Raw genomic sequence first — 57308 nt, 5'->3', positions numbered from 1 at the left:
CCACAGTGCTGAGCCCAAGGCTCGCCAGAAGTCCGGCCAGCCCGTAGAGGAAATAGCTGAGCAAGGTGGAGCCCTGGCCGCGAATGTGCAGCTCGCCAATCACCTGATCGTGGTTGGTGATGGGGTGGATCAGTTCGCCGGATATCAGCAGTTCGGCGGTGAATTCTTCCAGGGCGCTGATTACTCGCCGTCTTGGCGCCTCACGACTGGCCAGGAGGTGCTGGTGTTCGTCATACACTGAGACGAGGGCGACGTCCTCCGTTTCCAGGACCAGGTTGAGGGCTTCCTGCACTGCTTCGCGATCTTTAAAGACGACGGCGGGGCCAAGGCTGTAGGCCATGGAGCGGGCGATCAGCTGCAGGTTTTGGTTGGCGTAGCTGCTGAGTGTTAGCAGGCTGATCAGCGCCAGTGGCAGGCAGGTCAGGGTCATGACCAGAATTGCCAGGCGCAGATGGGCACGATCTAGCAGCTTGCGCAGGCTGGGATGGGGATGCGCGAGGATTGCCTTGCGCCTGTTCATAGCTGCGCCCCCGGACGTTTACCGAGTTGCAGGACGTTGGGGTGGATGCGCACGCCGCTACGGGCGATGGCGTCCAGATTGACCTGGAAGCCCACTTCCTGACCGATAACTTTCAGGCAGAACTGGCTGCCTTCGCTGCAGCCATCGGCGCTTTCGGTAATAGTCAGGATTGGCAGATCAGTCAGCTTCTGAAACAGCTGCTGGCGTTGCTTGTAGTCCGTTGAACCCAAATAGATCAGGTTGCATGCAGTGGTTACTTGCGGGTTGTCGATCAGCAGCCGTTGGGTTTGCACGGTCTGCCGTGGGCTGGACGGTTGTTTTTTCCAGAGATAGTCGGCGTATTCGGTGGCACCGACCACACACAGATTGAGGGGATTCGGTGTTTGTGGCCACTGCGCATAATTGATGATGCCGAAAATAACTTGGGCGGCATGCAGAGTCCGGCAGGTGGCAGGGTTGTGGCAGGGAGCGTTGGTCGGACTAGCGAATGACAAGCTGCTCAGGCTGGCACAAACAGCCAGAACCAGAGCCCGGCTTGGGCCTGCCAGACGGGTGAAACGAGTCAACTCAGAAGCTCCAATGCAGCATTTTGCAAGTGTGATGTTGGCGTTATGCCGCATTAGAGATACAAAAGTGTGATTAGGTTCTGTACGGAAGTCTCTTTAATTTTCTGGAAATGGCAAAAAGCTGACAGGAAGTCGCAATTTATATTGGTTTCGTCGTGTTTTTGACTTTTGACTCAGGCGCGCTGAAGCGCCTGTGATCATTGAGCGGCTCAGTGGCCGCTGTGCTGGTTGCGGTAATCCTGCAGAGCGCGCAGCCGTTCGGCATCGAGAGCCTGCCCTAACTCAGCGCCTTTAAGGCCACGCTCAAGCAGCGGTTGCACGGTGACTGCGCGGGCTGCGTGCATGGCTGCCAACAGGTAGGAGGCTTGTGGATAAGGGCGGTCTTCGAGGCCAAGCCGACCCCGGGCGTCCATTTCGCAGGCAGCGACAAACTCTTCAAAACGCTGAGGGCGGCGGAACACGTCGAAGGCCTGCATCAGTTTGAGCAGCGTTGCAGCCTTCAGCTCCAGGGCGCGGTGGCTGTGAGTGTGAAATTCGCAGACCTTCAGGGCCAGCTCCTGACAATCCTTGGGGGCTTTGCAGCGCTGGTTGATCGCCGTTACCAGCTTTAACCCACGGTGTTCATGGGCAATATGGCGCGGCCATTCGGCTTCGGGGGTCAGGCCTTTGCCCACATCATGCAGCAGGCAAGCCCAACGTACGGTCAGCGGTTGCTGATGTTCGGCGCATTGCCGTAGGACGCTTAGGGTGTGCTCGCCGGTGTCGATTTCCGGGTGATGGGCTGGCGGTTGAGGAACGCCAAAAAGACGATCTACTTCTGGCAGCAGCACTTTCAGGGCGGAGCAGTCGCGCAGGACCTGAATAAACACATCTGGCCTGGGCTCCATGAGGGCGCGGGAGATTTCTTTCCAGCTGCGCTCGGGCGTCAGGGCTTCAAGCTCGCCAGACTCGCTGAGTTGACGCATCAGTTCCAAGGTCTCGCTGGCCACCTTAAAGCCCAGCGGTGCATAGCGGGCGGCAAAGCGGGCCACACGCAGCACGCGCAGTGGATCTTCGCTGAACGCGGGAGACACATGTCGCAGCAGGCGGGCTTCGAGGTCGCGCTGGCCGCCGTAAGGATCGGTGATGTTGCCGTGAACGTCTTCGGCCATGGCATTGACGGTCAGGTCGCGGCGGATCAGGTCTTCTTCCAGTGTTACATCCGGGCTTGCGTGGAAGGTGAAGCCGCCGTAGCCGTGGCCACTTTTGCGCTCGGTACGGGCCAGCGCGTATTCCTCACCGGTTTTGGGGTGCAGGAAAACCGGGAAGTCTGAACCGACCGGTTTGTAGCCTTGTTCCAGCATTTGCTCGGCCGTTGCGCCGACAACGACCCAGTCGATATCAGTCACGGTTTTGTGCAACAGGCGGTCGCGCACAGCGCCACCGACTTTGTAAATCTGCATGGTGTGTCCTCCGAAGTGCACAGAATAACGGCTTACGGAGGCGCTTGCCTGCGGCCGTTTAACTGGCAGCGCGGGGCAGTTCGCGGAGCAGGCGCTGTGTGGCCTGTTTCAGCAGGTCGGTACGCTGGCTGGCCGGGCTGAGCGGAGTGTCTATGCTGCCTTCCCAGAGCAGGTTCTGCTGGGCGTCGTGCAACTGTACGCGCAAGCTGGCGTTGACATCCTGCAGACGGTGAACGGCTTGGTATGGGCCTAACGGCTCGGGCGCGGGGGTGTCGACATTGAGCTGCAAGGGCGTGGTCTGTTCGCTGAACCAGTACTGCACCTGAATTTCAGCAGGCTCCGCTGCTTGGTAGCCACGCTGTTCAAGCCCTTGCAGGAGGAGGCCGTGAAGTTGCGCCTGTTGCGCGGCAGGTGCTTCGGCGTCTGCCTCGGTTGGGAGCAGGCTAAAGCGCTGCAGGCCGTTAAGCATCACGCTGGCAGAGGTGCTGATGTGGGGTTGTGGCTGTGGATTGGTACAGGCTGCGATCACCAGCAGCACCGCAGTCAACAGCATGAGCCGGATCCGGGGCATGTCCTGTCTCCGAAGTGAGTATGCGGCCATGGTGCTGAGTCTGCGGTGGGCTGGCAACCGATCAAATGGGCGGAGGAAAGGGGTCGAATCGCAAATAGTCGGTGGCTGTTTCAACTGTGGGTTTAGGTGGAATGTGCAGTGTCTCGGCCAACTGCTCGCCTTGATAAATCTCCAGATGGATATTGAAGCCCCACAGCCGGTGCAAGTGCTTTAGCACCTGTTCGGTGGAGCTGCCCAGCGGTTTGCGGTCGTGCTGTTGGTGGCGCAGGGTGAGGGAGCGGTCGCCGCGGCGGTCGATGCTCCAGATTTGTACGTTGGGCTCGCGGTTGCCGAGGTTGTACTGGGCGGCCAGTGACTCGCGGATGGTGTGATAGCCGCCTTCGTCATGAATGGCGGGCACGTGCAGGTGGCTCATGCGGTCGTCATCCAGCACGCTGAACAGCTTGAGGTCGCGAATCACTTTGGGCGAGAGGTACTGCAGGATGAAACTTTCATCCTTAAAGCTTTTCATGGCGAATTTGACGGTGCTCAGCCAGTCGCTGCCAGCGATATCGGGGAACCAGCGTTTGTCTTCCTCGGTGGGGTCTTCGCAGATGCGGCGAATGTCGCGGTACATGGCAAAGCCCAGCGCGTAAGGGTTGATGCCGCTGTAATAAGGGCTGTCGAAGGGCGGCTGATAGACCACGCTGGTGTGGGATTGCAGGAACTCCATCATGAAGCCGTCAGTGACCAGGCCTTCGTCGTACAGGTCATTCATCAGGGTGTAATGCCAGAAGGTCGCCCAGCCTTCGTTCATCACCTGGGTTTGCCGCTGTGGATAAAAGTACTGGGCGATTTTGCGCACAATGCGGATTACCTCTCGCTGCCAGGGCTCCAGCAGCGGGGCGTGTTTTTCCAGAAAGTAGAGGATGTTTTCCTGCGGTTCAGCGGGGAAGCGGCCGCTGTCTGTATCGCCGGTTTTGCTGGCAGCTTTGGGTATGGTGCGCCACAGGTCGTTGATCTGTCGTTGCAGGTGCTCTTCACGCTCCTGCATGCGGCGGCGCTCTTCTTCGGCAGAAATCGGGTAGGGCCGTTTGTAGCGGTCAACGCCGTAATTCATCAGGGCGTGGCAGGAGTCCAGCAGTTCTTCCACTGCATCAATGCCATAGCGTTCTTCGCATTGGGTGATGTACTGCTTGGCGAAGACCAGGTAGTCGATGATCGAGCTGGCGTCAGTCCAGGTGCGGAACAGGTAATTACCCTTGAAGAAGCTGTTGTGGCCGTAGCAGGCATGGGCAATCACCAGTGCCTGCATGCACATGGTGTTTTCTTCCATCAGGTAGGCGATGCACGGATCGGAGTTGATCACGATTTCGTAGGCCAGCCCCATCTGCCCGCGCTTGTAGCCCTTCTCGGTGCTGAGGAAGTGTTTGCCGTAAGACCAGTGGTGATAACCCAGCGGCATGCCGACGGAGGCGTAAGCATCCATCATCTGTTCAGCGGTGATCACCTCAATCTGGTTGGGGTAGGTGTCGAGCCCATAGCGCTCGGCCAAACGGGCGATGGCCTGGTCGTACTCGCGGATCAGCTCGAAGGTCCATTCCGAGCCGGTGGAGATTGGCTGACGCGGCTTGCTGGCATGGGTCATGACACGATCCTCCGCTGAAACAGATTGCGGAATACCGGGTAAATATCGGCTGCGGAGACCAGTTGTTGCTGGGCGAAGGAGTCAGCAAAGGCCTCACTGACTTGCTCGTACTCGTACCACAGTGCCTGATGTTCGCGCGGGGTGATTTCGACGTAGGTGAAGTACTGCACGAAGGGCATGATCTGTTTGATCAGGATGTCCCGGCATACCGGCGAGTCGTCGTTCCAGTTGTCGCCGTCGGAGGCTTGGGCTGCGTAGATATTCCATTCGTTGATCGGGTACCGCTCGGCCATCACCTCCTGCATCAGCTTCAGGGCGCTGGATACGATGGTGCCGCCGGTTTCCCGGGAGTAGAAGAACTCTTCCTCGTCCACTTCGCGGGCGCTGGTGTGATGGCGGATAAAGACCACTTCGATCTTTTCGTAATTCCGCCGCAGAAACAGGTACAGCAGGATGAAGAAGCGCTTGGCAATGTCTTTGGTGGATTGCGTCATTGAACCGGACACGTCCATCAGGCAGAACATCACCGCTTTCGAGCTGGGAGTCGGGTGCTTTACCAGCAGGTTGTATTTGAGGTCGAAGGTGTCGAGGAACGGGATGCGGTTGATCCGCGCCCGCAGTTTCTCGCACTCCTGCTCTAACGCCTGAATGTCGCTGAGGTTGTCGGGTTCCTCGCGCAGCAGGCGCTCAAGTTCGGCCTTGGCTTGCTTGAGTTTCTGCCGGCTGCTGCCGGACAGGGCAATGCGCCGGGCATGGGCTGAGCGCAAGGTGCGGACGATGTTGATGCGTGACGGATTGCCTTCGTTGCTGATCCCTGCGCGCACGGTTTTGAAGGTGTCGCTGCCGGTCAGGTGGCGTTTGACCAAGTTGGGCAGTTCGAGGTCCTCGAACATAAAGTCGAGAAACTCTTCCTGAGTAATCTGGAAGACAAACTCGTCCATCCCTTCGCCGGAATTGCTGGCTTGCCCGGCACCCTGGCCACCTCCGCCACCCTGTGGCCGTGGGATGTTTTCGCCTGCAGTGAATTCGCGGTTGCCGGGGTGGACTGTGGTTTGGCGGCCGCCCTGGCCGTGGTGGAGCACGGGTTCGTCAATGTCGCGCCCGGGAATGCTGATTTGCTCGCCGTGTTCCATATCGGTAATAGAACGGCGGCTGACCGCCTCTTCTACGGCCTTTTTAATGTGTTCACGGTAGCGCCGCAGGAAGCGCTGGCGGTTTACCGTGCTCTTGTTCTTGCCATTAAGACGACGGTCAATCACATGGCTCATATCTGCCCTCCGTGCGCGGGTGCTGGCCGGTAAAGCTGTTCCGGCAGTCAGTGCCGGAACAGTCAGGCCGCTTTACTGCGATTTGCGTACGCGCAGGTACCACTCGGACAGCAGGCGTACCTGCTTGTCGGTGTAGCCGCGTTCCACCATGCGGGTGACAAAGTCGTTGTGCTTCTTCTGATCCTCTTTGCTGGCTTTAGCGTTGAAACTGATAACCGGCAGCAGGTCTTCGGTGTTGGAGAACATTTTCTTCTCGATCACCACCCGCAGTTTTTCGTAGCTCAGCCAGGACGGGTTCTTACCGTTGTTGCTGGCGCGGGCACGCAGAACAAAGTTGACGATCTCGTTGCGGAAGTCTTTCGGGTTGCTGATACCTGCGGGCTTCTCGATCTTCTCCAGCTCCTCATTGAGGGCCATGCGGTTAAGGATTTCGCCGGTTTCCGGGTCGCGGTATTCCTGATCCTGAATCCAGAAGTCGGCGTACAGCACGTAGCGGTCGAAGATGTTTTGCCCGTACTCGCTGTAAGACTCCAGGTAGGCTGTCTGAATTTCCTTGCCGATGAACTCGATATAGCGCGGTGCCAGGTATTCCTTAATAAAGCGCAGGTAGCGTTCGCGCACTTCGGCGGGGAACTGTTCCTGTTCGATCTGCTGTTCCAGCACATACAGCAGGTGCACCGGGTTAGCAGCCACCTCATGTGGGTCGAAGTTGAATACTTTGGAGAGTATCTTGAAGGCGAAGCGGGTCGACAGGCCGTTCATGCCTTCGTCTACACCTGCGCTGTCGCGGTATTCCTGCATCGACTTGGCTTTGGGGTCGGTGTCTTTCAGGTTTTCACCGTCATACACGCGCATTTTTGAATAAAGGTTGGAGTTCTCCGGCTCTTTCAGGCGGCTCAGCACAGAGAACTGCGCCAGCATTTTTAGGGTGTCCGGCGCGCAATGGGCATTGGACAGGGAGCTGTTGAACAGTAGCTTGTCGTAGATTTTGATCTCGTCCGAGACGCGCAGGCAGTACGGCACCTTGACGATGTAAATCCGGTCGATGAAGGCCTCGTTGTTCTTGTTATTGCGGAAGCTATGCCACTCCGACTCGTTGGAGTGGGCCAGCAGAATCCCGTTATACGGAATCGCGCCAAGGCCTTCGGTGCTGTTGTAGTTGCCTTCTTGGGTTGCAGTCAGCAGTGGGTGCAGCACCTTCAGCGGTGCCTTGAACATCTCCACAAACTCCATCAGGCCCTGGTTGGCCCGGCACAGCGCGCCTGAATAACTGTAGGCATCGGCGTCGTTCTGCGGGAAGTCTTCCAGCTTGCGGATGTCGACTTTGCCCACCAGCGCGGAAATGTCCTGATTGTTTTCATCGCCCGGCTCGGTCTTGGCCACGGCAATTTGGTTGAGAATCGACGGATACAGTTTAACCACGCGGAACTTGCTTATATCGCCGCCGAACTCCTGCAGACGTTTGGTCGCCCACGGGGACATGATGCTGTTCAGGTAGCGGCGCGGGATGCCGTAATCTTCCTCAAGAATGGTGCCGTCTTCAGCTTCGTTAAACAGGCCAAGAGGCGACTCGAAAACCGGCGAGCCCTTAATGGCGTAGAAGGGCACTTTCTCAATCAGGTGTTTGAGCTTTTCTGCCAGTGAAGATTTACCGCCGCCAACCGGACCGAGTAGGTAGAGGATCTGTTTCTTCTCTTCCAGGCCTTGGGCTGCATGGCGGAAGTAGGAAACGATCTGGTCGATGCACTCTTCCATGCCGTGGAAGTCAGCAAAGGCCGGATAACGGCGAATTACCTTGTTGGAAAAAATCCGCGACAGGCGCGGGTCATTGGTGGTGTCGACCAGCTCGGGCTCGCCAATGGCCATCAACAATCGCTCGGCTGCTGAGGCGTAGGCGCTGGGGTCGGTTTTGCACAGTTCGAGGTATTCCTGGAGGGAGAGTTCCTCCTGGCGGGTGGCTTCGAAACGTTGTTGGAAGTGGCTGAAGATACTCATGACCTGACCTCGCTCGATGCTGAAAGCCTGGTCGGGGCGGTATGGGTGCCAAGGTGCCCCACTGTACTGCGCAGCAGGTATCCCCCAAACATTGCCAGCTCAATCTTGCAGTGATCCGGCGGACCCTATCCCCGATGCCTAATGGCCGACTCTTACTGATATTGATGGCCTGTTTTAAGGATAGTTCGGAATCGGCGAGGTCAAGGCTGAGGGTGTTACAAGATTGTCAAAGTTGTGGGTGGATTGCTCTGCAGGCCGCGTCGCTAACGGCCTGTAGGCGGATAAAAATTATTCTGCCGAGCCGCTTTCCGTATCATTCGGATAAGTGGTACGCCACAGTTCGAAACCGCCATCGAGGCTGTAGACATCGGTGAAGCCCTGACTGATCAGGTAGGCAGCAGCGCTCTGGCTGGAGTTACCGTGGTAGCAGGTGACGATTAGCGGTGCGTCCAGATCGGCCTGGGTGATGAAGTCATGCAGGGAGTGGTTGTCCAGGTGCGTCGAGCCGCTGATGTGGCTCATGGCATAGCTTTGCGGGTCGCGGATGTCGACTACCACTGCGCCATTCTGGCGCATGCTTTGGGCTTGTTGTGGCGGGATACGTTTGAATTCGCTCATGGGTGCTCCGTACAGTCGCAGGTGTATTTGACGCCGCTGTCTATGTTCATCAGGGTCATGCTGGCACCCCAGACGCAACCCGTATCCAGCGCAACGATACCCGGTTCGTTGGCTTGGCCTTCAAGCGCCGCCCAGTGGCCGAAAATAATGCGCTGTTCGCGGGTTTTGCGCACTTTATGGCTAAACCAGGGGGCGTAACCGGCGGGAGCGCTGTCCGCGCCTTCCTTGGTTTTCAGATCAAGAGTGCCATCCGCTTTGCAGAAGCGCATGCGGGTGAAGTAGTTGGTGATCACTCGCAGCCGGGTTACGCCTTGCAGTTCACCGTTCCACTTGGCCGGTTCGTTGCCATACATACCGTCCAGAAACAGCGGAAGGCGGGCGTCGTCACGCAGAGCATCCTCAACCTCGGCAGCGCGGCGCAGGGCTTTTTCAATGCTCCACTGCGGAGGAATCCCTGCGTGTACCAGTGCGGTGTTGCGTTCGGCGTCGTAGTGCAGCAGCTTTTGCAGGCGCAGCCAGTCGAGCAGATCGGCTGCGTCTGGAGCGTCGATAATTTCTTTGAGAGTGTCGCCTTTCTTCAAGCGTTCGATGTTGTGTGCCACAGCCAGCAGGTGCAGGTCATGGTTGCCCAGAACGCAGGTCAGTGACTGGCGGATGCTGTACAGAAAACGCAAGGTGCCGAGTGAATCGGGGCCACGGTTGACCAGATCACCGACCAGCCACAGCTGATCTCGCTTTGGGTCAAAATCCACCCGGTCAAGCAGGCAGCGCAGGGGCTCTAGGCAGCCCTGAATATCTCCGACTGCGTAGGTGGCCATCAGTGCAAGGCTCCGGGAACGGCCAGGCGGAAGGGCGCGATGGTGGCGGAAAACGGATGCCCGTCCTGCGCGATCATGTTGTAACTGCCCTGCATGATGCCGACCTTGGTCGTCATCAGGGTACCGCTGCTGTAGGTGTAGGTCTCGCCGGGCTCAATATGCGGTTGTTGGCCGATTACGCCGGAGCCTCGGACCTCCTGAACCTGCCCGTCACCATTGGTGATGATCCAATGACGGGACAATAGCTGAGCGGTCAGCGAGCCCCGGTTGGTGATGGTGACTGTGTAGGAAAAGGCAAAGCGGCTCTGTTCCGGCTCAGATTGATCGGGCAGATAGCGGCTGACGACACTGACATGAATGTTGTAAGGCGAATCGCTCATGGGGTGAGGGAGGCTCAGGGTGTTTGGTTGAGTTCGGCCAATCGGTCTGCCAAATGCACGAAGTCTGCCAGTTTCAGTTGCTCGGGGCGTAGGCTACCGTCCACACCAGCGGCTTCAATGTCTTCGGCACTCAGCAGGCCTTTCAGAGTATTGCGCAGCGTTTTGCGGCGCATGTTGAACGCTTCACGTACAACACGCTCAAGCAGGCGCGGGTTTTTAGCCGGGTGCGGCAGTACCTCGTGTGGCACCAAGCGCACGATGGCAGAGTCCACTTTTGGCGGCGGGTTGAAGGCACCCGGGCCGACGTTGAACAGGTGCTCCACGCGGCAATGGTACTGAACCATGATGGACAGGCGGCCCCAATCGCCACCGCCAGGCTCAGCAGCCAAGCGCTCGACTACTTCTTTCTGCAGCATGAAGTGCATGTCGCGGATCAGGTGGGCGTTGTCCAGTAGGTGGAAAATCAGCGGTGTGGAGATGTTGTAAGGCAGGTTGCCGACAACACGCAGCGAACGCTCCCCTGCGTTGAGCTGGGTGAAGTCGAACTTCAGGGCATCTCCCTGGTTCAGGCGAAAGCGCGGGTTGCCGGCAAACTGGGCTTGCAAAATCGGGATCAGGTCCCGGTCCAGCTCGATCACGTCCAGCTGTGCGCCACTGCTCAGCAGGCCCTCTGTCAGAGCGCCCTGGCCGGGTCCGATCTCCAACATGTGTTCGCCTTCACGGGCATGGATCGCGCGCAGAATACGGTGGATAACCCCGGCGTCATGCAGAAAGTTCTGGCCAAAACGCTTACGTGCGCGGTGTTGGTACTCGGACATGCAACAGCTCCAAGTTTCAGACCCATGGCCTGAAACGAATAAAACGACTCGAAAAAGTTTTACAGTCTATCAGTTTTACTGATTTCTCAACGGTAACCAGGCAGAAGGATTCTTGATTAGCGGGGTGTTTGGCTGTCCGCCATCTGGTAAGCCGTCTGCAGTGCCACGTTGAGGCTGCCGGTATCAATCTTGCCGCTACCGGCCAGATCAAGCGCCGTGCCGTGATCCACAGAGGTGCGAATAATTGGCAGACCGAGGGTGACGTTTACTGCAGCGCCAAAGCCTTTGTACTTGAGCACAGGTAAGCCCTGATCGTGGTACATAGCCAGGACTGCGTCGCAATTATCAAGGTGCTTGGGGGTGAACAGGGTGTCGGCCGGCAGCGGGCCGATCAGGTGGATCCCTTCACCGCGTAAGCGCTCCAGTGTGGGCTCGATGACTTCAATTTCTTCCCGGCCAAGATGGCCGCCTTCACCTGCATGCGGGTTAAGCCCGCACACCAGAATACGCGGGTTGCTGATGCCGAACTTGCTGCGCAGATCTTTATCCAGAATGCGCGTAACCCGCGTGAGGCGGTCTTCTGTGATGGCCGCTGCGATGTCCTTGAGCGGCAAGTGGGTGGTCACCAGTGCCACACGCAGTCCGTGAGTGGCGAGCATCATCACCACCTGTTCAGTGTGGGTCAGGTCGGCAAGAAACTCGGTATGCCCGGAGAAGGGTATGCCTGCTTCATTGATCACGCCTTTATGCACTGGAGCGGTGATCATTCCGGCGAAGTCCCCGCTAATGCAGCCTTCAGCAGCGCGGGTCAGGGTTTCCAGTACGTAATGGCCGTTGCGGGCATCCAGCTCACCTGGCGTGACATTACAGGCCAGTGGCGTGTCCCAGACATACAGGTTTGCAGCGGGTGCTGGTTGCTCTGGCCAGCAATCCGGGCTGACGCTGAGCAGTTGGATGTTCAGGCCGAGCTGACGGGCGCGGTCTTCCAGCAAGGCTTGGTTGGCGACGGCGATGAGTACCTGAGGTTGGGCCTCGCGGGCCAGCAGTAGGCAGAGGTCTGGGCCGATTCCGGCAGGTTCGCCTGGGGTCAGGGCAAAGCGGTGAATAACAGTCATTACGGTGTCTCGGCTAATAGGTCCAGCTTATGCAGGACCGGGAATCAGGGGGCGAAAAAAAGCCCGGCTGTGCATCTGCAAGAGCCGGGCTTTTGAGTGGTGCTGACTGCTGGCGGGTGAGCGCCAGCACCCGCATCAGAGTTTGATCTCGACGTACGCTTCGTCGCGGATCTGGCGCAGCCAGGTTTGCAGCTCTTCATCGTACTTGCGATTGCGCAGAACGGAAATTGCCTGCTGCTCACGGAATTGAGCGCTGTTATCGGTTGCGCGACGGCCCAGTACTTCGAGAACGTGCCAGCCGTATTGGCTCTTGAACGGTTTGGAGAGCTCACCGGCCGCAGTGTTATTCATGACATTGCGGAACTCGGGGACCAGTGCGTTCGGGTCGATCCACTCCAGCGTACCGCCATTGAGTGCGGAGCCCGGATCTTCCGAATACTTCTTCGCCAGTTCAGCAAAATCCTCGCCGGACTGAATGCGCTGATACAGACGCTCAGTCAGCAGCTTGGCTTCGGCCTCTGTGCGGATTTCGCTCGGCTTGATCAGGATGTGGCGAACACTGACTTCATCACGAACCTGAGCGCCACCACCACGTTTTTCCAGAACTTTGAGGATGATGAAACCGCCCGGCGTACGCACCGGCTCGGTGATCTCGCCCACTGGTAGCGCGCTGATCATGGCATCGAACGGTGCAGGCAGCTGACCGGCTTTACGCCAGCCCATTTCACCGCCTTCCAGAGCAGTTTCACTGGCCGAGCGGGCGATAGCCAGCTGGGCAAAGTCAGCACCTTGTTTAAGTTGCTGATACAGATCGCGGGTCTGGTTCTCAGCCGCCTGAATCTCCTGAGGGGATGCGCCATCGCTGACCGGAATCAGGATGTTGGCGAGGCGGAACTCTTCAGACAGCTGCATTTTGCCCATGTCGGAAGCCAGGAAATTCTGCACTTCCTGGTCCGAGACCTGAATACGCTCAGCTACACGGCGCTGACGTACACGGCTAATGATCATCTCGCGGGCAATCTGGTCGCGGGCGTCGGCAAAAGACAGGCCGTCTGCAGCCAGCGCAGCGCGGAACTGTTCAATGCTCATACCGTTACGCTGGGCAATGGTGCCGATGGCCTGGCTCAGTTCTTCATCACCGATGCGGATACCGGAGCGCTCACCAATCTGCAGTTGGATATTTTCGATGATCAGGCGTTCAAGCACCTGCTGGTTCAGTACGTGCTCTGGCGGCAGTGCTGCACCGCGTTTGGCGATAGTCTGCTGAACTTCACGCAGACGGGTGTTGAGCTGGCTTTGCATGATCACGTCGTTATCGACGATAGCCACAACCCGGTCCAGCGGTCGAACTTCTGCCTGTACTGCAGTTGCTGCAAGCAGTGCACCCACTAGCAGTGGGCGCACGAAATCAGAAAGCTTTGTCTTCACGTTCGCGATAACCTTGAATGCCTTGGTCGAGGAATGTCTCAACTTTATTGCCGGTGACACCGCCGAGACCTTTAAGAACGATCTGCAGGAAGATGCCGCGATCTCCTTCGTCGTTGCGCGCTGGGTCAAGACTGACTTCGTCATAGCTGATCCAGTAGCGGTTGATCAGGCGCAGTTTCCAGCAGCAGCTGTCGTACTCGAAGCCACCAAAGGCTTCCAGCGTGCGATTGCGGCCGTAGTCATACTGCCAGCGCGAAATCAGACTCCACTGAGGGACCAGCGGCCAGATGACAGAGAAGTCATGCTGGTCGATCTTGTAGTAGTTCTTGATGTACTCCGGTGAACCCGGGGTGCCGTAGTCTCCACCATACGACCAAGTACCACTTGCCTGGTCATAACGCATGGTGTCGTTACGGTAGCGGTAGCCGAGGTTAACCACCTTGTTGACGTTGTCTTCAGGCTGGTAGTGGAACATGGCACTGCCCGAACGGGTGCGGCCTGCGTCCGGATCCCAGTTGAAGTCCGAGGTGAAACGCCAGTCGCGGTTGAAGCGATACAGGTATTCCAGCGCATATGGAGATACATCGGATTGCGCTTCGGCGCGGTCGCGGTAGTCAATGCCCGGCATCTGCACCTTGCGATCTGCAAGGTAAATAGCCTGGCCTACGCTCACACGCTGGCGCTCAAAACCATTAGGTTCGATCCAACGGCTGGTAACGCCAAGAGAAAGACGGTTTTCGTCACCGATACGGTCTTTGCCGGTGAAGCGGTTTTCGCGCCACAGTGAAGAGTAGCTGAAGCTGGTCTCTGCGCTGTCGAAGACCGGAATATCGGTCTGGTCTTCATTTGGCACGTAGAGGTAGAACAGGCGCGGTTCCAGAGTCTGGCGATAGGCTTTGCCGAAATACTGGGTGTCGCGGTCAAAATACAGGCCGCTGTCCACACTGAACATGCCTACGCCACGGTTCTGGCTGCTGCTGTATTTCTGCTCGGCGAGCAGACTGTTCTTGCCTCGCTGATCCAGGTCCAGATCGTAATTGGTCTGCAGGTACTTGATCTTGGGTGTGATAAAGCCCCAAGTGTTCGAAAGCGGCAGGCTTACGCTGGGTTCTACATGGATACGCTCGCCGTTGGCACGTGCCAGACCTTGGACCCTGGTATCAAACCAGGAACCTTCGATGACGCCGTCTTCGTTAATGAAGTTGCCGCTGCGCAGGTCGCGGTCGAAGCGTACGTATTCGGTGCTGTATCCGAACTTCAGGCCGCCCGGATTGAAAGGCAGGGTGCCATCCAGCGTGATCTGGGGCAGGCGGTCGTACGGCGTGATGTCGGTGATATTGGCCAGCTCGTAAGCATGCAGGTTCAGCTTGGCTGTATAGCTGTCGCCCCGGTAAGTCAGGGTGCCGCGCTGGTCTACGTAGCTGCGGGCTCTGACGCCGAGGTCGGTGTTCAGGTCCTGGAAGTAGTACGGGTCGCTGATGTCGGTGTAATCAACTTCGGCCAGCAGGCGTGAATCCAAGCCTGTGGTGTTCTGCCAGTTGTACATCCAGCGTTGTTCTTTATAGCCCGTCTGCAGTTCGCGGTCGTCGTTGCTGTCGTTCAGGTAAGCAGCACCGATCTGACCTTCACTGCTTTTGGTCAGATAACGGAATTCGCCTTCCATCAGCAGGCCGCGGTCGGCCATATAGGTCGGGTACAGAGTGGCATCGTAATTCGGTGCCAGGTTGAAGTAGTACGGCGTCTTCAGCGTAAAGCCGTTATCGCTGGAAGATGCGATGGTCGGCGGCAGGAAGCCGGACTGACGGCGATCGTCGATCGGGAAGTAAATATACGGTGTATAGAACACCGGAATGTTCTTCACGCGCAGGGTGACGTTAGTTGCCGTACCGAAACCTGTGGCAGGGTTCAGCGTGATGTTGTTGCCTTTAAGGTGCCAGCTATTACTGCCCGGTTCGCAGCTGGTGTAGGTGCCGTCTTTCAGGCGGATAATGGCGCTTTCTTCGCGTTTGGCGTACAGCGCATTACCACGGATATGGCTTTGGTGCAGAACGTATTCGGCATTGTCGATGCGGGCTTCACCGCTATCCAGTTGCAGTTCGGCACGGTCGCCGACAACCAGAGCGCCTTTATCGCGCAGGCGCACATTGCCGACCAGTTCGCCGAGGTTCTCGGCTTGGTGCAGGTTGGCCTCGTCGGCCTCGACCTGCATGCTCGACTGGCGCAGAACTACGTCACCGGCCAGTGTTGCAATCTGCTGTTCCTGCTCATAACGCGATGCTTTGGCCGATACGTACATCGGTGCCTGGCTCATCGGCGTGGTGTCATCCATGCCCGGGCGTTGTGGCTCAATGTAGGCACCAGAGCAGTACGGGCCGGCTTCAGCCAGCTGCGCTGGTGTGAGCTGTTCGCGCGGGACCCAGTCAAGGTGGCTGTAATCTGCACTGCGAGAAGCCAGTGCCTTGCCACGGCTTTCTGTGACCAGCATGGTCTGGGCCGCTTTTTTACCTGAGCCGGATTTGCTTTCATCCGTGCTGGCAACCGCTTCACGCGGTTGCGGACGTGCAGGCAAAGCCGCGTTGTTAGTTTTTGGCGCGCATGCCCAGCCGCCAGAAGCGGAAACCTGGCAATCGAACTGCTCGGCAGCGACGGCAAACGGGATGGCTACCGGTTGGAGTGCAAGCATGCCTCCGGTGACCAGTAGAGGGAATTTTCTGCGGAACGCGGGGTATTTTACTGCCATCTTGTTTTTTCCGGGCTTCCTGCGCGTCTATGGCCTATATGGCCGCACGCCTCTCGATGGGCTTTAAAAGATGCTGGATAATAAAGCATGACCCGCGCAACGGCTAGCGCCGTCGGAGACCATGTAATGCCTGATGAAGATGTACGCCTGAAACTCCTTGAAAACTGGCTGCAGGAGTGCCTGCCGCAATTGTTCCCTGATCAGTGCCCGCGGGCTCTGGCGCAGGCTCCGTTGATCTCGGCGAGCAGTGATGCAAGCTTTCGCCGGTACTTTCGCTGGCAGGGTGAGCCGTCGAGTTTGATCGTGATGGATGCACCGCCACCGCAGGAAAACTGCCGCCCATTTGTAAATGTGGCGGAGCTTTTAGCCACAGCCGGGCTTAATGTTCCGAAGATTTTGGCCCAAGATTTGGATCGTGGTTTCCTGTTGCTCAATGATTTGGGCAACAAAACGTATCTGGATGTGATTAACAGCGACAACGCTGATGGGCTGTTTGAAGATGCTATCCAGGCCTTGCTGGCGCTGCAGCAGTTGCCAGTTGGCGGTGACCTGCCGAGTTATGATGAGGCGCTGTTGCGGCGTGAGTTGCAGTTGTTCCCGGACTGGTATGTGCAGCGTCACCTGAATCGCGAGTTCACCGAGGAGCAACTGGCGTTGTGGCAGCGGGTCAGTCAATTGCTAATTGATAGCGCGCTGGCTCAGCCTAAGGTGCTGGTGCACCGTGACTATATGCCACGCAATCTGATGATCAGTGAGCCGAACCCCGGTGTGCTGGACTTTCAGGATGCAGTGTACGGGCCGGTGACCTATGACATCACATGCCTGTTTAAAGACGCCTTCCTCAGCTGGCCGGAAGCACGCGTGCGCACCTGGCTTGAGCGCTATTGGAATTTAGCTCGTGAACAGGGCATTGCTGTGCAGGCTGATTTTGAGGACTTTTACCGCGCCAGCGATCTGATGGGGGTGCAGCGTCACCTCAAGGTGATCGGCATCTTCTCGCGTATCTGTCACCGTGACGGCAAGCCGAAGTATGTGGCCGATGTACCGCGTTTCTTTGCTTATATAGAGGCAGTGTTGGAGCGCCGACCTGAGCTGGCTGAATTGGCCGAGCTGCTGAATTCCCTGAAAACTGCAGTGCAGGAACCGGCATGAAGGCGATGATCCTGGCCGCTGGCAAGGGCGAGCGGATGCGTCCGCTTACCTTGCATACGCCCAAGCCGCTGGTGCGTGCCGGTGGCGTGCCGCTCATTGAGTACCACATCAGGGCGCTGGCTGAAGCAGGCATCCGGGAGCTGGTCATCAACCATGCCTGGTTGGGCCAGCAGATTGAGGATTACCTGGGTGACGGTTCGCAGTTCGGCGTCAGTATTGCCTATTCCCGCGAGGGCGAGCCGCTAGAAACCGGCGGCGGTATTCACAAGGCCCTACCGTTGTTGGGGGATGAGCCGTTTGTGTTGGTCAATGGCGATATTTTCACCGACTTTCCATTCGCTCAGTTGCAGCGTCCTTTGACCGGTCTGGCTCATCTGGTGATGATCGATAACCCGCTGCACCATCCCGCTGGGGATTTTTGCCTTGAGGCTGGGCAGCTCAGTGAACGCCAGGAGGGCAAGCCCAGTCTGACATACAGCGGCATGGCGGTACTGTCTCCGGCGTTGTTCGCGAATTGCCAGCCTGGCAGCTTTAAGCTGGTGCAGTTGCTGCGCGAGGCCATGGCGCTGGGCAAGGTCAGTGGCGAGCATTTCACCGGGTGTTGGGTGGATGTGGGCACCTATGAGCGTCTGGCCGAAGTCGAGAAGTTGTTAGAGGTAAACGCCTGATATGGTCTGGCCGGTAACCATTGCTGGGGCTTTAGCTGGGTTGGCCGTGGCCAGTATTCCCGGTGCGCTACTGGGCGGGCTGTTGGGGCAGGTGGTGGATCGCCGTCTGAAGCTCAATTCCTGGTCGGCCATTCGTGAGCGCCTGTTGCGGCCAGCGTCTATAGAAGATGAGTGGCTGCTGTTTATCTTACTGGGGCGTCTGGCGAAGAGCGGTGGGCGCGTGCTGCCTGCGCATATTCGTCAGGCACAGGCCGAAATGCAGCGGCTGGGGCTGGATGCAGAAGGGCAGCGTAAGGCGATTGCTGCGTTTAACCGGGGCAAGACTGCTGTGGATAACTTGCGTCCGGCGCTGCTGCGGCAACAGGCGCGTGCTGATCAGATTCTCAAAGCCTGCTGGCGCATGGCCTGGGTGGATGGTTCGGTCGGGCGTGAGGAGCGTGAGTTGCTGCAGCTGTGGGCCAAGTGGCTGCAGGTTTCGGCAGCAGCTCAGGAGCGCTTCAACGATGCTGCTGGCCCACAGCGTGAACCGGCGGTTGCGGTGGGGACGGCCTATCAGCGGGCGTTGGCGTTACTTAAAGTCAGTGCGGATGACGAGCCCGCGCAGATCAAGCGGGCTTACCGGCGATTGTTGAGCCTGCACCACCCGGACAAGCTAGCTGGCAGCGGCGCTTCAGACGCGCGTATCCGTGAAGCCACGGAGAAAACCCGTGAGCTGCATCAGGCTTATGACCTGATTCGCCAGCGTCACGGGTTTCGTTGATTATTCGTCGCTGGCTTGCACCTTCATGCTCAGCCAACCACGGATGCGGCGGTTGAGCTGTTCCTGCTGCACTTCCGGGTTACCCGGCAGGGCCTTCATGGCAATTTGAATATAGGCCGGATGCTTCTGGCGCTTGCTGGCCTGCGAGCGCTTCAGGGCTGCCTGGCGGTCAGCAGCTTGGTCTTTGTAATAAAAGTCGCCGGTTGCCAATTGCAATTGCGGGATCAGCTCATCCAGTGCTGGTGTGTAGCCTTCAGGCAGTTTGGCGGCTACCAGCAGCAGATTTTTTACCTGTGCAGGTTTGCGCTCGGATAGATAGCGGGCAGCCCAGTAGGCCCCGCTGCCGTGCCCGAGCAGGACAATGGTTTTCGCCTGTTGCTGCTGGGCGAAGTCGATTGCTGCGTCGACCCGCGCGAGGATCTGCTCGGCCTGAGCTTGTCGCTGCTCGTCTATCTGCGTGTCACTTGCAGTGGTTTCGGTCGCCTCTGCGGGAGCTTGTGAGCTTTCTGCTGGTGTCTCTTCTGCAGTCTCATCTGGTGCAGGATCGGGCTCAGCAGCGGAGCGGGTGGTCGGAATGCTGTTTAGCGGGCTGGGCAAGGTCAGGCTCAAGGTGTGCCAGCCTACATCCGGCAGTTTGCGTCTGATCGGGCCGACACTTTGCGGCCAGTCTGCAGTCTCGTCATCGCCAGGCAGCAAGATCACGGCACCGCTGGGCTCGCCTACGTTGGCGGGCAGCCAAAGTGCGAGGAAAGTTTGGTCGCCAGCTTGCAGCTGCTGCTGTTCCCTCTTATCCAGTTGTTGCTCTAGGGCGCTGGCGCCACTTTCGCTGCGTCCGGCGACAGGCACGCGTTCAACCTCTGCTGCTTGCTCGGCTGAGCCAGCGTCGCTGGCGGGGGCTTCTTCGGCCCAGGCATGGGCACACAGACAAAGCAGCAGACATACAGACAACGAGGAAGTAAGGCGCGACATGTGAGGTTCCTTGCCAGTCCCGTCAGCGGGGCTGATGTGAGTCATTATTTTTAGAGATAGCTGACCGTCATCTTGCGAAAAGCGGCGGCGCAGACCCATGCAATGATAAATCGCGTGCGCATTTTGTTTGTACCTTCGTACACTGGTCGCGGTAGCTGCTTGGATCATGCCTGAATTACGCCTGGATTGGGTCCGAGCAACAAGGCTGCCGAGTGGCCCGGAAGCGTTTTCTGGCCTTGAAGTATTAGGAGTACCAGCGCTGTGCGGTTTTTTCTAGTGTTGTTGTTATGGCCCGCACTTTTAATGGCGGATACCTCCGTCCTGCCTTTGCGGCCGGCGCTCAAGCCCGAGCAGCAACAGTGGCTTGAAGCGCATCCTAAACTGCGGGTCGGCCTGATCATGCAAGCCCCTTGGGCCCAGTTTGATCGCCGTGAAGACACGCTGAGCGGCGCCAACGTCGAGTTAATGCAGCGCCTGTTGCAGGGCTTACAAGTTGAGCCGGTGTGGCTGCGTTTTGCTGATCAGGATGCATTGGAGCGGGCGCTGGCCAGGGGCGAAGTTGATCTCGCACCGGGCTTGCAGCAGACCCCGGCGGGGCTACGTCGTTGGGATTATTCAGACCCTTACATGCGTGTGCCACATATGGTGGTGGGCGAGCGCCGTGGCAGTCGTTCGGTGGATCTGGATAGCCTGCCCCGGGATGAGGCTGTGGCATTACGCGGCCCCAGCCAAGCAGCGGAGTACCTGCGCACCACTCATCCGCACCTGGACCTGCGCTTGGTGGGCAGTGACCGCGATGCCATGGAGCTGGTGCTGCGGCAGGACGTCAGTTATGCGGTGGTTAATGAGGCCTACCTGAGTTCGTTGATGCAAGAGCCTGCGTTTATGGGGCTGAGTATTGTCGGCGATATTGGCCTGCCGCAATTGCTCAGGGTTGCCAGTCGCCGCGATCAGCCGGTTTTGGGAGAGATCATCGATCAGGTATTACAGGCGATGCCTGCCGGTGAGCTGGATCGCCTACACAGTAAATGGATGCCGTTGAACACTCACGATCAAGGCAGTCCTCTGGTGTTCTGGCGCAGCTTCAGCCTGTTCCTGGCGTTTGCCTTGCTCGGTGTCGGATTGATCATCAGCTACCTGCTGCGGCAGCGGCGTACTCTGGAGCGCCAGCTGATCGAGGCGCGGTCTGATCTGACCCAGCGCGAAGAGGCGGAGCAGGCGCTGCGTCTGAGCCAGTTTTCCATCGATCACAGCACTGTCGGCATCCTTTGGGTGAACTGGGACAGCCATGTGCGCTACGCCAACCTCGCAGCGGAGCGGATGCTTGGCTACAGCAGTGGCGCACTCGCCGACTTGCCGTTGCAGCGGCTTGACCCTGAGATGAGCATGGATCGTTGGCTGGCGCTGTGGCGGCAGGCCCGTAGCTCGGATGAGAAGCTGCGCGGCTATGAAATTGATTACATGCAGGCAGATGGCGGCAGTCTGCCGGTGGAAATCTCACTAAGCTTTTTGCGCTTCGGTCTGAGTGAATACCTGGTGGTGTTCCTCACCGATATCACCGAGCGCCGCAAAGCCCAGGCTGCGTTACTGGAAAGTGAAGCCCGGCTCAAGGGGATTGCCGGTAACGTTCCCGGGCTTGTGTTCCGACTGGAGCGGCAGCCCGGCGAGCAGGGCGTTGAATTTGCCTATATCAGTGAGGCCAGCCGGGAGTTGGTCGGTTATTCGCCTGAGGAGCTGCAGCCTACGGAGAAAGGCATCCGCAGTCTTGTGCATCCGGAGGATCAGGACAATTACCGGCGTATCCAGGACGCTGCCTTTAACAGTGGCAGCGACTGGCACTGGCAGGGGCGTATCGTTACCCGCGCCGGAGCCGTGCGCTGGGCGGACATCAAAGCGACGACGCGGATTCTGGCGGACGGTGTGGTGGTGTGGGACGGGATCGTTTGGGACATCACCGAGAACAAACAGGTCGAGCTGGAGTTGGCCGCTTCCCGGGCGCGTTTACGTGAGTTGGCAGCGCATCTGGAAAGTGTCCGTGAAGAGGAAAAAGCCCGCATTGCCCGGGAAGTACACGATGAGCTGGGGCAAGTGTTGACCGTGCTGAAACTGGAGACGGCCATGTGCGAGCTGGCGTTTGCCGGGCAGGTGGAAGGGCTCGACTCGCGTCTGCAAAGCATGAAGCGTCTGATTGCGCAGTTGTTCCAGCTGGTGCGCGATGTGGCGACGGCTCTGAGGCCGCCGATTCTGGACGCGGGCATTGCTTCGGCTATTGAATGGCAGGTTCGGCGTTTTGAAGCGCGGACACAGATTCCCTGCATTGCCGAAGTGCCGGAGAGCGTGCCGGCGATCAGTGATGCCAAGGCCATTGGCCTGTTCCGCATCCTGCAGGAAGCCCTGACCAATGTGATGCGTCACGCTGAGGCCCACAGTGTCCAGGTCGATCTTACGGTTGAGGGTGATGACTTGCGGCTGAGTGTGACGGATGACGGCAAAGGCTTTTTGCCGCAGCAGCGCGAGCCAGGTCAATCGTTCGGTTTGGTCGGTATGCAGGAGCGAGTCTTTATGCTCGGCGGCCATTTGCAGATTGACAGTCAGCCGGGCGAGGGGACTACCCTGATCGTTCGGGTGCCACTGAATGAGGAGGAAATCGCTTGATTCGTGTAGTAGTGGCTGAGGATCACACCATTGTCCGTGAAGGCATCAAACAGTTGATCGGCATGGCCCGGGACCTCGAAGTGGCTGGAGAGGCCGGTAACGGCGAACAGCTGATGGAGACGCTGCGCAAAGTCGAGTGCGACGTTGTCCTGCTGGATATTTCCATGCCGGGCGTAAACGGCCTGGAAGCTATTCCGCGTATTCGTGCGCTGGCCAATCCGCCGGCGATTCTGATGCTCTCCATGCACGACGAAGCGCAGATGGCGGCACGGGCACTGAAGATTGGAGCAGCGGGTTACGCGACCAAGGACAGTGATCCGTCGTTGCTGGTGACGGCTATTCGCAAGGTGGCTAGCGGTGGTCGTTATATCGACCCGGAGCTGGCCGACCGCATGGTGTTTGAAGTCGGCCTGACGGATTCGCGTCCGCCTCACTCGCAGTTGTCAGAACGGGAGTTTTCTGTGTTCGAGCGGCTGGTTAAAGGTGAGGGTGTGAATGACATTGCCCTGCATCTGGCCGTTAGCAACAAGACGGTTAGCACGCACAAAGCCCGACTGATGCAGAAGCTTGGTTTACATTCGGTGGCTGATTTGGTGCGTTACGCCGTCGAGCACAAACTGCTCTAGAACGGGGCATGTGTAGCCCTGTTTTTTATGTTGTGTAGCGTCTGAGTCAGGACTTGCAAGGGGCTGCGTGGGTGCGTCAATGGTGCATGTTGTGCACTGTTGTGTGGCGCAGGGTAAAACCGCGTACTTTGTAGGGATTGCCCTACAAGAAATACTCCTGACGCCCGACATCAGGTTGTCATCCTGCCTGATTCTTTAGCCTGAATACCCACTCTAGTCTTGTGCCATCCGCGTGAAGACAACAATAAAGGGTGTGGTAATGACCGGGTCTCAGGCTAATGATGTATTGGTCAGCTTTCGTGGCGTGCAAAAGACCTACGATGGCGAAAACCTGATCGTCAAAGATCTCAATCTGGATATCCGCAAGGGCGAGTTCCTCACCCTGCTGGGTCCGTCCGGCTCAGGCAAGACCACCAGCTTGATGATGCTGGCGGGTTTTGAAACCCCCACAGCCGGGGAAATTCTGCTGGGTGGTCGCTCGCTGAACCGCCTGCCTCCGCACAAGCGCGACATCGGCATGGTGTTCCAGAACTATGCGCTGTTCCCGCACATGACAGTTGCCGAAAACCTCGCTTTTCCGCTGAGTGTGCGCGGCATGTCGCGTACCGATTGCACCGAACGGGTGAAAAAAGCCCTGTCGATGGTGCAGCTGGACAGCTTCCGTAACCGTTATCCCGGCCAGCTTTCCGGTGGTCAGCAGCAGCGTGTGGCACTGGCCCGTGCGCTGGTGTTTGAGCCGCAGCTGGTACTGATGGACGAACCGCTTGGTGCGTTGGACAAGCAGCTGCGCGAACACATGCAGATGGAGATCAAACACCTGCATCAGCGTCTGGGCGTGACCGTGGTCTACGTGACCCACGATCAGGGTGAAGCGCTGACCATGTCTGACCGCGTTGCCGTGTTCCATCAGGGCGAGATTCAGCAGATTGCCGACCCGCGCACCCTGTATGAGCAGCCGAGCAACACCTTCGTCGCCAACTTTATTGGTGAGAACAACCGAATCTGTGGACGCCTTGCCAGCCGTGACGGTGATCGCTGCACGATCACGCTGCCACGTGGTGAGCAGATCGAGGCGCTGGCGGTGAACGTCGGCCAGGTGGGTGATCCGGTCACCCTGTCGATCCGTCCTGAACGAGTGCGCCTTAACGGCCACAGCGAGGCTTGCAGCAACCGGTTCTCCGGGCGCGTGGCCGAGTTTATTTACTTGGGCGATCACGTGCGAATCCGCATGGAGGTTTGTGGCAAGGATGATTTCTACGTGAAGCAGCCAGTAGCCGAGCTTGATCCTTCGTTGAGCGTTGGCGACCTGATTCCGCTGGGCTGGCAAGTTGAACACAGCCGTGCCCTCGACCCGCTTCAGTTGGACTGATAGGCAATAACCTGACCAGATGCACAGAGGAGATTAGAACAATGATGAAATCCCTGAAACTCGCAGTACTGGCGGCAAGCGTGGCGATTGGGGCGCCGGCGCTGGCTGCAGAACTGACCGCAATTTCTTTCGGCGGCACCACCCAGAAAGCCCAGATCGAAACCTTCTACACCCCGTTTGAAAAAGCCACTGGCCACAAAGTTATCGCCGGTGAGTACAACGGTGAAATGGCCCGCGTTAAGGCTATGGTCGACACCAAGAGCGTGAGCTGGAACCTGCTCGAGGTTGAATCTCCTGAGCTGTCCCGTGGCTGTGACGAGGGGCTGTTCGAGCAGCTGGACACCTCCATCTTCGGCAATCCGGATGACTACATCCCGGGCACTATCCAGCCTTGCGGTGTTGGCTTCTTCGTATGGTCAACCGTTCTGGCTTACAACGCCGACAAACTGGCTACCGCGCCAACTGGCTGGGCTGATTTCTGGGACGTGAAGAAATACCCGGGCAAGCGTGGCCTGCGTAAAGGTGCCAAGTACACCCTCGAGTTCGCCCTGATGGCCGATGGCGTTGCGCCGAAGGACGTCTATGAAGTGCTGTCCACTGCTGAAGGTGTTGACCGCGCATTCCGCAAACTGGACGAGCTCAAGCCGCACATCCAGTGGTGGGAAGCAGGCGCTCAACCGCCGCAGTACCTGGCTTCTGGCGACGTAGTGATGAGCTCGGCCTACAACGCACGTATCGCTGCGGTACAGGCTGAAAGCAACCTGCAGATCGTCTGGGACGGCGGCATCTATGACTTCGACTCCTGGGCAATCCCGACCGGTGCCAAAAATCAGGAAGAAGCCAAAGAGCTGATGAAGTTCTCTGTAACTCCGGAAGCTCAGAAGAACTTCTTCGAAATCGTAGCCTACGGCCCGACTCGTAAAGAAACCATCAACCTGCTGTCTGCTGAGCGTCAGAAGGTGATTCCGACCACGCCGGAAAACATCAAGAACCAAGTGGCGATTGATGTGGCGTTCTGGGTGGACTACGGCGAGCAGCTGGAACAGCGTTTTAACGCCTGGGCCGCTCGTTAATCCCCTTTGGCTACAGATCGCCTTGGGCTGATCTGTAGCCTGCTTGAGTTGTAGCGTTGTCCGAGCCGTGTAGTACGGGCAACGCGACCTGTTTTCTTTCCGTCGCATTGCGCGGCGGTTGCATGCGGAGTCATCCCTCATGGCCAGCGTTCTGCCTGCCAATGAAATTACCGGGGTCAGCCTCAAACAACGTCTGGCCCGTGCTGAGCGCTTCAATCGTCTCAAGTCCAAGGCGCTGATTCTGCCGCTACTGGTGTTTCTGCTGCTGACCTTTATCGTGCCGATTGCCGCGCTGCTGTGGCGCAGTGTGGATAACCCTGAAGTGGTCGGCGGCTTCCCGCAGACTGTTGAGGCCATCGCTGCCTGGGATGGTCGCGGCTTGCCGGATGAGTCGGCGTACCGGGCCATTGCCCACGACATTGTCGAAGCGCGCAAAGCACGCGAACTGGGCGCTGTTTCCACGCGCCTGAATATGGAACAGGCCGGCTTCCGCAGCCTTATTAACAGTACTGCGCGTAAGTTGCCGTTGGCCACTGAGCCTGAGTCCTACAAGATTGCGCTGGAAAGCATGGATGAGCGTTGGGGCGATCCGGCTTACTGGCAGGTGATCCGCCGTAACAGCAGTGCTATTACGCCGTATTACCTGCTGGCGGCTTTGGATCACCGCATTGATGATCTTGGCGAGCTGGCGGCTGCTACCCCGGATCAGGCGATCTACCTGGATATTTTTGCCCGCACCTTCTGGATGAGCTTGGTGATTACCGCCATTTGCCTGGTGCTGGCGTATCCGGTGGCCTATCTGCTGGCCAATCTGCCCGCACGGCAGAGCAACCTGCTGATGATTCTGGTGCTGCTGCCGTTCTGGACCTCGATTCTGGTGCGGGTTGCCGCGTGGATCGTGCTGTTGCAGTCCAGCGGCTTGATCAACAGCGGTTTGATCGCCATGGGCATCATCGATGAGCCACTGCAGTTAGTGTTTAACCGCGTGGGTGTCTACATCTCAATGGTGCACATCATGTTGCCGTTCATGATTCTGCCGATCTACAGCGTGATGAAGGGCATCTCCCCAACTTACATGCGTGCGGCCGTATCGCTGGGCTGCCATCCGTTTGCTAGCTTCTGGCGCGTGTACTTCCCGCAAACCCTGGCCGGTGTCGGCGCAGGCGGTCTGCTGGTGTTCATCCTGTCGATTGGCTACTACATCACCCCGGCACTGCTGGGCAGCCCGAATGACCAGATGATCAGCTACTTCGTGGCCTTCTACACCAACAGCTCAATCAACTGGGGTATGGCGACCGCGCTGGGCGGCCTACTGCTGGCGGCCACGCTGCTGCTGTATGTGGTGTACGGCTGGCTGGTCGGTGCAAGCAAATTGAAGCTGGCCTGATTCAGGCTGCTGGAGGTGGGGCTGGGCGCATGACGTCCGGCCTCGCCAGAGTGGATTTACCGGAGATAGAGCATGCTCAGTCCTTATATGTCGCCCGTTGAACGCATCTGGCACTACAGCCTGCGCACCCTTGTCGCGCTGGTGCTGTTGTTCCTGGTTCTGCCGGTACTGGTGATCATTCCGTTGTCGTTCAACTCGGGCACCTTTCTGGTCTACCCGTTGCAGGGATTTTCCCTGCGTTGGTATGAAGCGTTTTTCTCCTCAGCAGAGTGGATGCGCTCGCTGAAGAACAGCATGATCGTTGCGCCTGCGGCGACCGCGCTGGCAATGATCTTCGGTACGCTGGCTTCCATCGGTCTGACCCGTGGTGAGTTCCGCGGTAAGGCGCTGGTGATGAGCATATTGATTTCGCCGATGATCGTCCCGGTGGTGATCGTGGGTGTCGCCAGCTACCTGTTCTTTGCTCCGTTGGGGTTGGGTAACAGCTTTATCTCGCTGATCGTGGTTCACGCTGTTTTGGGTGTGCCATTTGTGATCATCACAGTCTCGGCGACCTTGCAGGGCTTTAACCACAACCTGGTGCGTGCAGCGGCCAGCTTGGGCGCATCGCCGCTGACGACCTTCCGCCGTGTCACCTTGCCGCTGATTGCGCCGGGTGTGATCAGTGGTGGTCTGTTCGCCTTTGCCACCTCGTTCGATGAAGTGGTGGTAACCCTGTTCCTTGCAGGCCCGGAGCAAGCCACGTTGCCACGACAAATGTTCAGCGGTATCCGCGAGAACCTGTCGCCGACCATTGCTGCTGCAGCGACTTTGCTGATCGCGTTCTCCATCCTGCTGTTGCTCACGCTGGAATGGCTGCGTGGACGCAGTGAAAAGATGCGTACACAGCTGCCGGAATAAGCGTCTGTCTCTGTAATAACTGAAGTGCACAACGGGCCCTGCAAGCGGGCTCGTTGGTCAACTGGCGGCGGCAGCTTGCCATCGCCTCGGGTACAATGTGCGGCTTTCGTGAATGCCACTGAGGTGCGCCATGCAACCCTTCGCCATCGCTCCGTCAATTCTGTCTGCTGACTTCGCCCGTCTGGGTGAGGATGTGGACAAGGTATTAGCTGCCGGGGCAGACATCGTTCACTTCGATGTTATGGACAACCACTATGTTCCGAACCTGACCATCGGCCCGATGGTTTGCGCCGCACTGCGCAAATACGGTGTGACTGCACCGATTGACGTACACCTGATGGTCAAGCCGGTCGACCGCATCATCGGCGACTTTATCGAAGCGGGCGCTACCTACATTACTTTCCACCCGGAAGGTTCCGAGCACATCGACCGCTCCCTGCAACTGGTTCGCGACGGTGGTTGCAAGTCTGGTCTGGTGTTCAACCCGGCGACGCCGCTGGATGTGCTTAAGCACGTCATGGACAAAGTCGACATGATCCTGCTGATGAGTGTGAACCCAGGTTTCGGTGGCCAGAAATTCATCCCGCACACCTTGGAAAAACTCCGTGAAGCCCGTGCCCTGATTGATGCTTCTGGCCGCGATATCCGTCTGGAAATCGATGGTGGGGTGAACGTACAGAACATCCGCTCCATCGCTGAAGCCGGTGCGGACACCTTTGTTGCCGGTTCAGCCATCTTCAATCAGCCGGACTACAAAGCCGTCATCGACAGCATGCGTGCCGAACTGGCACAGGTGCGCGGGTGAGCCTGCTCAGGCAACTGTTCCGGGGTGATCTGCCGAAACTGGTGATGTTCGATCTGGACGGCACCCTGCTGGACTCCGTTCCAGACCTGGCAGCTGCTGTTGACCGGACCTTGCAAGATCTCGGTCGCCCGGCAGCAGGTGTGGATAAGGTGCGTAACTGGGTCGGCAATGGTGCTCGTGTACTGGTACGCAGGGCACTGGCAGACAGCATCGAACATGCCGCCGTTGACGATGCACTGGCCGTGCAAGCGCTGGAGCTGTTTATGCAGCACTACGCCGAAAGCCATGAAATGTCCGTGGTTTACCCCGGCGTGCAGGAAACCCTGGACTGGCTGCGCGAGCAGGATATTGAGCTGGCGCTGGTCACCAACAAACCCGAACGTTTCGTTGCACCGCTGCTGGATCAGAAGAAGCTGGGCGGCTATTTCCGCTGGATCATCGGCGGCGATACTTTGCCCCAGCAGAAGCCTGATCCGGCTGGCCTGCTGTATGTGATGAAACTGGCTCGGGTTGAGCCTGAAAGTGCACTGTTTATCGGTGACTCACGCAATGATGTACACGCCGCCAAAGCTGCTGGCGTAGCCTGTGTCGCGCTGACCTACGGCTACAACCACGGCCGGCCGATTGCTGAAGAGCAGCCCGATCACGTGCTGGATTCACTGACCGGTTTGTTGCAGGCGAGCTGAAGTGTCTGTTTGCGGGGCTTGTGGGTTGATTCGGCCCCAGCCCTGCGCTAGTGTGACCGCACCTTCCCGCCTGAATAAAAGAGAGTTTCGTGGTGGTTGTTATCTGCAAGCGCTGGTCCGCCGGAATCAGTATGAACATCATCAAGGCTTTGGCCCGTTGGCGTTGGCGCCACTGAATATGATTCTGGCCGTATAGACGGCACGCTCGCACACAACCGTTTTTACCTCATGCCACGAGGCTGATCATGACCCGCGAAGAATTTCAGCGCCTAGCCGAAGAAGGCTATAACCGCATTCCTGTTGCCTGCGAATCCCTGGTGGATTTCGACACGCCGCTGTCCATCTATTTGAAACTGGCTGATGAGCCAAACACCTACCTGCTCGAATCCGTACAAGGCGGCGAGAAGTGGGGTCGTTACTCGATCATTGGTTTGCCAGCCCGCACCGTGCTACGCGCCCATGATCATGATGTGCGCATCACCGTCGATGGCGTAGAAACCGAACGTCACCAGTGTGAAGACCCGCTGGCTTTCGTCGAACAGTTTAAAGAGCGTTACAAGGTACCGACCTTGCCAGGTTTGCCACGCTTCAACGGTGGTCTGGTCGGCTACTTTGGCTACGACAGCGTACGCTATGTCGAAACCAAACTGGCCGGCGGGGTGAACCCTGACACCTTGGGTACACCGGACATTCTGCTGATGGTGTCGGACGCAGTGGTGGTCTTCGATAACTTGGCCGGCAAGATGCACGCCATCGTGCTGGTTGACCCGGCCGAAGACAACGCCTTGGAAAACGGCCAAGCGCGTCTGAAAGAGATTCTGCATAAGCTGCGTCAGCCGATCACCCCGCGCCTGGGTGTAGACCTATCGGCACCGTTGGCTGCCGAGCCGGATTTTGTATCCAGCTTCAAACGTGATGATTACGAAAACGCCGTCAACGCGATCAAGGAATACATCCTTGCCGGTGACTGCATGCAGGTGGTGATCTCCCAGCGCATGTCGATCCCGTTCAAGGCCGCTCCGATTGATCTGTACCGCGCGCTGCGTTGCATCAACCCGACGCCGTACATGTACTTCTTTAACTTCGGTGACTTCCATGTGGTCGGCAGTTCGCCAGAAGTGCTGGTGCGCCTCGAAGATGGTTTGGTTACTGTGCGCCCAATCGCCGGTACTCGTCCGCGTGGCGCTAACGAAGAAGCCGATTTGGCGTTGGAAGAAGACCTACTGTCCGATGCCAAAGAGATCGCCGAACACCTGATGCTGATCGACTTGGGCCGCAACGATGTCGGCCGCGTGGCTACGACCGGCAGTGTGAAAGTCACTGAGAAGATGGTGATCGAGCGTTATTCCAACGTGATGCACATCGTCTCCAACGTCACTGGTCAGCTCAAGCCTGAACTGACGGCGATGGATGCACTGCGGGCCATTCTGCCGGCGGGCACGCTTTCCGGCGCGCCGAAAATCCGCGCCATGGAAATCATCGATGAGCTGGAGCCGGTCAAGCGTGGCGTGTATGGCGGCGCAGTCGGCTATCTGGCCTGGAACGGCAACATGGACACCGCCATCGCCATCCGCACTGCTGTGATTAAAGACGGTGAGCTGCATGTACAAGCCGGTGCCGGCATCGTTGCCGACTCCGTGCCTGCACTGGAATGGGAAGAAACCCTGAACAAGCGCCGCGCCATGTTCCGTGCTGTTGCTTTGGCCGAACAGAGCAGCCAGGACTGATCATTCAGATCGGTGCCTTGCACCAGCGCTGAGTGGAAGCTTTCAACTGGTTTTTCAACCAATGACTGAAGGCTTCCACGGTTGGCCGCTGATTTTTCTCCGGGGTGCTGACCAGAAAGTACCCGCGCAATGAATCCACCGCGATGTCAAAGGGCCTGACCAGTAGCCCTTGAGCCAAGGCATCGCCGCTAATCAGGTTATCCCCCATTGCTACGCCTTGCCCGGCCATGCAGGCGGCTTGCGCACAGTTGGCATCGGTAAAAATCACCCCGCAATGCTGCTCCAAATCCATATGCCCGGCCTTGGCGGCATTCAGCCAGACCCGCCAGTCGCTGTGGTCACTCATGTGCAGCAAGGGAAACTTATTCAGATCTTGTACTGACTTGAGGCCTCCCAGGGCATTGATCAGGCGCGGACTGCACACCGGGAAATAGCGTAGTGGCACAAGTTGCTCGACCTGTAGGTCTGGCCAGTCCCCAATGCCGTAGGCGATGAATAGATCGGCTTGGCTGTCGCTCACATCATCCGGCGTGCGGGGTGAAATCAGCTGCAACTGAACCTGCGGATACTGACGGACAAAATCGCCGATGTGCTGACACAGCCAATAGCTGGCAAATCCGGGATTGCAGCTGACTGTCAGGCGTCCGGCCACACCTAGGTTATCGACCGCGCGGCCTGCCTCTTCCAGTGACGCCAGAATGCGATGGATTTCGCGGGCATAGCGCTCGCCGGCGAAGGTCAGGGCAATGCCGCGGCCCTGGCGTTCAGTCAGGCTGAAACCGAGGTTGTCTTCGAGGGAGCCTATCTGATGGCTGATGGCACTGCGGGTCAGACTTAGCTCATCCGCGGCAGCGGAGACACTGCCCAGCCGGGCTATCGCATCCAGTGCGCGCAGGGCAGTCATGGAGGGTATACGCATGGGGCTGCTCAAATTCCTTTTGGTGAAAATTACTGAACGGTAGCGCCTAAATTATTCGATTGTTGTGTGATTTATCTCACTAATACTAAGGCCAGAGCGATTCGGCCCTGAGGTGTTAAGCGCATCACGTGGTGGGCCGCAGCGCATGGATCAATTGCGCCGATGTCTTGCGACAAAGGCTCTGGCCGGTGAGGTGTGTCATGTCCTTTTCCCTTGCGTCCCTGCCCGCGGATTTAATTCTGATCAATGGCCGCATTTACACCGTTGAGGCGCAACAGCCATGGGCTGAAGCGGTGGCCATTCGCGGCGGCAGTTTTGTTGCGGTGGGCAGCAACAGTGATGTGCTGATCTGGCAGGGCCCCAAGACTCAGGTCGTAGACCTCAAGGGCCGTTTTGTCATGCCCGGTCTGTATGACATGCACACCCACCCGGACCTGAAGCTTGCACCGGGCTATGCCGGCTACCTGGATGTGGGTTGTGAAGACCCCACGGTTGAGCAGGTGCAGCAGGCCATTCTCAATTATTGCGCGGCCCATCCGGGGGACGGCTGGGTATACGGGCAGTACTTCGTGCGTTATCGCTTCAAGCAGGCCGGGCTGGTGCCGGGGCGTGAGTGGCTGGACTCAGTTGTTGCGGATCGCCCGGTAGCCATACTGGATCGCTCCTGGGGCTGCATGATGGTCAACTCCAAAGCGCTGGAATTGGCGGGGATTGATGCCGATACGGTTGATCCTCGCCACGGCTATATCGAACGCGACAGTTTTACCGGTGAGCCAACCGGCATTCTGGTGGACGGTGCTTATGCCTTGATCCACGCCGCGATGCCTCCGACCCCGCAGGCGGCGCTGATTCGCGCCTACCGTGAGGGCGTCTGGCTACAGAGTTCGATGGGGGTTGTGGGCAGCAAGTATGTGCATGTCTGCGAGCACCGCCTGAATGCCCTGCGCAGTATTGATCAGGCTGGCGAGCTGTCGGTACGTATTGAGGCAGCGATCAGTTGGCAGGACGACATTTTCCCGGTGAAGCGCCGTTGGGAGCTGCTTAGCGGCGAGCGTCATTTCTATCGCAGTGCCCGATTGAACGCCAACGCAGTGAAGTTCCACTTCGACGGCACCCATGAGTCGCGCTCGTCGTTCCTGTCCAGCCCGTGGCCGGGGGAGAAAAACTGGCGCGGGCACCTGAACCTGACCCCAGAGCACCTGCTGGACATGCTGGTGGATATGGATCGTCGCGGTATTCGGGTGATTGCCCACTGCACCGGCGATGGCGCCTCGGATGTGTTCCTCAATGCAGTAGCCCTGACCCGGCAGATCAACGGTGAAAGTGGCGTGCGTCACCAATGCGCGCACAGCACGACCTTGCTGGATAGCAACCTGGGTCGCTTTGCCGAACTCAATGTGGTGGCAGAGTTTTCTCCGGTGGGCTGGTACCCCTCGGCCTTCGCCAATGCACGCAGCGTGTTTGGCGAGCAGCGCATGCAGCGCGCCTACAACTTCAAAGGCGTGTTGGAGCAGGGCGGCGTTGCAGTAATGGGCACTGACTGGCCGGTTTCCAGCATCAACCCGTGGATCGGTTTTGAAGCCATGCTGACCCGCGCCAACCCCTTTGGCGAAGTGCCGGGTCATTTTTATGGCGAGCCGATCAGCCTCGAGCAGGCAATCCGCGTGATGACTATCAACGGTGCCTGGAGCATGGGGATTGAGCAAAGCGCCGGGTCGATCAAGGTGGGTAAATCCGCTGATCTGATCGTCCTCGACCGTGACCTATTCAGCCATCCCGCGCAGGGTTTTGTGCATGCCACGCAGGTGGAACTGACGCTGCTGGAAGGGCAATTCGCCTGGGATCGTCATGGTGAGCTTGATGGCTCTCGGCAGAAGGCGCTGTGGCGCAAGGAGGTGCCTGATGTTCTCTGAACTCCAGTCGCAGCACTCTGTTGCGGTGACTCTGATCAGTGGCTTTCTCGGAGCCGGTAAAACCACCTTGCTTAATCACCTGCTGACCCATGTGCAGGGGCTGCGCATGGCAGTGCTGGTCAATGACTTTGGCGCAATCAATATCGACAGTGAACTGATCGTGCAACAGAGCCAGACCATGATGACTCTGGCCAATGGCTGTATGTGCTGCACGGTTGAAAGTGACCTGATTGCCCAGCTGGAACAGCTGCTCGGCCCGGACGGACCGCAGCCAGAGCGGCTGCTGATTGAGGCGAGCGGGTTGTCCAGCCCGCAGAAGATCGTCAGCACTTTGCGTTATCCCCAGTTCAGGCAGCGCTTGCACATCGATGCCGTTATTACTCTGCTGGATGCAGCGCAGCATGGCACGCTGCCCGCTCCCATGGCCGCATTGGCCCAGGAGCAGCTGGAGGTGGCGGACATCATCGTGCTGAATAAGGTCGACAGCATCACCCCGTCGCAACTGGCCACACTCAAACAGCAGTGGCTGTACCCCAATGCCCGGGTTATCGAGAGTCGCTATGCCGCTGTTGCCCCTGAGCTGCTGCTGGGGCATGGCGGCAGTGCTTGTGGCCGATCTCTCCGGCCTGTTCCCACACAGGAGCATGCTGAGCAGTTTGTCTCACACAGTTTTGAGACTCAGCGTCTGTTTCGCCTTGCACCACTGCGGCGGTTGCTGCGCCAGCTTCCGGTAGGCGTGTACAGGGCCAAAGGCATTCTGCGCCTGGAGGGCTACCCGGATCGGCGCTGCCTACTACATCACGTAGGAACGCGCAGCGAACTGAGTCTGGACCCGCCTGAGTTTGGCTTGCCGGGACTGAGCCAGCTGGTGCTGATCGGGTTACGGACGGGCTTTGATGAAGCTCGGCTGACGGCAGCTTTGCAGGCGTGTCTGGCTCCGTAAAGGCTGACAGGTGCGGCCGCATAGTCAGGTTCAATTGGTGAAAATGACTAAACGGTCAGGCAAATTCTTTTCGATTGTTGCAGTGATTATTTCAAAGATACTGGGATTCAGGCGTGACACTGGCTGGCCTGTAACTACCGGGCCAGACGCTCTGACTAACAATAATGAGGTGCGCTTATGACCCGTTGTGCCCAAGCTCTGGTGCAGTTACTGCAAGCTTATGACGTAGATACAGTCTTCGGTATTCCCGGTGTACATACAGTGGAGTTGTACCGCGCCCTTGTTGATAGCGGCTTGCGCCATATCAGCCCGCGGCATGAACAGGGAGCCGGCTTTATGGCAGATGGCTATGCGCGGGCCAGCGGTAAACCGGGTGTGTGCTTTATCATCACCGGTCCGGGAATGACCAATATCCTGACGGCCATGGGCCAAGCCTATGCTGACTCGATTCCGATGCTGGTGATCTCCACCAGTCTGCGCCGCGAGCATCAACATCTGGGCCACGGCCATCTGCATGAGATGCCGGATCAGCGCGCCCTGGTGCAGGGCGTGTGTGCCTTCAGCCACAGTCTGCAATGCCCCACGCAGCTGCCCGAGGTCCTGGCCCGTGCCTTCGCCGTGTTTACTTGCAGCCGACCGCGTCCGGTACATATCGAGATTCCGCTGGATGTGCTGATGATGTCAGTTGCAGGGCTGGACCTGCGTCCAAGACACTTGCCTAGAGTGCCTCAGCCTTCAGCACAGGATCTGGCCGAAGCGGCCAAGTTGCTGGCGCGTAGTCAAAAGCCGCTGATTCTGGCCGGTGGCGGTGCTCGCCATGTGGGATCGGTACTGGATGAACTGGCCCGTCAGTTGTGCGCGCCCGTGGCCTTGAGCACTAATGCCAGAGGCCTGTTGCCGCCGGAGCATCCACTGCTACTGGATGGTGTGCTGTCTGCTCCGCATGGTCGCGAACTGCTGGATGAGGCGGATGTTGTGCTGGCGGTGGGAACGGAGCTGGGTGAGACCGATTACGACTTCTTCGGGTTGGGGCCTCTCAGTTTTAAAGGTGCACTCATTCGTTTGGATATCGATCCCCAGCAGGTGTTGGGTCTACACCGGGCTGAGGTCAGTCTGGTGGGCGATGCCACGGCAGGCTTGCAGGTGTTGTTACCGTTGATCCCGGCGCGCACGCCACTCAATGGTTGGGGGGCGGGAGCGGTGCAACGGGTCAACTCCTGCGAGCGTCAAAGCTGGACGCCACGTCAACTGGTGATGCAGGGGCTGCTGGATTGCCTGAGGGATACATTGCCCTCACCGGTGCTGGTGGGTGACTCCACCCAGCCTGTGTACCAAGGCGCAGTGGGATACAGGGCTCTGCAAATTAATGGCTGGTTTAATGCCGCAACCGGTTTCGGCACGTTGGGCTATGCCTTGCCTGCCGCCATAGGTGCCAAGCTGGCTACGCCGCAGCAGCAGGTTGTCGCGATTATCGGTGACGGTGGGCTGCAGTTCTCCAGCGCCGAGCTGCTGGCCGCACGTGAGGCGGGTGTGGGGCTGCTGATCGTGCTGTGGAACAACCAGTGTTACGGCGAAATCCGCGACTACATGCAGGCCCAAGAGGTCCAGCCGCTGGGTGTCGACATTCTCCCCCCTGACTTTGCCGCGCTGGCTGGGGCCTATGGCATCCATTACCACTGCCTGAAGAGTCTGCCGCAATTGCGCCAGCTTCTGCCGCAGTTGGCTGGCACGGATGACGTACATCTGCTTGAGCTGCCAGCTCAGGACTGGCTGCCCGACTGATTTGCTGCACCAGCCCATCGAATTCCAAGGAGACATGCCCATGTCGCATGAAGCGAATGCGTCTGCTGCTGGCCCAATGCCAGTGGTGGCGGTTGCTGATCTGCACAAAAACTATGGTGAGCATCATGTTCTCAAGGGCATTTCCCTACGCGCTCACGAGGGTGATGTGGTTTCGTTGATCGGTGCCAGTGGCTCCGGTAAGAGCACTTTGCTGCGCTGCATCAACCTGTTGGAAATCCCCGATGCTGGGCGCATCAGCATCAACGGTGAAGAGGTCCGCCTGGGCCGCGAACGCAACGGCACGCCGAAGATTCTCCAGCCGCGTCAGGTCGAGCGGCTGCGCACTCAACTGAGCATGGTCTTTCAGAGCTTTAACCTGTGGCCGCATCGCACGGTTCTGGAAAACGTCATCGAAGCGCCGGTGTATGTGCATGGGGAGAAGCGTCAGGAGGCCATCGCTCATGCGGAACATCTGCTGGAAAAGGTTGGCATGGCTGACAAACGCCACAGCTATCCGGCGTTTCTGTCTGGAGGACAACAACAGCGCGTGGCCATTGCCCGGGCGCTAGCTATGCGGCCGAACGTCATGTTGTTCGATGAGCCTACTTCAGCCCTTGACCCTGAAATGGTCGGTGAGGTGCTGCGGGTGATTCGGGGCATTGCCGAGGAAGGTTGCAGCATGATTCTGGTTACCCATGAGATGGCCTTTGCCCGCGATGTATCCAGCCACGTGGTGTATCTGCATCAGGGGCTGGTAGAGGAGGAAGGGCCGCCACAGCAGGTGATGCTGGACCCGCACAGCGAGCGCTGCCGTCAGTTTGTGATGGCGCAGGACAACCGCTGCTGAGGCGACCCGGACACTTAACCATGGATGAGGAGGCGGTCATGAATAGAACACTATTCAGCTTGCTTGGCAGCATTGTGCTGATTAGCAGCCTGAATACGGCCCATGCGGACGATCAGTTGGTGTTCGCCATCGCCCAGGAGGCCTACCCGCCGTTTTCATACAAGAACGGACATGGGCAGTGGAGCGGATTTGATCCTGAGCTGATTAATGCCTTGTGCCGGCAGATGCACAGTCAGTGCAGCTTGCGGGAAATGGCCTGGGATGGGCTTATCCCGGCGCTTAATTCCAAACAGGTGGATGTGGTGCTGAATTCCATGTCGATTACCCATGAGCGCAAACAGGTGGTCGATTTTACTCAGCCCTATCTGCAAACCCCTGCGTTGTGGATTGCCGAGAAAGGTGTGGAGCTGGTGCTGACGCCCGCAGGGCTGCGTGGCAAGTCAATCGGGGTACAGGCCTCAACCAGCCATGCCGCCTACATCAAGGCCAATTACCGCAAAGAATCGCGCATTCGTTATTACAACAACCAGGACGACATCCTGGCTGATCTGCGCAACGGTCGTATCGACGTGATGCTGGCTGATCAGATTTCCGTACAGCCCATGTTGGCTGAACCCGACAACTCTGGGCTGGAAGGCAAAGGATTGGCTCCGTCGGATCCGCTATTTGGTGAAGGTATCGGAATTGCTGTGCGCAAAGGTAACGACGACCTGCGCGAACACCTCAATCAGGCGCTCGATGTGCTGAACAGCGAAGGCCGCATTGCGGCCTTACGCGGCCGTTATCTCAACGTGCCCATGGAATAAGTCACAGCCCGCTGCTTCGGGCTAGAGGAATGGATATGACGATTGCACAGCTTTATCAGCTGTTCTGGGCTGACGGTTGGCTGCAGGCGCTTGCCGAGGGCGCAACGAGAACACTGGGTATCTCAATGGGGGCCTTTGCGTTGGGACTGATGATCGGGTTGATTGTGGCGCTCATGAAACTGAAGGGACCGCGCTGGATGGTGTACTGGGCCAACCTGTACACCACCTTATACCGGGCAGTGCCGGAGCTGTTGCTGATTCTGCTGCTGTACTTTGCCGGGGCCGACTTGATCAACAGCTTTATGGCGTTGATTGATCAGCCCAGTGTTGAGGTCAACGGTTTTGTTGCCGCCATCGTCATCTTGGGGGTTGTTCAGGGGGCCTACAGCGCCGAGATCATCCGCGGTGCGATTCAGGCGATTGCTCCGGGGCAGATTGAAGCGGCGCGCTCACTCGGCATGTCCCGTTTTCTGCTGCTGTGGCGGGTGCAGTTACCGAGCATGCTGCCGTTTGCCGTGGCGGGCCTGTTCAACCTGTGGCTGGTGCTGGTCAAGGACAGCGCGCTGATCAGTGTGGTGGGTTATGGCGAGCTGCTCACCTCTGGGCGTCAAGCTGCAGCTACGACCAAGCATTACCTGACCTTCTATCTAGCAGTGGCGTTGTTCTATTACCTCATCACCCTGCTATCCGGCGTGCTGCTGCGCTTATGCGAGGCTCGCTTTGAACGCTGGATGCCCCAGCACGGTTAGGAGTGAATACGCATGGACTTTTCTTGGTTCAATGAATTCAGCCCGGAGCTGTTGCAAGGTGCTTGGGTGACGCTGCAACTGCTCCTGATCAGTGCGGCGGTCGGCTTTTCTTTAGCGCTGTTGGTGGCCTTGGCCCGACTCTCTCACTGTCTGCCACTTGCGTTGCTGGCGCGCTTCTACGTCAGCGTGCTGCGCGGGACGCCTCTACTGGTGCAGATATTCATCTTCTATTACGGCGTTGGCATGTTGCTGGCGGGCTGGCCCTGGATGCGCAGCAGCTGGCTGTGGCCCTACCTGCGCGAGGGCTTCTTTTATGTGGCCGTTGCCCTGAGCCTGAGTGTGTCGGCTTATGTCGGCGAAGTCCTGCGGGCCGGTTTGCGCGCTGTACCGAAAGGTGAGCTGGAAGCCGCGAGAGCTTATGGCATGAGCCCGTTTATGGTGTTGCGTCGCGTCTGGCTGGTGCGTGCCCTGCAACTGCTACGACCGACTTTGGCGGGGGAGGCGGTGATGCTGCTCAAGTCCACTGCGCTGGCTTCAACCGTTGCGCTGATGGACTTACTTGGTGCAGCCAACCTCGTCCGGGCGCAAACCCTGAAAGTCTATGAACCGCTGCTACTGGTGGCAGTGGTCTACATCGTTCTGGCATTTGTCATCGAACAGTTAATCGCCCGCTGGGGATACAAGCCTCAGACGCGGCCAAGGATGGATTAAGTCCAAGGAGATCGTCATGCAGTATTCCTCTCTGGTAGAACGTATCGCTGGCGAAAGTGTCAGCGCCTGGGACATTCACTACGCCGCCTGCGCCGCGCAAGCCCGTGGCGAAGATGTGATCGTGCTCAGCATCGGTGACCCGGACTTTGCTACCGATGCCGACATCTGCGAGGCTGCGATCCGCGGTTTGATTGACGGTGATACGCATTACACGCCGGTCACGGGGCGACTGGAATTGCGCGAGGCTATTGCGGCCAAGCAGCAACGCCTCGCCGGCATTCCCCTGACGGCTGAGCACGTCACGCTGGTGGCCGGGGCACAGAATGGCTTGTACGCCACGGCCATGTGCCTGTTCGAGGCGGGGGATGAAGTGCTGGTGCCGGAACCGATGTACCTCACCTATTCCGCCAGCATTCAGGCAAGTGGCGCCACCTTAATACCGATCCCGCAGCCCAGCTCGGGGGATTTTCGCCTGACGGCAGAGGCTCTGGCTGAGCTGGTAACACCGCGAACTCGCGGCATTGCCCTGGCTACGCCGAATAACCCAACAGGCAACATTTATAACGCAGCTGAACTGGCTGCTGTTGCAGCACTGGCGCAGGAACACGACTTGTGGGTGCTGTCCGATGAGGTCTACGGACAGCTGACCTACGAACAGCCGCACCACAGCATCGCGGCACTGCCGGGTATGGCCGAGCGCACGGTACTGATCAACAGCTTGTCGAAATCCCATGCCATGACTGGCTGGCGTGTTGGCTGGGTCGCCGGTCCAAAAACGCTGATCGGCCATCTGGATAATCTGCTGTTGTGCATGCTCTATGGCCTGCCGGGGTTTATTCAGAGTGCAGCACTTAAAGCGTTGGAGTTGGACGAGCAGATTGTCAGCAAAGCGCGTGCCCTGTTCCGTCGCCGTCGCGGCTTGGTCGTGCAAGGTCTGGCGGATGTTCCGCTGCTGCGCTGCAAAATCCCGGAGGCTGGCATGTTCATGTTGCTGGATATCCGCGGCACTGGTCTCACCAGTCAGCAGTTTGCCTGGGGCCTGTTCGAGCATGGTGGCGTATCGGTACTGGATGCTGAAGCCTTCGGTGCCAGTTGCCGGGGGTTTGTGCGCCTGTCATTTACTGTGGGCGACGAGGCGTTGAGCGAAGCCTGTAAGCGCATTGCGGCGTATGTGGCGAGTTTGAGCGTTGCAATCGAGATTTCCAGCTAGGGGAAAAAGCCATCGACTTGCTTTGTCGATGGGCGTTACAATCCAGTCATCTCTAGGCGCGGCAAATGCTGCGCCTACAACTCTCAGGCTAGGTAACATGACCTCAACCGTGACGCTCAGTGTAAATCTGTGGTGGCGCTTCCAATAGGAAGCGGCGCGTCGTTGCGGTTCAAAACCCAACCCTGCCGCCATCATCGGCAAGCAGGTTTCAGGATTTACATAGCTCACCGGTGTGGCGGCTCCAACCCCTAGGAGAAGGCCACATGATCTCATTACTCCCCCAGATGTATTGTTCGCTGCCAGGCTCATGGCGGGCGGAGCGATGGCCTGTTTCCGTCTCTGGCGCCAAGCGCTGCTCTAATCTGTTTACTGCCCTAATTGGCCTTAAGAACAAAAGGTTGGGATTGATATGCTGTTAATGATCGATAACTACGACTCCTTTACCTACAACGTCGTGCAGTATCTCGGTGAGCTGGGCGCTGATGTTCATGTCATTCGCAACGACGAACTAACCATCGCTGAAATCGAGGCGCTGAAACCCGAGCGTATTGTTGTATCTCCTGGCCCTTGCACGCCAACCGAGGCGGGTGTTTCCATCGAGTCCATCCTGCATTTCGCCGGCAAGTTGCCAATTCTGGGTGTTTGCCTTGGGCATCAGAGTATCGGTCAGGCCTTTGGTGGTGATGTGGTACGTGCGCGTCAGGCTATGCACGGCAAAACCAGCCCGGTTTTCCACCATGATCAAGGCGTTTTTGCCGGCCTGAACAACCCGCTGACCGTAACCCGCTACCACTCACTGGTCGTCAAGCGCGAGACTCTGCCGGATTGCCTGGAGATCACTGCTTGGACCCAGCATGACGACGGTTCGGTAGATGAAATCATGGGCCTGCGCCACAAGACCCTTAATATCGAGGGCGTTCAGTTTCACCCTGAGTCGATCCTGACCGAGCAAGGTCACGAACTTTTTGCCAACTTCCTCAAACAACAAGGAGGCGTGCGCTGATGGATATCAAGCAAGCCCTGAACCGTGTGGTTAACCAGCTGGATCTGACCACCGAAGAAATGCAAAGCGTGATGCGCGAAATCATGACCGGCCAATGCACTGATGCTCAGATCGGCGCGTTCCTGATGGGCATGCGTATGAAGAGCGAGACGATTGATGAAATCGTTGGCGCGGTTTCTGTCATGCGTGAGCTCGCCAGCAAGGTCGAGCTGTCCAGTCTCGCAAACGTGGTAGATGTGGTGGGGACTGGCGGCGACGGCGCGAATATCTTCAACGTCTCGACTGCCGCGAGCTTCGTGGTTGCGGCTGCTGGCGGCAAAGTGGCGAAACACGGCAACAGGGCCGTGTCCGGCAAAAGTGGCAGTGCTGATCTGCTGGAAGCCGCTGGTGTGTATCTGAACCTCAATGCTGAGCAGGTTAAACGCTGCATCGAGAATGTCGGCGTAGGTTTTATGTTTGCTCAGGTTCATCATTCGGCGATGAAACATGCTGCCGTTCCGCGTCGTGATCTGGGCCTGCGCACGATTTTCAACATGCTTGGCCCGCTGACCAATCCTGCAGGCGTGCAACATCAGGTTGTCGGGGTATTCAATCAAGCGCTGTGCCGGCCGCTGGCCGAGGTACTCAAGCGTCTGGGCAGCAAACATATTCTTGTTGTTCATTCCCGTGATGGTCTGGATGAGTTCAGCCTAGCGTCTGCCACCTACGTAGCCGAGCTGAAGAACGGTGAAATCACTGAGTACGAAGTGTTGCCGGAGGACGTAGGTCTGAAGAGCCAGAGTTTGGTCGGCCTGTCTGTGGACAGCTCCGAGGCGTCGCTGGCGCTGATCCGCGATGCGCTGACTCGCCGTAAAACCGAGGCCGGGCAGAAGGGGGCAGATATGATAGTGCTTAATGCTGGCGCTGCTCTGTATGCTGCTGATATTGCCAGCTCGCTGAAAGAGGGCGTGGCCTTGGCGCACGATGCGTTGCACACCGGCCTGGCCTGGGAAAAGCTGACTGAGCTGGCGTCCTTTACTTGTGTATTCAAAGAGGAGAACGCCGGGTGAGTATTCCAACCGTTCTGGAAAAGATTCTGGCGCGTAAGGCAGAAGAAGTTGCTGCCCGTCGTGCCGTTGTCAGTCTTGGCGAGCTGGAGCAACAGGCAAACGCTGCTGATCCGGCCCGTGGTTTTGCTCAGGCGCTGATTAACCAAGCGCATAGCAAAAAACCGGCGGTCATTGCTGAGGTAAAGAAAGCATCGCCAAGCAAAGGCATTCTGCGTGAAGACTTTGTCCCTGCTGAGATCGCCAAGAGCTACGAGGCCGGTGGTGCAACTTGCCTGTCGGTACTCACCGACATTGACTTCTTTCAGGGCTCCGACCGCTACCTGCAAGAAGCGCGCAGTGCTTGTTCGCTACCGGTTATCCGCAAGGACTTCATGATTGATCCTTACCAGATCGTTGAAGCTCGGGCATTGGGCGCAGACTGCGTGTTGCTGATCGTTGCGGCCCTTGAGGATTCGCAAATGGCTGAGTTGGCAGCCACTGCCAAAGCATTCAATCTGGATGTGTTGGTTGAAGTGCATGATGGCAACGAGCTTGATCGAGCGCTCAATACACTGGATACGCCTCTGCTTGGCATCAACAATCGTAACCTGCACACCTTTGAACTGAGCCTTGATACCACGCTCGACCTGCTGCCACGGGTGCCCCGTGACCGTCTGGTGGTGACCGAGAGTGGTATCCTCAACCGTGCTGATGTTGAGCTGATGCAGATCAACGACGTTTATGCTTTCCTCGTCGGTGAGGCCTTCATGCGGGCTGAAAACCCAGGGGCTGAGTTAGAGCGGCTGTTCTTCCCGGAACATCACCGGGCTGTCAATGTTCCTGACTTGGATTGATCTCCAAAGGGCAAAAAAAAGCCGACCATCCTGGTCGGCTTTTTAATGTCTGATATTTATCAACGGGTCCCGAACACCACCATGGTTTTGCCTTTTACATGTACCAAACCCTGTTCTTCGAGGGATTTCAGTACACGTCCGACCATTTCCCGCGAACAGCCTACGATGCGGCCGATTTCCTGACGGGTAATCTTGATCTGCATGCCATCAGGATGCGTCATGGCATCAGGCTGTTTGCACAGGTCAAGCAGTGTGCGGGCAACGCGCCCGGTTACGTCGAGGAAGGCCAGATCGCCGACTTTGCGCGTGGTGTTGCGCAGGCGCTCTGCCATTTGGCTGCCAAGTGCATACAGAATGTCCGGATCTTGCTGAGTCAGTTCACGGAATTTTGTGTAACTCAGTTCACCAACTTCGCACTCGGTTTTTGCGCGCACCCAGGCGCTGCGTTCTTTTTCCGTACCTTCTTTTTCAAACAGACCCATCTCCCCGAAGAAGTCGCCTGCATTGAGGTACGCGATGATCATTTCCCGACCGTCATCATCTTCGATCAGAATGGTTACTGAACCCTTGATGATAAAGAACAGCGTTTCGCTACGGTCGCCGGCGTAAATAATGGTGCTCTTTGCGGTGTAGCGGCGGCGATGACTGTGAGCGAGTAGCTTGTCGAGATTTTTGATTTTAGGTGTGAGGGTAATAGCTACCATGCCCGAATCCCGAATTTATAAAAATTATTACCGCAAGCGGTAGTCGTTCTAGTTGTTATACGGCCAAGTGTGCCAGCAATCTGTTCTGAGCTTAAGTGAACACCTCCGCGTCAGAGGTGGAATTGCGACCTAGCTAACATCTTGATGCTGAATTGACCGTTGGAATTTTTTCAAAAGTGCTGTGCTAAGATTTCTCCTTTTTAAAACAGCGGAGCCGGAAAGATGAAAGCGCGTATTCAGTGGGCGGGTGAGGCCCTGTTTATAGGCGAATCGGGTAGCGGCCACGCTGTAGTAATGGATGGCCCTCCTGAAAGTGGTGGCCGGAACCTAGGCGTCCGTCCCATGGAAATGGTGCTGATAGGACTGGGTGGTTGCAGCAATTTTGATGTTGTCAGCATCCTGAAAAAATCACGCCAGGCAGTTGAGAGTTGTGAAGCATTCCTTGAGGCCGAACGTGCTGAACAGGAGCCTAAGGTATTCACCAAAATTCATCTGCATTTTGTTGTTAAGGGCCGCAGCTTGAAGGAAGCGCAGGTCAAGCGGGCGGTGGATCTGTCTGCAGAAAAGTATTGTTCGGCATCCATTATGCTTGGACGCGCCGGTGTTGAAATCACCCATAGTTACGAAATTGTAGAGCTGGGTGATTGACACTGATATTGACAAATTACTAACAAAAAGCGCCCTGATGGGCGCTTTTTGTTACTTTGGTCCTATATTCGGTAAGTGCTACTGGTCATGACTTTGGCCAACAGACTCATGCCAAATTTCACCGGAGCTGGAAAGCGCAGGCCGCCGGCTTCAAGCGCATTGGTTGAATGTTGTTGCTCGTCGACCTTCATTTGCTCCAGGATCGCGCGGGACTTTTGGTCTTCCTGTGGGATTTGCTCCAAATGCTCGTCTAGGTGTTTCACCACCTGATCTTCCGTAGCGGCCACGAAGCCCAAGCTGACCTTGTCACTAATCAGGCCCGCGGCGGCACCGATACCAAATGACAGGCCATAAAACAGCGGGTTTAGCACGCTTGGGTGGCTGCCCAGTTGGCGGATGCGCTGCTCGCACCAGGCCAGATGGTCGATCTCTTCTTCAGCAGCATGTTCCATCGCACTGCGGATGGCCGGCAGCTTTGCGGTCAGGGCCTGACCTTGATACAGCGCTTGAGCGCAGACTTCGCCTGTGTGGTTGATCCGCATCAGCCCAGCGATGTGGCGTGTCTGTTTGCTATCAAGCTCTGCTTCCGGCTGAACGATGGCCGGGGACGGGCGGGTTGGTTGGCCGCTAAATGGCAGCAGAGTTCGAAGCGCGGTATCAGCCTGTAGCAGCAGGCGGTCAACTGGGGAAAAGTGGCGTTCGCTGGCCATAAGGACCTCCGGCGATAACAAGGCGGCCAGTTTACCTCAATCACCGGCCACGGGTTTGATCAGGATCAGCCTAGTCCTTACGCGTGGGACTGTCTGCTGGGAGTGGGCGAAAGTGGCCAGGAGGTAATCCTCAGGCGTTTAGGACTGTTTGATAAAGCGCCGATTGATTTTGCCGCTGAACACGCGCACAAGTGCCCGTGGCAGTAAGCGTGGGGCAAGTGTCAGTAAGCGGTTGCGCCAGCCAGGAATGATGATGGCTTGGTTCTTGTCCAGAGCCTTAACGGTGATCAGCGCTACTTCTTCGGGGCTCATCATTAGTTTGCTGTCTTGCAGCCCTTTCATGCTCACTCGGGCTGTGCGAAAAAATGCACTCTGGGTTGGGCCGGGACAAAGTACGGATACTTTGACGCCATAGGGTTTCAGATCTTCGCGCAAACCTTCGGAGAAGCTCAATACATAGGCTTTGCTTGCGAAATAGTTGGTCATGCCCGGGCCTGGTTGAAATGCGGCAACGGAGGCTACGTTGAGAATCTGTCCGTGGCCTTGTCCGGCCATGATCCCGCCCAAGGCGTGAGACAGCCTTGCTAGTGCCAGTACATTCAGCTCAATTAGTTGCTGTTCCTGCATCCAGTCTTGGCTGACAAAACTGCCTGATGTGCCAATACCTGCGTTGTTGATCAGCAGATCAATACGGTGTGCGCCTTGCTCCAGTTCAAGCAGCAGACCAGTGACTTGCAGAGGTTGGCTTAGGTCGCAGACGCGGAATAGTACCTGCACTGAAAAGCGCTGACTCAGCTCGCAGGCGATGCTTTCCAGCGCGTCACGCTGGCGGGCGACCAGGATCAGATTACGGCCACGCCGGGCCAGAGCTTCTGCCAAGGCCAGACCGATCCCACTTGAAGCACCAGTGATAAGTGCAAAGTGCGCCATTAGATTCTCCGAGGGCAGTCCCGTCAGTTGCATAAGCTAAGAATACGATAGCTGTTCACTGCACCTTAGGTGGACGGGCAGTGGGGCGAGGCTGTGGGCCTGGCTGTCGCAGCGGCGCTATTGTGCCTGTCTGCGACAGCAACTGCTCAGGCTTATTTCATTGAGTTTTCAAGAAAGGCCATGTAGCTCGGCACCAGGATCGCCAGCAGCAGGCCGCCGACAATCAGCACCAACCAGAGCGAGGCCAGTACTTTGACTGCCGTGCTGTTTGGTGGCGGTGGAGGGCCGTAGCGATTTGCCTCAGTGCTGCCGGGCATAAGGAGCATCAACAGAGTAAACACTGTGCCAATGGCCGGGACGAAGGTGAGCAAAATCATCCAGCCTGACCAGCCAATGTCATGTACGCGCTGGACACCGATCATGATTGAGACCACTGCAAGCGCGGCTACGCCGATCACCCCGGCAATAATGGAGAGTATTCCGGAACTATCACCCGCTCCGAGAGCAACCGCGAAGATAGCAATGGCAGGAATGAATACCAGCGTCATCACCAGAGACCACGCCAGGTAGCGCAGGCGGCCAATACGACCGTCGGTGGTAAACACCTTTAGCGTGCCTACTGCGGGCAGATTTTCGCTCACTGCTGATTTTGGCGGCGCGTAGGGCGTTGTCGGTTGCATGGCCATCGCTGGGGTGGACTGGGCAACTTCTTCCTGACGGGCCAGATATTTCTCGATGATGATGCCGCACGCAGAGCATTCGCTGTTCTTAGGCTGCACGTGTCCGCACTTTGGGCAGGTCATCTGGCTGTCATGTGCGGTGCCAGTCTGCGTTGTGGCGGTCGGATGATCCTCAGTCTCAACCAGTGTGAGGCTGGCGCTGAGGTCGTGCTCGATCTTCACCTCTGCGCCTGCTTTTTGCAGTGCGTTGAAGTACTGCTTGGCTTCGGCTTCGCTCAGGTCGCGCTTGATATCGACGTTAGTTCCTTTAAATAGGGCATTGATGCGATTGACGTCGCTTTTAAACAGTTTGGCCAGATTATCTTTGACGGTGTTCAGGTCGTGACCCGGCAGCACATCTCCGGTGAACACAATCTTGTATCGGGTAGCTGTCATGCCGGGCATCCTTGTGAATGTCAGGGGGGAGAATTTCTAGACTATCTGTCCGACAGATGGCGAAACAAGTGTCTGTGCGACTAAGTCTTGGCAATCGTGTCCCAGCGGTCTACCCACTGGCCGTTGCGGACCAGTTGAATTTGATTGAACAGTTCGAAGACACCTTCCGAACGCTGGGGGCGGAAAAAGACCCAGTCATCAACCTGAAGTCTACAGCGGCGGGAACTGGTAAGGCGCTCCTGATTGGCACTGCGACCAAATAGGTCGTCATAACGTAACCCATTTGGAGAGTGGGGCTGCGCTGGCCATTGGCCGCCGTAGAGGTAATAGGTCTGTTGACGGTTTCGGTTAAAGGCCTGTAGTAGAGCGTGGGTCTTGCCTATAAACGGTAGTTGCCCGGGGAGCGCCTTCAGGACGGGGCTGGCAATCCACAGCGCCGGTTGCAGTTCACTGAGCAGATCGTTGTCAAAGTCGCTGGGCTTAAGCAGCGCAGATCCCACCGACACTTCGTTTAGGACGGTTTCTGCGTTGGTATGCAGGCGGTAGGTGAGGCTTCCTGCGCCATTGAGCGTGGGCTGTTGCGGCCATTGCTGGGGGAAGCGCTGTGCTGCCTCTATAAAGGCTTTGTAGCGGGCTGAACTGTTACGAAAAGCTTGCCTGCGTCCGAGCCAAAAAGGCGCTTGGGCGATATGGGCGTCGTACCCCATCAGGCCGCGAACGTTTAGGTGGTTCGGGTTGTCCTGCAGCCAAGTCAGCGCAGCGGTCAGTTGCTCGGGAGCGTTGAAGCCGCCCCGAGTCAGGCCGATGTCGATCTCAAAGGCAATTTGCATGGGCTGCTCGAGCGCTTGTGCGAGTTCTGCGTACTCGTACAGCCTTGGCAGGCTGTCGATGAGCCAAGTCAGTTGTTGTGCCGGGACAAATTCAGCGGGCCCCTCCAGCTGCTGGTAAAACTGCCGGGCCGCCGCCAGAGGCAGAGGTTTGCCCAGCAGTATGTCGCTGCGGGGAAAGTCCCGAGCTAACTGATTGAGGTGTGGCTGGTGGAACGCCATGAAGCGTTGGCAGTTGAGCGATTTCGACAAGTATTGCAGCAGTGCTGGTGGAGACAGGGACTTGGCCACCAAACGCAGTGGCAGGCTACTGTCCAGATGCGCACTCAGGTGCGCGGCGTTCTGATCCAGGCGGTCGAGGTCAATAATCAACTGCGCAATCCCCCCGCCGTGCTGACGCAGCATGTGATTGAGGGCTGCGAAGTACGGCGGATGTGGTTGCTCCCGGGGTGACAGTCTGTCTGCCGGATTCATTGCGCTTGAAGGCGTAATTGCTGGCAGCGTTGCAAGGCCGTGCGGTATTCAGCGTCAAGTCGCTTGATCAGCTCCTCAATGGATGGCAGATCTTCAATGCCGCCCACACCTTGGCCGGCAGACCACACGGTTTTCCAAGCTTTGGCTTCATCGTTTATGGGTTTGAGTTTTTCGCCATAGTTGATGTCGGCTTTGTTTTGCAACTGATTCAGGTCGTAACCGGCTTGCTCAAGGCTCTGGCGCATAAAGCTCGCTGGCACGCCTGAGACTGCCGGTGTGTGGATGATGTCGGCTGCTTTGGCTTGAAGGATCATCTGCTTGTAGGCGTCGTCGGCTCCGTTGTGCTGGGTGGCGATCAGACGCGTGCCCATGTAAGCCAGATCCGCCCCGAGAATCTGGGTGGCTAGAATTTCGTGGCCATGATTAATGCAGCCTGCCAGCAGCAAGGTTTTATCGAAAAACTGGCGAATTTCGGCGACCAGCGCAAATGGGTTCCAGGTCCCCGCATGGCCACCTGCCCCAGCGCCCACTGCAATCAATCCATCCACCCCGGCTTCTGCTGCCTTTTCAGCATGGCGGCGTGTGGTTACATCGTGGAACACCAGTCCGCCATAGCTGTGTACGGCATCCACCACATCCTTTACCGCACCTAGGCTGGTGATGACGATAGGAACCTGTTGTTCCACACAAATCTTCAGATCGGCCTGCAGACGAGGGTTGCTAGCATGAACGATGAGGTTTACGGCATAAGGTGCTGCGTCTTTCACAAGGCCCGCGCGAATTTGTTCAAGCCATGTGCGCAAGCCATTGCTGTCACGCTGATTGAGCGCCGGGAAGCTGCCGACGATGCCATTGTTGCAACAGGCCGTCACCAGAGTAGGGTCTGACACCAGAAACATAGGCGCAGCAACAACGGGCAAACGCAGGCGGTTTTCAAGCAGAGCAGGCAGAGTCATAGCGTGATCCTTTTACAGAGATCAGAAAGGGCGTACTACAACCAGGATGACGATCCCCAGCAACGCCAGTACAGGGGCTTCATTAAACCAGCGGAAAAATACATGGCCGCGCTGGTTATTGTTTTGGGCAAACGCCTTGATCTGTATACCGCAGTAGAGCTGGTAAACCACAAGCAGAGCCACCAGCGTGAGCTTGGCGTGCATCCAGCCTTGGCTGAAGTAATAACTCGAGTTGAGGCTGATCAGCCAGCCACCCATGGCCAGCGTCAGAATCATCGAAGGCCACATGATGCCGCGGTAGAGCTTGCGCTCCATGATGCAAAAGCGCTCGTGGCTGACCGTGTCTTTGCTCATCGCGTGATAGACAAATAGGCGCGGTAAGTAGAACAGGCCGGCAAACCAGCAGACGACGGCAATAATATGCAGGGCCTTGAGCCACAGGTAGAGCATGAAGCACCTCGGGATGGGGACTGACTGTTGATAGTAGTGCGCCAAGATGCTGGCGTCATCCGGCAGTAAAAGTTGGCCCAGCGCCTCTGCGGCCTTATCATCAGCGGTTTTCCACAGTGGCTACTCAAGGGGCATTCAATGATCAAGGTCGGTATCGTCGGCGGCACAGGCTACACCGGTGTGGAGTTGCTGCGTTTGCTGGCGCAGCATCCGCAAGCGCAGGTTGAGGTGATTACCTCCCGCTCCGAGGCAGGCGTGCGCGTTGATGAGATGTACCCGAACCTGCGTGGCCATTACGACAACCTTGCATTCAGTGTCCCTGACGTGGCGACACTGGGGGCTTGCGATGTAGTGTTCTTCGCCACTCCGCATGGCGTTGCCCATGCACTGGCCGGCGAGCTGTTGGCCACCGGCACTAAAGTGATCGATCTGTCTGCCGATTTCCGCCTGCAGGACGCCGATGAGTGGGCCAAGTGGTACGCTCAGCCCCACGGCGCGCCTGACTTGCTCCCTGAGGCTGTTTACGGCTTGCCGGAGGTTAACCGTGAAGCCATCAAACAGGCGCGTCTGATTGCTGTGCCAGGCTGCTATCCAACTGCCACGCAGCTGGCGCTGATTCCGCTGCTAGAAGCAGGAATTGCAGACACAACTCAACTGATTGCCGACTGCAAGTCCGGTGTCAGTGGGGCGGGGCGCGGAGCCAGTGTGGGGTCGTTGTTCAGCGAGGCGGGCGAAAGCATGAAGGCCTATGGCGTCAAAGGCCATCGTCACCTCCCGGAAATTCGTCAAGGCCTGCGTCGCGCCGCTGGTAAAGATGTTGGTCTGACGTTTGTGCCGCACCTGACGCCAATGATTCGCGGTATTCACGCCACGGTTTATGCGACGGTTGTCGATCGTTCTGTGGACCTGCAGGCGCTGTATGAACAGCGTTATGCCAATGAGCCGTTTGTTGACGTTATGCCTGCAGGTAGCCACCCGGAAACGCGCAGCGTACGCGGTGCCAACGTATGCCGTATCGCTGTTCATCGTCCGCAAGATGGTGATCTGGTGGTGGTGTTGTCCGTTATCGACAACTTGGTCAAAGGGGCTTCGGGTCAAGCCGTGCAGAACATGAACATCCTCTTTGGGCTGGATGAGCTTTCGGGGCTTAGCCACGCGGCGCTGCTGCCCTGATGAGCGGCTGGGAAGTCCGGCCTACCAACCCGCGCCGAAGCAAGCGTGGGTTGCTGATGACTGGTGTGCTGGTGGCTTGTATCCCGCTGTCTTTTTGGGCTGGCAGCAAGTGGCAGGAAGGGCAGGGGTTGCCTGTTACTGACACTCAGCAGAGCCAACATCTGGAGCAAGAAATCGAAGAGCTGCGCCAACAGATGGCGGTGCTCAAAAGCGCCGAGCAGGTGAGCCAGCAGGCCAACGAGCAAAGTCGTCTGACAATCAAACTGCTGGAAGAGCAGATCTATAAGCAGCAACAAGACCTTGCGTTTTACAAAGGTGTTGTAGCGCCCGAACGCCGCCAGGATGAGCTCAATATCAAGGCATTCGAGGTATTGCCGTCAGAAGCCGCTGGACGATACCGCTACAAGATTCTCCTAAACCGACTGGGTAAGGGGGAAAAACCTTTACAGGGGACACTGTTGATCACTGTTAGTGGAAAACAGGATGGCAAAACGGTGACGTACTCGCTCGCTGACTTGTCAGAGGGGATTCATGATGCACAGCCCCACCCGATTGAGTTTGGCTTTAAGCATTTTCTGGCAATTCCTGAAGCTGCTCAGTTTGCCGAATTACAGCTACCGGAGGGGTTCGTTGCTGAGCGAGTCGCTATCAAGGCCGAGATCAAGGGGCAAAAGCCGATAGTTCGGACCTTTGAGTGGAATAGGAAGGAGTAAATATTCCCCATGTGGAATAAAGGCAAAGCTGGGCCGGACCTGCAACGCTATGCAGGCAAAACAAGTCTGCTGGCTGTGGGGGCGGAGTTGCACGGCGATATGCGTTTTGACGGAGCAGTTCAGGTCGATGGTGCAGTAAAAGGCAACTTGCAGGCGCTTGAAGGTTTGGTGCGTGTTAGCGCCCTGGGGCGGGTTGAAGGAGATATTCGCGCTCCCCATGTCATCGTCGACGGAGAGGTCTTGGGAGACATTCACGCCAGCGAGCACTTGGAGTTAGGGGCTAAGGCCAGGATTCGCGGCAATTTGCACTATGGCGTGATGGAAATGGCCATGGGCGCGCAAGTTGAGGGCAATCTGTGTCATATGCATGGTGCTGAACGGCCGTTGGAATTGCCGCAATGTATAGACGGAGAATAGTTGACCGCTTTTCTAGGGTAAGCGGATAATGTGAAGCAGAACGCAGTATGGCCCTAGCGCCGGGAGTTAATCAGCATGAGCGTTGAATCATTCACCCCCACCCCTTTGCTATTTACAGAGGGTGCCGCCAACAAGGTTAAGAGCCTGGTTAGTGAGGAGGGCAATCCGCGCCTTAAGTTGCGCGTGTTTGTTACGGGCGGCGGATGCTCAGGATTTCAGTATGGTTTCACCTTCGATGAAGATGTTGCAGAAGACGACACAATCGTCGAGCGTGAAGGTGTCAGCCTTGTGGTTGATCCAATGAGCTTTCAGTACCTGGTCGGTGCTGAAGTTGACTACCAGGAAGGCCTTGAGGGTTCCCGTTTCGTCATCAAAAACCCAAATGCCACCACCACCTGCGGTTGCGGTTCGTCATTCTCGATCTAAGGCCATGCAGATACTGAAACGCCGCGCATTTAGCGCGGCGTTTTTGTTTTTATCTCAGGCTGGGTAGATGGCGCCGAGTACGCGCAGGCCGCGTGCTCCTGTGACGCTGGGGCGGTTAGCTGGAATGCCGTCGAGGCAGCAGTGAGCCAGCCAGGCAAATGCCATGGCCTCAACCCAGTCAGCGGGGACACCCAGCTCATCAGTGCGGCTGACCTGGCATCCGGGCAGCAGCTGCTCAAGCCGCTGCATCAGTTGCTGATTGTGCGCACCGCCGCCGCAAACCAATAGCAGCTCAGTGCGTTCCTGAGCGCTGCGCAGTGAGCGAACAATACTAATGGCGGTCAGTTCCAACAGCGTGGCTTGAATATCTTCTGCTTTGAGCGCTGGGAGCCTACCCAAGTGTTGATCCAGCCATTCCAGATTAAACAACTCGCGTCCTGTGCTTTTCGGGCCGCTGGTGTGGAAGAACGGATCAGCCAGCATTTGCTCAAGCAGCGCTGGAACTACTTCCCCCGCTGCAGCCCACTGTCCGCCTTGATCATAGCTCAGGCCTTTGTGGCGCTGAATCCACGCATCCATCAACACATTACCTGGGCCGCAGTCGAAGCCAGAAGCACTGTGTGCCGGGTCAAGTAGGCTGAGGTTACTGAATCCGCCCACATTGAGAATGGCTCGGGGGCTTTCCGGACTGGCGAAGAGCGCTTCATGGAAGGCCGGGACAAGGGGGGCACCCTGGCCGCCAGCGGCCATATCACGGCGTCTGAAATCACTGACTACGGTGATGCCTGTCAGTTCGGCCAGCAGGGCAGAATTGGCTATCTGTACAGTAAACCCGCGTGCAGGCTCGTGCCGGATTGTTTGCCCGTGGCTGCCGATCGCTCGGATCTGTTCTGGGCGCAATTGGTGTTCGGAAAGCAGTTGATTGATGCCTTCTGCCGCCAGCTGTGCCCAGGTTAGTTCGGCCATAGCTGCGCGAGCTATTTCATCGTGACCGGGGGAGCAAAGGGCCAGAATATCTGCACGAAGTGTTTGTGGCATCGGCAGGTAGCGGGTGTCGATGAGGGCGGTCTGATCAGTTTGTCTGATCAGCGCGATGTCCAGACCATCAAGGCTGGTTCCGGACATCACACCAAAGTAGAGGGACATGATTACTGCTGATTGTTCATCGCGAGCATGGTGGCCTTTTCTTTGTCCATGCGTGCCATTAAAGGTTTGCTGAACTGCATGAAGCGGCTCTTCTCGCTGCTGGCAATCGGATCAGACATTGGCAGGCGCTGGCTGAGTGGGTCAACGTGAACACCGTTAACCTGGAACTCATAATGAAGGTGAGGACCGGTAGACAGGCCCGTTGTTCCGATATAACCGATGATTTGTCCTTGCTTGACGTTAACCCCATTGCGGATACCGCGGGCGAAACCGTTCATATGCGCATAGAGGGTGCGGTAGCGTTGCCCATGCTGAATGATCACGGTATTGCCGTAACCACCGTTGCGACCCGCAAGCATTACGCGGCCATCACCAGCCGCCTTGATTGGAGTTCCGCGTGGCGCAGCATAATCCACCCCTTTGTGGGCGCGAATCTTGTTCAAAATCGGATGGCGGCGGCCATTGGAGAAGCGAGAGCTAATCCGAGCAAAATCCACTGGAGTGCGGATGAAGGCCTTACGCATGCTTTCGCCATTCGCGTTGTAGTAGCTGGTCGTGCCTTGGCGGTTGGTGTAACGAACAGCTGTAAACGGCTTGCCACGGTTGGTAAAGCGGGCGGACAGGATATTGCCGGTGCCGACCTGCTTGCCGTTAACGATCTTCTTCTCGTAGATCACTTCGAACTCGTCGCCTTTGCGAATATCCATAGCAAAGTCGATGTCGTAACCGAAAATATTGGCCAGTTCGATGGTCAGATTATGCGACAGACCGGCGCGTTGGGCTGAGCGGAACAGCGAGCTATCGATTACGCCGCGAGCGTAGGTTTTGAGCACTTCTGGTTTGGCCAGATCGCGTTTGAACTGGTAGCCCTTGTCGGTCTTGCTCAGCGTTACGCGCTCAAGGTCACTCAGTTGGCTGGTCAGGCTTTCAAGCTGCCCATCGGGTGTCAGCTTGAATTCGATTTCCTGGCCGGTTTTCAGGCGAGTGAGAGATTTGGCGTCTTTGCTACTGTTAAGAACTTCGTGAAGTGTCGTTGCACCTAGGCCGACCTTGGCAAAAATAGTCGACAGCGTATCGCCGCTTTCTACTTTGATGGCGTGATGCAGTGGGTCGCGGTCAGGTTCAGTGCTTTCTTCGGCTACAGCCACTTCCGCTTCATCGGGGGTTGGCTTGGTGGCTTCTGCAGTCTCAGGGAAAGGGTTTGGGGCTTTCTCGAGAACAAGGGATTCGGTCGATTTGGATGCTTCTTGCTGATCGGCATACTCAGCGCCGTTATCCAGCTCAAGGTTCAGAAAGGTGCGTTTTGCTTCTACTTCACGGGACGGGAAAACCAGCAGTGCCAAGCTTAGGAGGGCGGCGACACCACTGGCCGCCAGAATATGGCTTTTGGGGTATATAGGCGGCGCTTTAGTTGTTGAGGTCATAGGCTGCGTACTTAATTTGGAAGTGAAAATGAAAAGAAAAAAAGATAAACAATATGATGAAAATGCAGTAACTGTATAAAATATAACCAAATCGTATGCTAAGCAACCCTGCCGTTCCGCAAAGCCCAAGGATTTGACCCGGGTCAAACCTTGAGATTTGTTTCTGATCTTGTATGGTTGCTCCCCTTTGTTTCCTTGTGGTTGTGAGTTTTGTCATGAAGTCCGTTGAAGAGCAGTTGGCGCTGATCAAGCGTGGCGCCGAAGAGGTTCTCGTTGAAGCTGAGTTGGTGGAAAAACTGAAGCGTGGCGAGCCGCTGCGAATCAAGGCTGGATTTGATCCAACTGCGCCTGACCTGCATCTCGGCCATACCGTGCTTATTAATAAGCTGCGTCAGTTTCAGGAGTTGGGGCATCAGGTCATCTTTCTGATTGGTGACTTCACCGGGATGATTGGGGATCCGAGTGGCAAAAGTGCTACCCGTCCGCCGTTGACGCGCGAGCAGGTTCTTGAAAACGCCGAAACGTATAAAGCTCAGGTATTCAAGATTCTGGATCCAGCCAAGACTGAGGTGGCATTCAACTCCACCTGGATGGATAAAATGGGCCCGGCGGACTTCATTCGCCTGACTTCTCAGTACACCGTTGCGCGCATGCTTGAGCGTGATGACTTTGATAAGCGCTACACATCCAATCAGCCTATCGCTATCCATGAGTTCCTGTATCCGCTGGTACAAGGCTACGATTCAGTGGCGCTGAAGGCTGATGTAGAGCTGGGTGGGACTGATCAGAAGTTCAATCTGTTGATGGGGCGTGAGCTGCAGCGTGCCTACGGCCAGTCTTCTCAGTGCGTGGTCACAATGCCGCTGTTGGAGGGGTTGGATGGCGTTAAGAAGATGTCGAAGTCCCTTGGGAACTATGTCGGCATCCAAGAAGCGCCAGGTGTGATGTACAACAAGCTTGTGTCCATGCCAGATACTCTGATGTGGCGTTACTTTGAGTTGCTGAGCTTCCGATCCATGGATGAGATCAATCAGTTCAAGCGTGATGTCGAGCAGGGAGCTAACCCGCGTGACATCAAGATCAAGCTGGCAGAAGAAATTGTTGCGCGCTTCCATGGTGAAGAGGCGGCGCTTAATGCGCATAAGTCAGCAGGTAACCGCATGAAGGATGGTGAGCTGCCGGATGATCTGCCTGAGGTGGAGGTTGTGTCGGCTGAAGATATGCCGGTCTCGGCGCTTCTTAATAAGGCAGGGCTTGTAAAGAACGCAGCGGCGGCTCGTGACTTGCTGGGTTCGGGTAGTGTAAAGGTTGATGGCCAAGTGGTTGATCGTGCATTCGTCTTTAGTCTCGGCGCGGTGCATGTCGTACAGGCGGGCAAAAAATCATTCGCGCGAATTACGCTTAAGGCTGAGTGATTAGCGGTTGGGGGTTGATCTTCTAGGTTGGCTCCCTATAATGCGCACCTTCTTCGGCGCAGACCTCTAGATAAATTGCTTATAAATCAATAAGTTAATTTGATTTAGAGGTTGCAAATCAGCGAAAGCTGAGTAGAATGCGCCGGGCTGACAGGGTGGTGGTTTGATCCTGTTGGTGGCTTCGGTCAGGTAGATCGAAAGCGGTGAAAAAGGCAGGTTGACAGGGTTTTTAAACGCTGTAGAATTCGCCTCCCGCTGACGAGATGCTGAAAAGCTACCGAAAGCGCAAGTGGTTGAAGTTGAAAAGAAATTTTCACAAATCACTTGACAGA

53 protein-coding genes and 2 pseudogenes (1 of these 55 running past the window's edge) are annotated in these 57308 nt (G+C 57.3%); 29 read left to right on the top strand and 26 right to left on the bottom strand.

The window, feature by feature from the left end; all coding sequences use genetic code 11:
* From AO726_RS14975 to AO726_RS14910, 14 genes are all read right to left on the bottom strand, one after another.
* Window positions 1–520, bottom strand: the start of a protein-coding gene (locus AO726_RS14975) for a diguanylate cyclase domain-containing protein (protein ID WP_058068910.1). It extends 728 nt beyond the left edge of the window; only the first 520 of its 1248 coding nucleotides appear in the window; it begins with the start codon at window positions 518–520; the stop codon falls past the left edge of the window.
* On the bottom strand, window positions 517–1086 hold the full coding sequence (locus AO726_RS14970; RefSeq protein ID WP_058068909.1) for a YfiR family protein: 570 nt from the start codon (window positions 1084–1086) through the stop codon (window positions 517–519). The genes AO726_RS14975 and AO726_RS14970 overlap by 4 nt, the downstream gene beginning before the upstream one ends.
* A gap of 209 nt (window positions 1087–1295) precedes the next feature.
* The gene (locus AO726_RS14965; RefSeq protein ID WP_058068908.1) at window positions 1296–2528 is read right to left on the bottom strand and encodes a multifunctional CCA addition/repair protein; all 1233 of its coding nucleotides are present in this window, start codon (window positions 2526–2528) and stop codon (window positions 1296–1298) included.
* A 58-nt stretch (window positions 2529–2586) separates the two neighbouring features.
* Window positions 2587–3081: a DUF4136 domain-containing protein gene (locus tag AO726_RS14960; protein WP_058068907.1), complete on the bottom strand. Its 495-nt coding sequence runs from the start codon at window positions 3079–3081 to the stop codon at window positions 2587–2589.
* Window positions 3082–3160: 79 nt separating this feature from the next.
* Window positions 3161–4726 (bottom strand): SpoVR family protein, encoded by a 1566-nt coding sequence (locus AO726_RS14955; protein WP_058068906.1) that lies wholly within the window; start codon window positions 4724–4726, stop codon window positions 3161–3163.
* The gene (locus AO726_RS14950; RefSeq protein WP_058068905.1) at window positions 4723–5994 is read right to left on the bottom strand and encodes a YeaH/YhbH family protein; all 1272 of its coding nucleotides are present in this window, start codon (window positions 5992–5994) and stop codon (window positions 4723–4725) included. The genes AO726_RS14955 and AO726_RS14950 overlap by 4 nt, the downstream gene beginning before the upstream one ends.
* A gap of 72 nt (window positions 5995–6066) precedes the next feature.
* Window positions 6067–7989 (bottom strand): PrkA family serine protein kinase, encoded by a 1923-nt coding sequence (locus AO726_RS14945; RefSeq protein ID WP_058068904.1) that lies wholly within the window; start codon window positions 7987–7989, stop codon window positions 6067–6069.
* 288 nt (window positions 7990–8277) lie between these two features.
* Entirely contained in the window at window positions 8278–8607 is a 330-nt protein-coding gene (gene glpE / locus AO726_RS14940) for a thiosulfate sulfurtransferase GlpE (RefSeq protein ID WP_058068903.1), read from the bottom strand.
* A complete protein-coding gene (locus tag AO726_RS14935) occupies window positions 8604–9425 on the bottom strand; it encodes a symmetrical bis(5'-nucleosyl)-tetraphosphatase (RefSeq protein ID WP_058068902.1) in 822 nt (273 codons plus the stop codon). Before AO726_RS14935 ends, glpE begins: the two co-directional genes overlap by 4 nt.
* Window positions 9425–9805, bottom strand: a complete 381-nt coding sequence (gene apaG, locus AO726_RS14930) for a Co2+/Mg2+ efflux protein ApaG (protein ID WP_058068901.1) — start codon at window positions 9803–9805, stop codon at window positions 9425–9427. The genes AO726_RS14935 and apaG overlap by 1 nt, the downstream gene beginning before the upstream one ends.
* A gap of 14 nt (window positions 9806–9819) precedes the next feature.
* Entirely contained in the window at window positions 9820–10623 is an 804-nt protein-coding gene (gene rsmA / locus AO726_RS14925; protein ID WP_058068900.1) for a 16S rRNA (adenine(1518)-N(6)/adenine(1519)-N(6))-dimethyltransferase RsmA, read from the bottom strand.
* Window positions 10624–10739: 116 nt separating this feature from the next.
* Complete coding sequence (gene pdxA, locus AO726_RS14920; protein WP_058068899.1) at window positions 10740–11738, bottom strand: 4-hydroxythreonine-4-phosphate dehydrogenase PdxA; 999 nt, start codon at window positions 11736–11738, stop codon at window positions 10740–10742.
* Between the two features lie 135 nt (window positions 11739–11873).
* Window positions 11874–13166, bottom strand: coding sequence for a peptidylprolyl isomerase (locus tag AO726_RS14915; protein WP_058068898.1), 1293 nt, complete (start codon window positions 13164–13166; stop codon window positions 11874–11876).
* Entirely contained in the window at window positions 13147–15906 is a 2760-nt protein-coding gene (locus AO726_RS14910) for an LPS-assembly protein LptD (protein ID WP_058068897.1), read from the bottom strand. The genes AO726_RS14915 and AO726_RS14910 overlap by 20 nt, the downstream gene beginning before the upstream one ends.
* 126 nt (window positions 15907–16032) lie before the next feature.
* Here AO726_RS14910 and AO726_RS14905 point away from each other — a divergent pair, with 126 nt between their 5' ends.
* The 3 genes from AO726_RS14905 to AO726_RS14895 are packed head-to-tail and all read left to right on the top strand — an operon-like array spanning window position 16033 to window position 18486.
* The gene (locus tag AO726_RS14905; protein WP_058068896.1) at window positions 16033–17058 is read left to right on the top strand and encodes an aminoglycoside phosphotransferase family protein; all 1026 of its coding nucleotides are present in this window, start codon (window positions 16033–16035) and stop codon (window positions 17056–17058) included.
* Window positions 17055–17726 carry an N-acetylmuramate alpha-1-phosphate uridylyltransferase MurU gene (murU, locus tag AO726_RS14900; RefSeq protein WP_058068895.1) on the top strand — a complete coding sequence of 224 codons (672 nt, stop codon included), beginning with the start codon at window positions 17055–17057 and terminating at the stop codon, window positions 17724–17726. The genes AO726_RS14905 and murU overlap by 4 nt, the downstream gene beginning before the upstream one ends.
* 1 nt (window position 17727) lies before the next feature.
* Window positions 17728–18486 carry a DnaJ domain-containing protein gene (locus AO726_RS14895; RefSeq protein ID WP_058068894.1) on the top strand — a complete coding sequence of 253 codons (759 nt, stop codon included), beginning with the start codon at window positions 17728–17730 and terminating at the stop codon, window positions 18484–18486.
* Here the strand turns inward: AO726_RS14895 and AO726_RS14890 are convergent, their stop codons facing one another.
* A complete protein-coding gene (locus AO726_RS14890) occupies window positions 18487–19455 on the bottom strand; it encodes an alpha/beta hydrolase family protein (protein WP_058068893.1) in 969 nt (322 codons plus the stop codon).
* Window positions 19456–19758: 303 nt separating this feature from the next.
* On the opposite strand from AO726_RS14890, the gene AO726_RS14885 reads away from it, so the two are divergent.
* From AO726_RS14885 to trpE, 9 genes and pseudogenes are all read left to right on the top strand, one after another.
* Complete coding sequence (locus AO726_RS14885; RefSeq protein ID WP_058068892.1) at window positions 19759–22110, top strand: PAS domain-containing sensor histidine kinase; 2352 nt, start codon at window positions 19759–19761, stop codon at window positions 22108–22110.
* Window positions 22107–22736 (top strand): response regulator, encoded by a 630-nt coding sequence (locus AO726_RS14880; RefSeq protein WP_058068891.1) that lies wholly within the window; start codon window positions 22107–22109, stop codon window positions 22734–22736. The genes AO726_RS14885 and AO726_RS14880 overlap by 4 nt, the downstream gene beginning before the upstream one ends.
* Before the next feature lie 259 nt (window positions 22737–22995).
* A complete protein-coding gene (locus AO726_RS14875) occupies window positions 22996–24105 on the top strand; it encodes an ABC transporter ATP-binding protein (RefSeq protein ID WP_058068890.1) in 1110 nt (369 codons plus the stop codon).
* A gap of 41 nt (window positions 24106–24146) precedes the next feature.
* The gene (locus tag AO726_RS14870) at window positions 24147–25178 is read left to right on the top strand and encodes an ABC transporter substrate-binding protein (RefSeq protein ID WP_058068889.1); all 1032 of its coding nucleotides are present in this window, start codon (window positions 24147–24149) and stop codon (window positions 25176–25178) included.
* A 139-nt stretch (window positions 25179–25317) separates the two neighbouring features.
* Entirely contained in the window at window positions 25318–26565 is a 1248-nt protein-coding gene (locus AO726_RS14865; protein WP_058068888.1) for an ABC transporter permease, read from the top strand.
* Between the two features lie 72 nt (window positions 26566–26637).
* Window positions 26638–27465, top strand: a complete 828-nt coding sequence (locus tag AO726_RS14860; RefSeq protein ID WP_058068887.1) for an ABC transporter permease — start codon at window positions 26638–26640, stop codon at window positions 27463–27465.
* A 130-nt stretch (window positions 27466–27595) separates the two neighbouring features.
* Window positions 27596–28270: a ribulose-phosphate 3-epimerase gene (rpe, locus tag AO726_RS14855; RefSeq protein WP_058068886.1), complete on the top strand. Its 675-nt coding sequence runs from the start codon at window positions 27596–27598 to the stop codon at window positions 28268–28270.
* Window positions 28267–29132, top strand: a pseudogene (locus AO726_RS14850) (phosphoglycolate phosphatase). Before rpe ends, AO726_RS14850 begins: the two are co-directional and overlap by 4 nt.
* Before the next feature lie 69 nt (window positions 29133–29201).
* Entirely contained in the window at window positions 29202–30683 is a 1482-nt protein-coding gene (trpE, locus tag AO726_RS14845; protein ID WP_058068884.1) for an anthranilate synthase component I, read from the top strand.
* A 4-nt stretch (window positions 30684–30687) separates the two neighbouring features.
* Here the strand turns inward: trpE and AO726_RS14840 are convergent, their stop codons facing one another.
* Window positions 30688–31602, bottom strand: coding sequence for a LysR substrate-binding domain-containing protein (locus AO726_RS14840; RefSeq protein WP_058068883.1), 915 nt, complete (start codon window positions 31600–31602; stop codon window positions 30688–30690).
* 200 nt (window positions 31603–31802) lie between these two features.
* Here AO726_RS14840 and AO726_RS14835 point away from each other — a divergent pair, with 200 nt between their 5' ends.
* The 11 genes from AO726_RS14835 to trpC all read left to right on the top strand — a co-directional run bounded on the left by AO726_RS14835 (window position 31803) and on the right by trpC (window position 43448).
* Window positions 31803–33515 carry an amidohydrolase gene (locus AO726_RS14835; protein ID WP_058068882.1) on the top strand — a complete coding sequence of 571 codons (1713 nt, stop codon included), beginning with the start codon at window positions 31803–31805 and terminating at the stop codon, window positions 33513–33515.
* Window positions 33505–34458, top strand: coding sequence for a CobW family GTP-binding protein (locus tag AO726_RS14830; protein WP_058068881.1), 954 nt, complete (start codon window positions 33505–33507; stop codon window positions 34456–34458). The genes AO726_RS14835 and AO726_RS14830 overlap by 11 nt, the downstream gene beginning before the upstream one ends.
* Window positions 34459–34635: 177 nt before the next feature.
* Window positions 34636–36240 (top strand): 5-guanidino-2-oxopentanoate decarboxylase, encoded by a 1605-nt coding sequence (locus AO726_RS14825; protein WP_058068880.1) that lies wholly within the window; start codon window positions 34636–34638, stop codon window positions 36238–36240.
* A gap of 40 nt (window positions 36241–36280) precedes the next feature.
* A complete protein-coding gene (locus AO726_RS14820) occupies window positions 36281–37087 on the top strand; it encodes an ABC transporter ATP-binding protein (protein WP_058068879.1) in 807 nt (268 codons plus the stop codon).
* 38 nt (window positions 37088–37125) lie between these two features.
* Window positions 37126–37893: a transporter substrate-binding domain-containing protein gene (locus AO726_RS14815; RefSeq protein WP_058068878.1), complete on the top strand. Its 768-nt coding sequence runs from the start codon at window positions 37126–37128 to the stop codon at window positions 37891–37893.
* 35 nt (window positions 37894–37928) lie between these two features.
* Window positions 37929–38642 (top strand): ABC transporter permease, encoded by a 714-nt coding sequence (locus tag AO726_RS14810; protein ID WP_058069200.1) that lies wholly within the window; start codon window positions 37929–37931, stop codon window positions 38640–38642.
* Between the two features lie 12 nt (window positions 38643–38654).
* Entirely contained in the window at window positions 38655–39353 is a 699-nt protein-coding gene (locus AO726_RS14805; RefSeq protein WP_058068877.1) for an ABC transporter permease, read from the top strand.
* Window positions 39354–39369: 16 nt separating this feature from the next.
* Entirely contained in the window at window positions 39370–40563 is a 1194-nt protein-coding gene (locus AO726_RS14800; protein WP_058068876.1) for a pyridoxal phosphate-dependent aminotransferase, read from the top strand.
* Between the two features lie 409 nt (window positions 40564–40972).
* Complete coding sequence (locus AO726_RS14795; RefSeq protein WP_058068875.1) at window positions 40973–41566, top strand: aminodeoxychorismate/anthranilate synthase component II; 594 nt, start codon at window positions 40973–40975, stop codon at window positions 41564–41566.
* Window positions 41566–42615: an anthranilate phosphoribosyltransferase gene (gene trpD, locus AO726_RS14790; protein ID WP_058068874.1), complete on the top strand. Its 1050-nt coding sequence runs from the start codon at window positions 41566–41568 to the stop codon at window positions 42613–42615. The genes AO726_RS14795 and trpD overlap by 1 nt, the downstream gene beginning before the upstream one ends.
* Window positions 42612–43448: an indole-3-glycerol phosphate synthase TrpC gene (gene trpC, locus AO726_RS14785; RefSeq protein WP_058068873.1), complete on the top strand. Its 837-nt coding sequence runs from the start codon at window positions 42612–42614 to the stop codon at window positions 43446–43448. Before trpD ends, trpC begins: the two co-directional genes overlap by 4 nt.
* A 59-nt stretch (window positions 43449–43507) precedes the next feature.
* Here the strand turns inward: trpC and crp are convergent, their stop codons facing one another.
* Window positions 43508–44152, bottom strand: coding sequence for a cAMP-activated global transcriptional regulator CRP (gene crp / locus AO726_RS14780; RefSeq protein ID WP_058068872.1), 645 nt, complete (start codon window positions 44150–44152; stop codon window positions 43508–43510).
* A 222-nt stretch (window positions 44153–44374) separates the two neighbouring features.
* Between crp and AO726_RS14775 the strand changes: the two genes are divergently transcribed.
* Window positions 44375–44800, top strand: a complete 426-nt coding sequence (locus AO726_RS14775; RefSeq protein WP_058068871.1) for an OsmC family protein — start codon at window positions 44375–44377, stop codon at window positions 44798–44800.
* A 62-nt stretch (window positions 44801–44862) separates the two neighbouring features.
* On the opposite strand, the gene coq7 is transcribed toward AO726_RS14775, so the two are convergent.
* The 6 genes from coq7 to hemJ all read right to left on the bottom strand — a co-directional run bounded on the left by coq7 (window position 44863) and on the right by hemJ (window position 50262).
* Window positions 44863–45510: a 2-polyprenyl-3-methyl-6-methoxy-1,4-benzoquinone monooxygenase gene (gene coq7, locus AO726_RS14770; protein WP_058068870.1), complete on the bottom strand. Its 648-nt coding sequence runs from the start codon at window positions 45508–45510 to the stop codon at window positions 44863–44865.
* A 138-nt stretch (window positions 45511–45648) separates the two neighbouring features.
* Window positions 45649–46440 (bottom strand): SDR family NAD(P)-dependent oxidoreductase, encoded by a 792-nt coding sequence (locus AO726_RS14765; RefSeq protein ID WP_058068869.1) that lies wholly within the window; start codon window positions 46438–46440, stop codon window positions 45649–45651.
* Window positions 46441–46592: 152 nt separating this feature from the next.
* The gene (locus AO726_RS14760) at window positions 46593–47555 is read right to left on the bottom strand and encodes a DUF805 domain-containing protein (RefSeq protein ID WP_058068868.1); all 963 of its coding nucleotides are present in this window, start codon (window positions 47553–47555) and stop codon (window positions 46593–46595) included.
* An 80-nt stretch (window positions 47556–47635) separates the two neighbouring features.
* Complete coding sequence (locus tag AO726_RS14755) at window positions 47636–48787, bottom strand: alanine racemase (protein ID WP_241492128.1); 1152 nt, start codon at window positions 48785–48787, stop codon at window positions 47636–47638.
* A 65-nt stretch (window positions 48788–48852) separates the two neighbouring features.
* Window positions 48853–49812: an NAD(P)H-dependent flavin oxidoreductase gene (locus AO726_RS14750; protein ID WP_058068866.1), complete on the bottom strand. Its 960-nt coding sequence runs from the start codon at window positions 49810–49812 to the stop codon at window positions 48853–48855.
* A gap of 21 nt (window positions 49813–49833) precedes the next feature.
* Window positions 49834–50262: a protoporphyrinogen oxidase HemJ gene (gene hemJ, locus AO726_RS14745; RefSeq protein ID WP_058068865.1), complete on the bottom strand. Its 429-nt coding sequence runs from the start codon at window positions 50260–50262 to the stop codon at window positions 49834–49836.
* A gap of 138 nt (window positions 50263–50400) precedes the next feature.
* Between hemJ and argC the strand changes: the two genes are divergently transcribed.
* The 4 genes from argC (at window position 50401) to erpA (ending at window position 52991) form a co-directional block, all read left to right on the top strand.
* A complete protein-coding gene (gene argC / locus AO726_RS14740; protein ID WP_058068864.1) occupies window positions 50401–51435 on the top strand; it encodes an N-acetyl-gamma-glutamyl-phosphate reductase in 1035 nt (344 codons plus the stop codon).
* A complete protein-coding gene (locus AO726_RS14735) occupies window positions 51435–52148 on the top strand; it encodes a DUF6776 family protein (protein WP_058068863.1) in 714 nt (237 codons plus the stop codon). The genes argC and AO726_RS14735 overlap by 1 nt, the downstream gene beginning before the upstream one ends.
* 9 nt (window positions 52149–52157) lie before the next feature.
* Entirely contained in the window at window positions 52158–52565 is a 408-nt protein-coding gene (locus AO726_RS14730) for a bactofilin family protein (RefSeq protein ID WP_058068862.1), read from the top strand.
* Between the two features lie 75 nt (window positions 52566–52640).
* Window positions 52641–52991, top strand: coding sequence for an iron-sulfur cluster insertion protein ErpA (gene erpA / locus AO726_RS14725; RefSeq protein ID WP_058068861.1), 351 nt, complete (start codon window positions 52641–52643; stop codon window positions 52989–52991).
* A 54-nt stretch (window positions 52992–53045) separates the two neighbouring features.
* On the opposite strand, the gene AO726_RS14720 is transcribed toward erpA, so the two are convergent.
* Together AO726_RS14720 and AO726_RS14715 are read right to left on the bottom strand one after the other, a co-directional pair.
* Window positions 53046–54137 carry an anhydro-N-acetylmuramic acid kinase gene (locus AO726_RS14720; protein ID WP_058068860.1) on the bottom strand — a complete coding sequence of 364 codons (1092 nt, stop codon included), beginning with the start codon at window positions 54135–54137 and terminating at the stop codon, window positions 53046–53048.
* A 2-nt stretch (window positions 54138–54139) separates the two neighbouring features.
* Window positions 54140–55561, bottom strand: a complete 1422-nt coding sequence (locus AO726_RS14715) for a peptidoglycan DD-metalloendopeptidase family protein (RefSeq protein WP_058068859.1) — start codon at window positions 55559–55561, stop codon at window positions 54140–54142.
* 215 nt (window positions 55562–55776) lie between these two features.
* On the opposite strand from AO726_RS14715, the gene tyrS reads away from it, so the two are divergent.
* Window positions 55777–56976: a tyrosine--tRNA ligase gene (gene tyrS, locus AO726_RS14705; protein WP_058068857.1), complete on the top strand. Its 1200-nt coding sequence runs from the start codon at window positions 55777–55779 to the stop codon at window positions 56974–56976.
* 66 nt (window positions 56977–57042) lie between these two features.
* Here tyrS and AO726_RS21335 read toward each other — a convergent pair.
* Window positions 57043–57308 (bottom strand): annotated as a pseudogene (locus AO726_RS21335) (hypothetical protein); the annotation flags it as partial.

Source organism: Pseudomonas sp. TTU2014-080ASC (assembly GCF_001446935.1).
Taxonomy (GTDB): domain Bacteria; phylum Pseudomonadota; class Gammaproteobacteria; order Pseudomonadales; family Pseudomonadaceae; genus Aquipseudomonas.
This window is presented reverse-complemented; position numbering and strand designations above follow the sequence as displayed.

Coding starts and splice junctions, on each gene's coding strand:
- AO726_RS14730 (WP_058068862.1), top strand. CDS start 52,158: ATGTGGAATAAAGGCAAAGCTGGGCCGGACCTGCAACGCTATGCAGGC.
- rpe (WP_058068886.1), top strand. CDS start 27,596: ATGCAACCCTTCGCCATCGCTCCGTCAATTCTGTCTGCTGACTTCGCC.
- trpD (WP_058068874.1), top strand. CDS start 41,566: ATGGATATCAAGCAAGCCCTGAACCGTGTGGTTAACCAGCTGGATCTG.
- AO726_RS14815 (WP_058068878.1), top strand. CDS start 37,126: ATGAATAGAACACTATTCAGCTTGCTTGGCAGCATTGTGCTGATTAGC.
- AO726_RS14720 (WP_058068860.1), bottom strand. CDS start 54,137: ATGTCCCTCTACTTTGGTGTGATGTCCGGAACCAGCCTTGATGGTCTG.
- AO726_RS14860 (WP_058068887.1), top strand. CDS start 26,638: ATGCTCAGTCCTTATATGTCGCCCGTTGAACGCATCTGGCACTACAGC.
- AO726_RS14910 (WP_058068897.1), bottom strand. CDS start 15,906: ATGGCAGTAAAATACCCCGCGTTCCGCAGAAAATTCCCTCTACTGGTC.
- AO726_RS14765 (WP_058068869.1), bottom strand. CDS start 46,440: ATGGCGCACTTTGCACTTATCACTGGTGCTTCAAGTGGGATCGGTCTG.
- tyrS (WP_058068857.1), top strand. CDS start 55,777: ATGAAGTCCGTTGAAGAGCAGTTGGCGCTGATCAAGCGTGGCGCCGAA.
- AO726_RS14955 (WP_058068906.1), bottom strand. CDS start 4,726: ATGACCCATGCCAGCAAGCCGCGTCAGCCAATCTCCACCGGCTCGGAA.
- AO726_RS14960 (WP_058068907.1), bottom strand. CDS start 3,081: ATGCTGTTGACTGCGGTGCTGCTGGTGATCGCAGCCTGTACCAATCCA.
- AO726_RS14715 (WP_058068859.1), bottom strand. CDS start 55,561: ATGACCTCAACAACTAAAGCGCCGCCTATATACCCCAAAAGCCATATT.
- AO726_RS14755 (WP_241492128.1), bottom strand. CDS start 48,787: ATGCTGCGTCAGCACGGCGGGGGGATTGCGCAGTTGATTATTGACCTC.
- AO726_RS14905 (WP_058068896.1), top strand. CDS start 16,033: ATGCCTGATGAAGATGTACGCCTGAAACTCCTTGAAAACTGGCTGCAG.
- hemJ (WP_058068865.1), bottom strand. CDS start 50,262: ATGCTCTACCTGTGGCTCAAGGCCCTGCATATTATTGCCGTCGTCTGC.
- AO726_RS14825 (WP_058068880.1), top strand. CDS start 34,636: ATGACCCGTTGTGCCCAAGCTCTGGTGCAGTTACTGCAAGCTTATGAC.
- AO726_RS14820 (WP_058068879.1), top strand. CDS start 36,281: ATGTCGCATGAAGCGAATGCGTCTGCTGCTGGCCCAATGCCAGTGGTG.
- AO726_RS14945 (WP_058068904.1), bottom strand. CDS start 7,989: ATGAGTATCTTCAGCCACTTCCAACAACGTTTCGAAGCCACCCGCCAG.
- AO726_RS14950 (WP_058068905.1), bottom strand. CDS start 5,994: ATGAGCCATGTGATTGACCGTCGTCTTAATGGCAAGAACAAGAGCACG.
- AO726_RS14840 (WP_058068883.1), bottom strand. CDS start 31,602: ATGCGTATACCCTCCATGACTGCCCTGCGCGCACTGGATGCGATAGCC.
- AO726_RS14735 (WP_058068863.1), top strand. CDS start 51,435: ATGAGCGGCTGGGAAGTCCGGCCTACCAACCCGCGCCGAAGCAAGCGT.
- apaG (WP_058068901.1), bottom strand. CDS start 9,805: ATGAGCGATTCGCCTTACAACATTCATGTCAGTGTCGTCAGCCGCTAT.
- AO726_RS14835 (WP_058068882.1), top strand. CDS start 31,803: ATGTCCTTTTCCCTTGCGTCCCTGCCCGCGGATTTAATTCTGATCAAT.
- AO726_RS14810 (WP_058069200.1), top strand. CDS start 37,929: ATGACGATTGCACAGCTTTATCAGCTGTTCTGGGCTGACGGTTGGCTG.
- trpE (WP_058068884.1), top strand. CDS start 29,202: ATGACCCGCGAAGAATTTCAGCGCCTAGCCGAAGAAGGCTATAACCGC.
- AO726_RS14800 (WP_058068876.1), top strand. CDS start 39,370: ATGCAGTATTCCTCTCTGGTAGAACGTATCGCTGGCGAAAGTGTCAGC.
- erpA (WP_058068861.1), top strand. CDS start 52,641: ATGAGCGTTGAATCATTCACCCCCACCCCTTTGCTATTTACAGAGGGT.
- AO726_RS14795 (WP_058068875.1), top strand. CDS start 40,973: ATGCTGTTAATGATCGATAACTACGACTCCTTTACCTACAACGTCGTG.
- glpE (WP_058068903.1), bottom strand. CDS start 8,607: ATGAGCGAATTCAAACGTATCCCGCCACAACAAGCCCAAAGCATGCGC.
- argC (WP_058068864.1), top strand. CDS start 50,401: ATGATCAAGGTCGGTATCGTCGGCGGCACAGGCTACACCGGTGTGGAG.
- pdxA (WP_058068899.1), bottom strand. CDS start 11,738: ATGACTGTTATTCACCGCTTTGCCCTGACCCCAGGCGAACCTGCCGGA.
- AO726_RS14965 (WP_058068908.1), bottom strand. CDS start 2,528: ATGCAGATTTACAAAGTCGGTGGCGCTGTGCGCGACCGCCTGTTGCAC.
- AO726_RS14865 (WP_058068888.1), top strand. CDS start 25,318: ATGGCCAGCGTTCTGCCTGCCAATGAAATTACCGGGGTCAGCCTCAAA.
- AO726_RS14895 (WP_058068894.1), top strand. CDS start 17,728: ATGGTCTGGCCGGTAACCATTGCTGGGGCTTTAGCTGGGTTGGCCGTG.
- AO726_RS14760 (WP_058068868.1), bottom strand. CDS start 47,555: ATGACAGCTACCCGATACAAGATTGTGTTCACCGGAGATGTGCTGCCG.
- murU (WP_058068895.1), top strand. CDS start 17,055: ATGAAGGCGATGATCCTGGCCGCTGGCAAGGGCGAGCGGATGCGTCCG.
- AO726_RS14830 (WP_058068881.1), top strand. CDS start 33,505: ATGTTCTCTGAACTCCAGTCGCAGCACTCTGTTGCGGTGACTCTGATC.
- AO726_RS14890 (WP_058068893.1), bottom strand. CDS start 19,455: ATGTCGCGCCTTACTTCCTCGTTGTCTGTATGTCTGCTGCTTTGTCTG.
- coq7 (WP_058068870.1), bottom strand. CDS start 45,510: ATGGCCAGCGAACGCCACTTTTCCCCAGTTGACCGCCTGCTGCTACAG.
- AO726_RS14870 (WP_058068889.1), top strand. CDS start 24,147: ATGATGAAATCCCTGAAACTCGCAGTACTGGCGGCAAGCGTGGCGATT.
- AO726_RS14875 (WP_058068890.1), top strand. CDS start 22,996: ATGACCGGGTCTCAGGCTAATGATGTATTGGTCAGCTTTCGTGGCGTG.
- crp (WP_058068872.1), bottom strand. CDS start 44,152: ATGGTAGCTATTACCCTCACACCTAAAATCAAAAATCTCGACAAGCTA.
- AO726_RS14805 (WP_058068877.1), top strand. CDS start 38,655: ATGGACTTTTCTTGGTTCAATGAATTCAGCCCGGAGCTGTTGCAAGGT.
- AO726_RS14935 (WP_058068902.1), bottom strand. CDS start 9,425: ATGGCCACCTACGCAGTCGGAGATATTCAGGGCTGCCTAGAGCCCCTG.
- AO726_RS14885 (WP_058068892.1), top strand. CDS start 19,759: ATGGCGGATACCTCCGTCCTGCCTTTGCGGCCGGCGCTCAAGCCCGAG.
- rsmA (WP_058068900.1), bottom strand. CDS start 10,623: ATGTCCGAGTACCAACACCGCGCACGTAAGCGTTTTGGCCAGAACTTT.
- AO726_RS14750 (WP_058068866.1), bottom strand. CDS start 49,812: ATGACTCTGCCTGCTCTGCTTGAAAACCGCCTGCGTTTGCCCGTTGTT.
- AO726_RS14775 (WP_058068871.1), top strand. CDS start 44,375: ATGAAAGCGCGTATTCAGTGGGCGGGTGAGGCCCTGTTTATAGGCGAA.